Consider the following 57671-nt stretch of genomic DNA (forward strand, 5'->3'; position numbering starts at 1 on the left):
CGGTTTTAGGCATGGTGCAATGCTGTGTAGGCAAGGGACAAGCAGCTTACTTTATTTTGTCTACACCCTCTAAGGAAGGTCTGAAGTAGTCAGCGATTTTTGATGCCCTCGTTGGTAGAGGTTCAAAAAGCGCTGGCTGGTCAGAAATCAGACCTTTCCTGTTCTTAACTCATCGTTTCACCCTTGAGCGACGCCTTTGCAAGGCGCTTTTCCCGCATTACAGGCGCACCTCTCCCGCGACCAGCAGTCGTTTTCGCATCATCCACAGGTTCGACAGGGCAAATAGCGTGGCCTGTTGCGCGGTGTTTTTCATCAGGCCGCGAAAGCGCACTTTCGTATAGCCAAACTGACGCTTGATCACTCGGAACGGATGCTCAACCTTCGCCCGCACTTGTGCTTTCGCATATTCGATTTTGCGCCGCAGGCGCCCGATCAAACTCTTTTTCGCGTGTTTTTTATAGCTGCTGGGCCGGGCGGCAATCGACCAGATCATCTTGCGATTCTGATGCTCAGGACGCTTGTCCACGCCGGTGTAACCAGCATCGCCAGACACGTATGATTCCTCGCCATGCAGCAACTGTTCGACCTGCGTCACGTCCGCCACATTGGCCGCCGTGCCCACCAGGCTATGCACCAAACCCGACTCGGCATCGACGCCGATATGCGCTTTCATCCCGAAAAAATACATGTTCCCCTTCTTCGTCTGATGCATTTCGGGGTCGCGTTTGCCGTCTTTATTCTTGGTCGAACTCGGCGCATGAATGATCGTCGCATCGACCACCGTACCGTGGCGCAACATCAGGCCACGGTCGCCCAGATAACCGTTGATGACCTGCAAAATTCCGCCGGCCAATTCATGTTTCTCCAACAAGCGCCGGAAGTTGAGGATCGTGGTTTCATCGGGAATCCGATCCAGATGCAGTCCCGAAAACTGGCGCAGGATAGTGGTCTCGTACAGCGCTTCTTCCATCGCCGGATCGCTGTAGCCGAACCAGTTCTGCATCAGATGAACTCGCAACATCGCCATCAACGGATACGCCGGACGACCACCTTCGCCTTTCGGATAATACGGCTCGATCAAGGCAATCAGACCCTTCCAGGGCACGACCTGATCCATCTCGATCAGGAAACGCTCGCGGCGGGTCTGCTTACGTTTGCCAGCGTACTCGGCATCGGCGAAGGACATCTGTTTCATCGGGGCTCAACCGTCGTGTTCGGATCAGGCGGCTATTTCACCAAATCTGAAAGTCTTTTTCAGAGTTTCCTTAAGTTCTACAGGTCACAGGCGATAAGTAGAAACGGCCTATCGAATTCTCGGAGTCAAACCATGTTCGACCGCAAGTGGCGCATGCGCAGTGAAGCACTGCAACAACAAGTCAGTCAGCTTGAGCGGGAAAAGCGCACAATGCAGCAAGAGCTTGAGGCCTTGCGTAGCCTGCAGCAGTCGAATCAACAAGAATTGACAGACCTGAATGTACAGAATCGATACCAAAGCCAGCTGCACAGTAGACTGGATCAGTTCGAGGACTCGCTGTCACAAACCCGTGATGGTGTTGTGACTCAAGCCAACCGACTGCATGGTGAAGTTGACAAGCTGCGCCAGCACAGTGGTGTCTTCGAGCAAACCTCGGCGCTGCTCGGCGGCTTCTCCAGCTCTCTCGGCATCATGGCCGAGCAGGGCATCAGCAGCGTGCAGAGCGTCGAACTTCTGCGTCAGCGGGTCAGCGAGATCAGCCGCATCGTCGAGCTAATCAAAGCAATTTCCGACCAGACCAACCTGCTGGCTCTTAACGCTGCCATTGAAGCTGCCCGGGCCGGTGAACAAGGTCGCGGTTTCGCCGTGGTTGCCGACGAGGTACGCGCCCTGGCCCAGCGCACTTCCCAGGCCACCCAGGAAATCAGCCAGCTTGTCGGCTCGATCAATCAGGAAACCGAAACCGCCAGCCGTTCCATCGGTACCCTCTCAGAGGAAGCCTCGCGCCTGGCTGGCGATGTCTCCAGCTCAGCTCAGACTCTTGATGAAATGGTGGTGCTCGGCGAGCACATGAACCAACTGATCGAGGGTATTGCCCTCGGCTCTTTCTGCGAATCCGTCAAACTCGACCACCTGCTATTCAAGCTGTCCGTCTATCAGCGCCTGTTCAAGCACGACAGCAACACTCAACTTAGTGACCACCACACTTGCCGACTCGGGCAGTGGTGCGAAAACAGCGATACCCAGGCTCTCTATGGCCGTCTACGCAGCTACCAACAGTTGGAACAACCGCACCGACTGATACACGATGCCGCCCATGAGGCTCTGCATGCCGCCCAAAGCCAGGACTGGAACAAGGTCCTGCGCGCAGTAAACGACATGGAGCAGAGCAGTATGCAGGTCAACCAGTTGCTCAGTGAGCTCGGCAACCATTCATAGAGTCGGCCAGAAGCGGTCACTCAGTATCGTCTCCTAGGAGGGCCTCTAGTACCCGGCTCAAGGCTGCATTTACTGCCAGCAATGCCCCTTCCATATAACCTCCATGCTCGCCGCCAGCTTCGCTCCCGATCAGAGCTAGTCGGCCACCCCAAGGGTGACCAACCGCATTTGTTAAGTCATGGAGGCTATGCCAGCGGGGAGGCGTTTGGTCTTCTGCTGTAGCAGTGAACGGTTCTGCGGCCCAGTCCTGAATCCAATCCTCCAAAGGTGTGTCTGCCTCGTCGCCGAATAGGCGGATCAACTGCGCCCGGCATAGATTGAGGAGTTCCGCTTCACCGATCCGCCCACGCTGTGCAGCGCCGATGGCGAAGAAACCAAACAGCGCCGATGTTTCACCATTGCTTGCATCGTGGATTTCCCCGAGCGGGCCAACGGAGCTGAAAGCATCACCCGATAGCCCTTGTTCGCGCCAGAACGGATGTGAGTAGCGCGCGACATATTTGGCATGCGCCGCCATCCAGGTTGGAACCGAGCACAGGCGCCTGAGGCTGTGATCTGACAGCGCCGGAGTTAAGGCAATGCGGCGCGTGAGGCGAGGAGGTATAGCCAGCCAAATGTGGCTGTACGAATGCAACTCGGGATGATCGGCGCCTAGACGCAATGCTGCTCCGTTCTCATCAAGGTAGGCTGCGACCACCTCGGTGCTGAGACGGATTCGACTGGCGGGCAAGCTGGCAGTCAGTGTCGTGATCAGACGAGTCGTACCGCCTTCGATTCGCATTGCAGTATTACCCGAACGATAACCCTGGCGGCGCGATACCTGACCAAGCCCTTGCTCTAGCAACGCATCACCGTGTTCGTGCTGAGCGAATGTGTCTAAACCCAGTTCAGCCACTAGTTCGTGCATACGGGGTTGGAAGTCAGGCCAAAACCAGGTTGGCCCCAGATCCAAACCAGTCTTAGTCGAGTGGATACGCCCTCCCAGACGACTGCGAGCCTCAAATAGATCAAAGTCGATCCCAGCGTGGTCTAGGCGGTAGGCAGCATAAACACCGGCTAAGCCGCCACCGACGATGGCAACCTTCTGCTTGCGCATGTGTGGGCTCCAGCAATCACAGCGGACATCCTAAGACGTACGCAGATCATCACGGCTTCCAACCAAAAAGAAGTCTTGGGAACCATCCAAGAGAATCTTCACCGAATAACTGTCCTGCTAAGGGCTGAGCCCCACCTCGGAAATAAATAAAGCCCAGCCGTCATCGGCTGGGCTTTTCTCAGCTCACGAGATTAAGCGATGTCAAAGCGATCAGCATTCATCACCTTGGCCCAGGCGGCAACAAAGTCCTGCACGAACTTTTGACGGTTATCGTCTTGGGCATAAACCTCGGCGTACGAACGCAGTATCGAGTTGGATCCGAAGACCAAATCCACTCGGCTGGCAGTCCACTTGAGCGCGCCACTCTTGCGATCACGAACCTCATAGAGATTCCGGCCTGCAGGCGCCCATGTGTTGGCCATATCAGTCAAATTGACGAAGAAGTCATTGGTCAACTGCCCGACACGACTGGTAAATACGCCATGCTGACTACCTCCATGGTTGGTACCAAGGACTCGCATACCACCGATCAATGCCGTCATTTCCGGAGCTGTCAGCCCCATCAACTGGGCTCGATCCAGCAGCATCTCTTCGGCACTGACCACATAGTCCTTCTTCAGCCAGTTGCGGAAGCCGTCATGCAAGGGCTCAAGCACTTCAAAAGACTCGACATCCGTCATGTCTTGCGTGGCGTCACCACGCCCAGGTGTGAACGGGACAGTAATGGCAAAACCGGCAGCCTTGGCGGCCTGCTCAACCCCCAGATTGCCCGCGAGAACAATCACATCAGCGACACTGACCCCATTCTCGTCGGCAATTCCTTGGAGAACCCCTAGCACTCGGGCAAGGCGTGCCGGCTCATTACCCTCCCAGTCTTTCTGCGGCGCCAGACGGATACGAGCACCGTTCGCGCCACCCCGCATATCCGACCCACGGAAGGTTCGAGCGCTGTCCCAGGCCGTACAGACCATGTCGCCGATCGAAAGGCCAGACGCCGCGATCTTGGCCTTGACGGCAGCCACATCATAGTCAGTGCGACCAGCAGGTACTGGGTCTTGCCAGATCAGGTCCTCTTGCGGAATTTCCGGGCCGATGTAGCGGCTTTTCGGCCCCATATCGCGATGAGTCAGCTTGAACCAAGCTCGTGCAAACACGTCGCTGAAGTAGGCGGGATTCTTGTAGAAGCGCTCGGAAATCTTGCGATACTCCGGATCCATCTTCATGGCCATATCTGCATCGGTCATGATCGGGTTGTAGCGGATACTCGGATCTTCTACATCCACCGGCTTGTCTTCTTCCTTGATGTTGATCGGCTCCCACTGCCACGCGCCAGCAGGGCTCTTCTTCAGCTCCCAGTCATAGTTGAGCAACAGGTAGAAATAGCCGTTATCCCAAGTGGTCGGATGAGTGGTCCAGGCGCCCTCGATGCCGCTGGTCACGGTGTCACGCCCAATTCCACGGGTTTTGTGGTTGTTCCAGCCAAGCCCTTGCTCTTCCAGGTCTGCACCCTCCGGTGCCGGCCCGAGATTCGCAGCGTTGCCATTACCGTGGCATTTGCCCACGGTATGACCCCCAGCGGTGAGTGCGACGGTTTCTTCGTCATTCATCGCCATGCGGGCGAAGGTGATTCGCACGTCATGCGCGGTCTTTAGAGGGTCGGGTTTGCCGTCAACCCCCTCTGGGTTCACATAGATCAACCCCATCATCACTGCTGCCAACGGGTTTTCCAGATCCCGCTCCCCAGAGTAACGACTACCCTCGCTGCCGCTCGGGGCCAGCCACTCCTTCTCCGAACCCCAATAGATATCCTGCTCGGGATGCCAGATATCCTCACGGCCGAATGCGAAGCCGAACGTCTTCAACCCCATACTCTCGTAGGCCACATTGCCGGCCAACACGATCAGATCAGCCCAGCTGATCTTGTTGCCATACTTCTTCTTAATCGGCCACAACAGACGACGAGCTTTGTCCAGGTTGGCGTTGTCTGGCCAAGAGTTGATCGGCGCGAAACGCTGATTACCGGATCCCGCACCACCGCGGCCATCAGCCACGCGATAGGTACCCGCCGCATGCCAAGCCATGCGGATCATCAGGCCACCATAGTGCCCCCAGTCCGCCGGCCACCAGTCCTGGCTATCAGTCATCAGTGCTACGAGGTCACGCTTGAGGGCGGCAACATCGAGCTTCTTGACCTCTTCTCGGTAGTCAAAGCTTGGCGCGAAAGGATTCGTCTTGCGGTCGTGCTGATGCAGGATGTCGAGATTGAGAGCGTTGGGCCACCACTCCATGTTCGACTTACCAGAAGAGGTATTGGCGCCGTGCATCACGGGACATTGACCCGCAGCACTCGGACGATTTGTATCCATTTCATTCTCCCAGATTCCAAGGTAAGACCAGCTCGCGACACATGAGCACGAACCAGCTTGATTCACTGCGACTCGTCGAAGAGCTGCAAGCGAGTTAAGACAACCTAGCAGAAGCTGGCCATCCCTATACTGCCTGGGGTATTGATTTTGACTATGGTCCTAAAAGCCTAGGTCATACCTACGCAAGGTGATCACATGCTCATTGCAGCCACCAGCAGGCATAGGAACGTAAAGTCTAGAGACTCATCAGGGTTGATGACGAGCAGTACAATCGTCATCCAATAAACGATATAAATCCTTATATATCAATCACATAATCTCAAAATCATTGCACAGGAAAGGCTTCGCCTAATCTCATATTCGATAATGTTCTAAGCATAGAACCAGAAAACAGATAGGCTTACTCACATACCCCAGGGGTATCTGAAAGGAGCGCTATCATGCAACCCAAAGTTGAAGCATTCTTTGACCCTGCTACCTACACCTACAGCTATGTGGTCAGTGATCCCAGCACCCACGAGTGCGCCATCATTGACTCCGTCCTGGACTATGATCCCGCAGCTGGTCGCACATCCTTCGCCAGTGCAAATCGCCTGATCGCCCATGTCCGGAGCCAAGAGCTTAAGGTTCAATGGCTGCTGGAAACCCATGTGCATGCAGATCACCTGTCTGCAGCCCCTTATCTGAAGCGTGAGCTAGGCGGCAAGCTAGGCATAGGCGCCAACATCACCACGGTGCAGAACACCTTCGGCAAGCTGTTCAATGCGGGCACCGAATTCGCAACCGACGGCAGCCAATTTGATCACTTATTCCAGGATGGTGAGACTTTCCGACTGGGGAGTATCGAGGCGCGTGCGCTGCATACTCCAGGACATACTCCCGCCTGCATGACCTATGTGATTGGGGATGCCGGTTTTGTCGGCGATACCCTGTTCATGCCCGATTACGGAACTGCTCGCTGCGACTTCCCTGGCGGCAGCGCACATACCCTGTACCGGTCGATCCGCAAACTGTTCAGTCTGCCAGGGGAAACCCGCCTGTTCATGTGTCACGACTACAAAGCGCCTGGACGGGATGACTATCGCTACGAGACCACGGTCGCCGAGGAGCGCACGCACAACGTGCATGTTCACCAAGGTGTCAGCGAGGAGGAGTTCGTCGCCATGCGCAGCAAGCGTGACGCCACGCTGGGCATGCCGACCCTGATCCTGCCCTCGGTTCAGGTCAACATGCGTGCCGGCCAGCTCCCTCCTGCCGAAGACAATGGCACGCGCTACCTGAAGATCCCGCTCGACGTGCTCTGAGGTGACACCATGGACTCGCTCAAACGTCTGACGCCCTTCATCGCCGTGGCGGTCCAGCTGCAGCCGGCCGACATGGGTACCTTAGCTGCCGCTGGATTCCGCAGCGTGATCAACAACCGGCCGGATGGTGAAGGCGAAGGCCAGCCCTCATCCGCCGAGATGCAAGCCGCAGCCGAGGCCAGCGGCCTGGAATATCACTACCTGCCAGTTCGCTCCGGTCAGATCAGCGATGATAATGTCAGTGCCTTTGGCGAGCTGCTCGACAGGGTGCGCGGCCCAGTGCTGGCCTTCTGCCGCACTGGCACCCGTTCAACCAGCCTGTGGGCCCTGAGCGAAGCTCATCACCTCGACCCACTGACGTTACTCGCCACAACCCGCGATGCTGGCTATGACCTTACAGGACTCGCCCCCCGACTGGAGGAACGCTGGCAGAAAGCGCCCCTCAGCGTGCCAAAGACCGACCTGACACCCACCCAGCGCTATGACGTGCTGGTAGTAGGTGGCGGCGCTGCTGGTTGCGCAGTCAGTGCCAGTTTGCTGAGACGAGAGCCCGGCCTGCGCATAGCAATTGTCGAGCCGCGTGAACAGCACTATTACCAGCCTGGCTTGACCCTGGTAGGCGGTGGCATATTCGACCGCGCTCGCACGGAGCGCCCCATGGCCCGCTGCATTCCTCGCGGCGCCCAATGGATTAAAGCCGCCGTTTCCGGCTTTGAGCCGGACCAGCAGCGTGTTGTTCTGGAAGACGGCAACCGCGTTGGCTACCGCACGCTAATCGTCTGCCCCGGGCTATCACTGCACTGGGAGGGCATCGAGGGACTCAAGGCAACCCTAGGCAAGCATGGCGTCACCTCGAACTACCAATTCGAGCTGGCCCCCTACACCTGGCAACTGGTACAGAATCTGCGCCAGGGAAGAGCTCTGTTCACCCAGCCACCCATGCCGATCAAATGCGCGGGCGCGCCCCAGAAGGCGATGTATCTCTCCTGCGACTGGTGGCTGAAGCAAGGTGTGCTGTCGAACATTGAGGTCGACTTCTGCTCCGCCGGTGCCGTGCTGTTCGGCGTACCCACCTTCGTGCCGCCGCTGATGCAGTATGTCGAGCGCTACGGCACCCACCTCAACTTCAATACAAACCTTCTGGCCGTCGACGGGCCGGGGCGCAAAGCCTGGTTCAGGCAGGTGGACGCCCAAGGCAACAGCCGGGAAATCGAGAAATCTTTCGACCTGCTGCATGTTGTACCCCCTCAGCGTGCCCCCGAATTCATCAGTCAGAGCCCACTGGCGAATGCTGACGGCTGGATCGAGGCTGATCATGAGACCCTGCGCCATCCACGCTTCGGCAATATCTTCAGTCTCGGCGATGTGTGCGCCGCACCCAACGCCAAGACCGCCGCCGCCGTGCGCAAACAGGCACCGGTAGTAGCCGAGAACGTGCTCTCCATACTGACAGGCAAAGGGCCCCGCGCTCTTTACGACGGCTATGGCTCATGCCCGCTGACGGTCGAGCGCGGCAAGGTCGTATTGGCCGAGTTTGGCTATGGCGGCAAGCTGCTACCGACCTTTCCGCTCGACCCAGCGGTACCCCGCCGCTTGGCCTGGGACCTGAAAGTGAAAATGATGCCCAGCATCTACTTCGACATGATGCTGCGCGGGCGCGAATGGCTGGCCGAGCCCAAGCGCCTGCCCCATGAGCCTCTGCCGGTGGAAGCATCTGCGGCCTGCGACTTTGGGCAGGAACCACGAAAATGAGCATCAGCCAATGGCTGCCCTGCCTGGAGTGGGGGCGGCATTATGATCGATCCCATGCGGCCCAGGATGGGCTGGCTGCACTCATAGTCACACTGATGCTGATCCCGCAGAGCCTGGCCTACGCCATGCTCGCGGGGCTTCCACCAGTCAGCGGCCTATACGCCAGCCTGCTGCCCCTGCTTCTCTACGCAGTGTTTGGTTCAAGCCGCACTCTGGCGGTCGGCCCAGTGGCCGTAGTTTCGCTGATGACCGCAGCCGCGCTGCAGCCACTGTTCCCTGAGGGAGGCCCTGCCTATGCAGGGGCCGCTCTCCTGCTGGCCCTGATGTCCGGCCTGATCCTGACCCTGATGGCATTTTTGCGTCTGGGCTTCATCGCCAACTTCCTCAGCCACCCCGTAATCTCGGGTTTCATCAGCGCTTCCGGCCTGCTGATTGCTATTGGCCAGGTCAAGCATCTGCTGGGCATCTCAGTATCCGGAGAAAACCTTCTGCAACTGGTTCCGGCTCTATTCAAGGCATTACCAACCACGCACTGGCCTACCCTGCTGATCGGCATCCTGAGCCTGGCCTGGCTGTGGTGGGCTCGGGCCCGCTTAAGGCCGCTCCTGCAAAGAATGGGTCTTTCTGCCCAAGCGGCCGGCAACCTGGCCAAGGCTGGACCTGTGCTGGCGATCATCCTCGCTATCCTGGCCGTCAAAGGGCTGCAGCTCGATCAGACTGGCGTCAAGGTGGTGGGTGCAATCCCGCAGGGGCTGCCAGGCTTGACGTTACCCTCGTTAGATCTGCACTTGGCGCTACAGCTGTTGCCGGCTGCATTGCTGATCAGCCTGGTTGGCTTCGTCGAGTCCGTTTCGGTTGGCCAGACGCTGGCTGCCAAGCAGCGCCAACGCATCGAGCCGGACAGCGAGCTATTGGGACTGGGTGCCGCCAATCTGGGCGCCGCACTGAGCGGTGGATTTCCAGTCACCGGAGGCTTTGCGCGCTCGGTAGTCAACCATGACGCCGGTGCACAGACGCCTATGGCTGGGGTATTCACCGCAGCAGGAATTGCTTTCAGCGCACTGTTACTAACACCGTTACTGCATGACCTTCCCCAAGCCGTGCTGGCTGCCACCATCATCGTCGCGGTGCTCAGCCTGGTCGACTTGGGCTCGCTCAAGCGTACCTGGCAGTACTCTCGGCAGGACGGCACGGCCCAGCTGGCCACACTCCTCGGCGTCCTGCTAATCGGCGTGGAGGCTGGCATCCTCATAGGTGTGGGCCTCTCGCTACTGCTGTTCTTGTATCGCACCAGCCGTCCTCATGTGGCGGTGGTTGGCCTGGTACCGGGCAGTGAGCACTTTCGCAATGTGCAACGCTTTGACGTGATCGAGGCCCCCAGTGTGCTGTCACTGCGAGTCGATGAAAGCCTCTACTTCCCCAACGCACGCTTTCTGGAGGAGCGCATCAGCGAGCTGATCGCTTCCCGCCCGCAGGTACGACATTTGGTGCTGATGTGCCCTGGGGTCAACTTGATCGATGCCAGTGCCCTGGACTCTCTAGAGACTATCGCCGAGCGCCTGCACACCGCCGGGGTACAACTGCACCTGTCAGAAGTCAAAGGGCCGGTCATGGATCAACTGCGCCGCTCGGACTTTCTAGATCGCTTCGGGGGGCAGGTTTTCATCAGCCAGTTCCAGGCTCTGAAAACCTTGGCGCCAGAACTGATCCACGGCTCCCTTGAGCACAGTCACTCACTCACAGCATCCGACAGGAGAACCCCATGAAGACCGCACACGACCTGGTGGAGGAAGCCCGCCAACACATCGACGAAGTCAGCCTGGATGCTGCCGAAATGCTGATGCGCGAAGCTGACGCTGTGATTGATGTACGCGAACCCGATGAGTACCAGGCAGGACATATTCCAGGTGCCATCAACATTCCACGTGGCCTGCTGGAGTTCAGGCTCAGCAATAGCCCTGAGCTGGCGGCCCGCGATCTGAATTTGATGCTGTACTGCAAGACCAGCGGCCGTGCTGCGCTGGCTGCTCGCAGCCTGGCAGATATGGGTTATCTGCAGGTCAGATCGATTCAGGGTGGCTACGACGCTTGGCAAGAAGCAGGTAAGCCCATCGCCCGCCCCACGCTCCCGCCTTTCGAATGACAAGGAGAACACGCATGAAAGCTCTAATCATTGCCACGCTGCTGGCTCTTGTAAGCCTGCCGGCCCTGGCTGATACAGACATCGGTGTCAGTGCTCAGGAGACCTACGCCAAACTGGGCCAAGGAGAGGCCAAGCTCCTGTTCATCGATGTCAGGGATCCGGTGGAAATCATGTTCGTGGGCTTCACCGATGCAGTAGACATCAATATTCCTTACCTGCTGGTGGACCGCACCACTTGGGATGATGAGCGGGGCTCCTACAAGGTGACGCAAAATCCTCGCTTCATCGAAGAAGTCCGCGCAGCACTCAAAGAGCGCGGCCTGAGTGCTGACGCCGAAATCATCACCATGTGCCGCTCCGGCAGCGAGCGCGGCAAGCCAAGTGCGGACTTCTTACGAGCCAATGGATTTCCCAATGCGCGTTATGTAATCGACGGCTTCCAGGGGCCTGCACTCAAGGAAGGACCGCAAGCTGGTTTCCGCCTGCAAGGCGGCTGGCAGAACAGCGGCCTGCCATGGAGCGCCAAGATGAACCCTCTCAAGATGTACCGTGCCAATAACAGTCTTTAATGGAGTTCGATCATGAAGAAAAACGTAGGTGGTATCGACAGGCTCATTCGCATTCTGGCTGGGGTGGCGCTCATCCTCTGGGCAGTACTGGGTGGCCCCATTTGGGCATGGATTGGCGTGCTGCCACTGGCCACTGGCGCCTTGAGCTGGTGCCCGGCGTATAGCCTTGTAGGTATCAAAACCTGCCCAAGGCAATAACTGAGGTTGAAACAGGATGCCTTGTGCTGAATAGCGAGTGCAGTAGAGGTGCTAGCGTCTCGGTTTCCACTGAGCAGAAACCAAGGGTCAATTTTTCACTCGTGCTAACACCCCTGCTGCAAATTTTTCCAGACAGATCACCACTCAGCCAAAAAAGGAAATGAAGATGGCAAGTAAGAAGATCAAGCCCATCGATATAGGCATCAGCAGCGCTGATCGCACAAAAATCGTCAAAGGCCTATCTGCCCTGTTGGCAGACAGTTACACGCTGTATCTGATGACTCACAATTTCCACTGGAACGTAACGGGCCCGCAGTTCAACGGCCTCCATCAGATGTTCATGCTGCAATACACCGAGCAGTGGAATGCACTGGACATGATCGCCGAGCGTATTCGCGCTCTGGGGCACCCCGCTCCGGGCACGTACAAGGAGTTCGTCAAGCTGGCATCCATCAAGGAAGTCGAAGGCGTGCCCAAAGCGGATGACATGGTTCGCCACCTCGTGGAGGCTCAGGAAGCGACGGCGCGCACTGCACGCAAGCTTTTCCCCACGGTGACAGCGGCCGATGATCAGCCCACTGCCGACCTGCTCACGCAGCGCTTGGAAGTCCACGAGAAGACTGCCTGGATGCTGCGCAGCCTGCTTGAGGAATAGCTCCCGGCGGATGCTTGGCTTTCCTGCAAGCGACTGATGCGCTTGTAGGAGAGCCTTGATACCAATTCCCGATACAGCCGTAGATGCTCGCCTTAAACAGCAAAGGGCTTTGACTCGAATCAAAACCCTAAAATACCCCCACGAGTATTCTTATCAGCAGGTAAATGATGGGGGCGTGAGGTTGAACTGAAGCACTTTTTTGCCGCCCAGATTCCTCCGGTGAACCAAAATGAGTAAAGCCGCCCCCCGATCACCCTGGCGCCTCCCGCTGGTACGGGAAATCACCGCGATCCTGCTGATCAAACTGGCCCTGCTGCTCGGCATCAAGGCCATCTGGTTCGACCAACCGACCCTGCCTGAAAACGGCACCGAACGCCTGGACAGCCATCTGTTCACCCGTCCTGCCACACCGTCTTCCCCCCTTGCCGAGGAGACCCCGAGATGATCTCGGAAACCGTCGTCGACCTGTCGCGTCTGCAATTCGCCATGACCGCGATGTACCACTTCCTGTTCGTGCCCCTGACGCTGGGCCTGGCCTTCCTGCTTGCCATCATGGAGTCGGTCTACGTCATGACCGGCAAGCAGGTCTACAAGGACATGGTCAAGTTCTGGGGCAAGCTGTTCGGCATCAACTTCGCCCTCGGCGTCACCACCGGGCTGACCATGGAGTTCCAGTTCGGCACCAACTGGGCCTACTACAGCCACTACGTCGGCGACATCTTCGGCGCGCCGCTGGCCATCGAGGGGCTGATGGCGTTCTTCCTCGAATCGACCTTCATCGGCCTGTTCTTCTTCGGCTGGGATCGCCTGTCCAAGGTCCAGCACCTGGCGGTGACCTGGCTGGTGGCCATCGGCTCGAACCTCTCGGCACTGTGGATCCTGATCGCCAACGGCTGGATGCAGAATCCGGTCGGCGCGGAGTTCAACTACGAAACCATGCGCATGGAGCTGACCGACTTCGGCGCCCTGCTGTTCAACCCGGTGGCGCAGGTCAAGTTCGTCCACACCGTGGCGGCCGGCTATGTCACCGGGGCGATCTTCGTCCTGGCGATTTCCAGCTACTACCTGCTGAAGAAGCGTGACCTGGGCTTCGCCCGCCGCTCCTTCGCCATCGCCTCTGCCTTCGGCCTGGCCTCGATCCTCTCGGTCATCGTGCTGGGCGACGAGTCCGGCTACGAGATCGGCGACGTACAGAAGACCAAGCTGGCGGCCATCGAGGCCGAGTGGGAAACCCACCCCGCGCCGGCCGGTTTCACCCTGTTCGGCCTGCCCAACCAGGAGGAAATGCGTACCGACTACGCGGTGAAGATTCCCTACGCGCTGGGCCTGATCGCCACCCGTTCGCTGGATACCGAGGTCAAGGGCATCAAGCAGCTGGTGGCCGAGCATGAGCTGCGCATCCGCTACGGCATGCAGGCCTACGCGCTGCTGGAGCAGCTGCGTGGCGGCGACAAGAGCGCCGCGACCATTGCCGCGTTCGAGGCGGTCAAGCAGGACCTTGGCTACGGCCTGCTGCTGAAGAAGTACACCGCCAAGGTGGTGGACGCCAGCGAGGCGCAGATCAAGCAAGCCGCGCTGGACACCATCCCCAACGTGTTCAGCCTGTTCTGGACCTTCCGCATCATGGTCGCCTGCGGCTTCCTCATGCTGGCGCTGTTCGCCTGCGCCTTCTGGGCCTCGGCGCACAAGAACGAGGAGCGCAAGCCCTGGCTGCTGAAGTGGGCGCTGCTCAGCCTGCCGCTGCCATGGATCGCCGCGCAGACCGGCTGGTACGTGGCCGAGCATGGCCGCCAGCCCTGGTCCATCGGCGAGGTGCTGCCCACCCACCTGTCCGCTTCCAGCCTGTCGGCCGGCGACGTGTGGGGTTCGCTGACCGCGCTGATCGCCTTCTACAGCCTGCTGCTGGTGGTGGAGATGTACCTGATGATCAAGTTCGCCCGCCTCGGCCCGTCCAGCCTGCACACCGGGCGTTACCACTTCGAACAACAGCAGCCGGCCGCCGCCTGAGGAGACAACCATGTTCGACTATGAAAGCCTCAAGCTGATCTGGTGGGTGCTGGTTGGCGTGCTGCTGATCGGCTTCGCCCTGACCGACGGCTTCGACATGGGCGCCATGGCACTGATGCCCTTCGTCGGCAAGACCGACAACGAGCGGCGGGTGGCGATCAACACCATCGCGCCGCACTGGGATGGCAACCAGGTGTGGTTTATCACCGCCGGCGGCGCACTGTTCGCCGCCTGGCCGATGGTCTACGCGGTAGCCTTCTCCGGACTGTATTGGGCGATGCTGCTGGTGCTGTTCGCGCTGTTCTGTCGCCCGGTCGGCTTCGACTACCGCAGCAAGCTGGAAAACCAGAAGTGGCGCAGCGCCTGGGACTGGGCGCTTTTCGTCGGCGGCGCGGCCCCGGCACTGCTGTTCGGTGTGGCCTTCGGCAACCTGTTCCTCGGCCTGCCGTTCCGCCTCGACGATCTGATGCGCTCCACCTACGAGGGTTCGTTCTTCGCCCTGCTGCACCCGTTCGCCCTGCTCGCCGGGGTGGTCAGCCTGAGCATGCTCTGTGCCCATGGTGGCGCCTGGCTGATGATGCGTACCGACGCCGATCTGTACCAGCGCTCGCGCAGGGCTACCCAGCTGTGCGCGCTGGTGTTCCTGATTGCCTTCGCCGGCGCAGGGGCCTGGCTGGCGCTGGGCATCCAGGGCTTCAGCCTGGTCGGCGGCTTCGCCGATCTGGGCGCGGCGCTCAACCCGCTGCACAAGCAGGTAAGCCTCAACAACAGCGGCTGGCTGGCCAACTACGCGCAGTACCCGCTGACCCGCATCGCCCCGCTGGCGGGCCTGGCTGGCGGTGTACTGGCGCTGCTCGGCGCGCTGTTCAGCCGAGGCGGCGTGGCCTTCCTCGGTAGCAGCCTGGCCATCGTCGGCACCATCTGCACTGCGGGCTTCGCGCTGTTCCCCTTCGTCTTCCCGTCCAGCCTCGACCCGGCGTCGAGCCTGACCGTATGGGACGCTGTGTCCAGCCACAAGACCCTGGGCATCATGCTGGTGGTGGCGGGCATCTTCGTCCCGCTGATCCTGCTCTACACCCTGTGGTGCTACACCCGCATGTGGGGCCGGCTGACCGACCAGACCATCGAAAGCAACCCGCACGGCCTGTACTGAAACCCCGAACCGTAGGAGCTCGTTTGCTGGCGATCATCACACGGCATCGCGAACAAACTTGCTCCTATCCGATCAATGCCCACTCAGGGCCAAGGAGAACGACAGATGTGGTACTTCACCTGGATTCTCGGCGTGCTGCTGGCCTGCAGCTTCGGCATCATCAATGCCCTATGGCTGGAGACCACGCAGAACCTCGATGAGGAACCGGTCGGTGACGACTGAGGTCCGCCCCCTGCTGCGGCGTCCATGGAGCCGGGCGCTGTCGCTGCTGCTGGCCAGCCCGCTGGCCTTGCTGCTGCTAATTCACCCTGCGGCCTACCTGGACGATCAGGGCGGTTACAGCCACAGCCTGCTGATGCTGGTGATGCTCGGCATCAGCGGCGGCTTCGTCCACGGCGTCGGTTTCGATCCGTACAGCCGACTGTGGCGCACGATTTTCCATCCGCTGGGCTGCTGGCTGCTCCTCGGCCTTGGCTACCTGATCCTATGGCGGGCGCAGGGCTGATCCTGCGCCGGCACCTTCCGCTGCAAGAGGCCCTCATGGCAATCGCATCCGAATTAATCCCCTATCAGCAACTGGGCGGGGACCAGCCGCTGCGCCAGCTGGTTGATCGCTTCTACGACCTGATGTTCAGTGAGCAGGGCGTTGAGATCGTGCGCGACATGCACAACCCCGACACCCGTGAGATCCGCGATAGGTTCTTCGACTTTCTCAGCGGCTGGCTCGGCGGCCCCCAGCGCTTCATCGAAAAGCACGGCCATCCGCGCCTGCGCGCCCGGCATTTGCCGTTCTCTATTGGTAAGAGCGAGCGCGACCAGTGGCTGCACTGCATGAATCTGGCGCTGGACGACACGCCGATGGATGCCGAGCTGCGTGCCTACCTGAAAGATGCCTTCGCCAAGACCGGAGATTTCCTGCGCAACCGGGGTGAATCATGAACGAGCAGCCGAAAGTACCCGCTGCCCCAGCAGCGCTGGAGCCGAAGAAGCAGTTCATCGTTGGCGCTAGTTGTCCCGCGTGCGAGCGCATGGACAGCGTACGCATGTGGTTCGTGGAAGGTGTGCCGCACCGCGAATGTGTCGCCTGCGGCTACAGCGACAAACTGGACGAAAGCAGTGGTGCCATTACGCTGGTCGCCGTCGACGAGAAGGATGACGCGTAGTGGTCTACTGACCCCGGACACCCATCTAGGGCGAGAATGCTCGTCATAGAGAGGTGTCTGATGAGCAAGCAACGTCAAGCATGTTCAATCCACGCATGGCTTCCGGAGCCAGCTTGCCAAACTCGCCGACGCATTTCATGAGATTGGCGAAATAGTCTTTCCAGCTATTCAATCTGGTCGTCCCGCAGTTCCGTCCAGCGGTGTCACCGCCGTCAACCGGTACTACGGTTCCGGTGATCCACGAAGCGTCTTGCGAGGCGAGGAAGAGAATGGCTAACGCCACGTCCGCAGGTTGGCCATTGCGTCCCGGCGGGTGGAAAGCGTCGAAGGTCGGCAACACTTCCTTGACCTACTCAGCATCCATAAAGGTTCCGTAGACCGGAGCCTCTACCACAGCCGGAGCTAAGGTATTGATGCGGATGTTCGAGCTGGCCAGCTCGATGGCCAGGTTGCGGGTAAGCGCATGTACGCCGGTATTGGCGGCGGAGTAGGCAGCTGAGGGTGTGGCACTGATAGCCTGAATGGCACAAAGCGAACCGATTTGTACGATGGCGCCGCCACCGCGCTGTTGCATGGCTTTCGCCGCCTGGGCCATGAAGAACTTGCCTTTGAGGATGGTATCGAGGAACCAGTCGTACTCGGCTGGATTTACCTCTAGGAAGGGCTTTGGATTAAAGACACCTGCGTTATTGACCAGGATGTCCAAGCCACCGTGGAGGGGAAGGGGACAGATTTATTTACTAGACACCTGCCGTCCGCTTTTGGCCGATTCTGTTGAAAAAGTCCCGTCGCGATTTTTGCCCATGAAAGAGCGTTAGCGACGTTGAAATCTGGTTCGATCAGAAGGCGGAGCTGTCTTGGTTTTTACGTAGCAACGCCTGAATCGAGCGATTTTTGAGCTGCCGAAAAGCAGCGCTCCCAGAAACCGACTTTTTCAACAGAATCGGCCGATTTCGGCCGGTCGTCATTACCGTGTTTAATGTTCGATACCAATGAAAATTCCCGGTCAGCTGGAATGCAACTCGGTGGCTGAGACAGTGCAACTTCGCATCAGCGCCATGCGCATCCATTTCGGCATTCTGCAGGCCAATAGTTTGTTCATTTCTTCGGGGCTAAGCGCTTTTTTAACTACAGCCACATCCTCCTGAGTGATGCCGCCTTTACCGAGATAAAATAAAGCGCTGATGGCCATTCCGACCTTGGTTCCTGCGCGCTGCATAACCATCGGAGCAGCATGTACAAGCCTTATATCTGCCTTGCCTAAAGATATCGATCGGCTAGGGCCACTGGTGTAATAGACCGGAATGACCGGCATCTGTGTACTCAGACCGAATCGCCTCACTGCATCAGCGCCATGAATCTGCAGTGTCCAACTGTTTTTCTTGGCAATCAGATTTACCAAGTCCAATGGCCCAGGACGCAAAGCTCTGCCAGTGTGCTGGCTGTATTGGGGGCGCATGTAAATGCCACGGCACACACGCTCAAGCTCGCCTTGCCGAACCAACTGGGCTACTGCTTTGGAGATGGCCGTACTCGTACCAAGCTCTGCAAAGTCGCGGATGCTGAAAGGTCTTCCTTTGCGCAGCCGCTTAACTCGCTGCATAACGAGTTGAGATACCGGTGGTTCAGTCAAATAGTGGGCCATTGCTATCGCTTCTGCTCCAGCGACGAGCAGAGCAGCGGCTGGTGGTAGGCGATAACTCGACGCCGATATTCGTCATCATCGGCACCGCTTGCTAAGCATTCCTCCAAGCGTCCCAGCGAGAACACCTCAGCTGAAGAGGGGTAGTGCCTGAGTAAACTTTTCGCATAACTGCGGATTCCCTGCGGTAGGCCCGCATCACGGGAGAGCTCACGCAAGAACTCCTCTGTTTTGACGAGGGTACGAGTTCTTTCATACGGTAGGGTCAATCGTTATCTCCCAGACGGAATATGAAGGTCGCGGCTAGCTAAAGCGCTTACCAGCGCCTACCACCCATAATGCAGCCCAGCGCTTCGGGGATTGAATTAAAAGTTCCCCAGCTCGTTAAGCCGCCAGTAGCGGTGCTATCAAAACAGCACACTTCGTAGCGAACCCCTGTTGGCCAATCGCTAAACCAGAGTGCCTTTAAAGCTGCGATATGTTTTTCCACATCTCTTGCCGCCAGTTCGGGGAAGACTTTACCTATCGCAGCGTGGCTAGCCCGATGACTCACCTCCAGCCCATAAGGTCCTTCCCAACTACAACGCTCGATAAATGGACGATTCCACCAGCGGGCTTTGCATACGTAGGTATGCTGCTGGCTGTCTAGATTCTCGAATTCTGCAGGCAACGCAGGGTCTACCAACACACCCTCAATCAGCTCTACCGCGAAGAACAGTAGTCCATCTACCTGTAATTCCCTTAAGTTGTCCTGCCCACTCTGCAGGCGCTCCAGATAGGGGGCGATGCCGAGTAGTGTCTGCCTAGTTGAAAGCTGCAAAGCCTGCAGATTTGCGAAATCCCATGCGGCCCAATCCTGATCATTACGCACGATCATGATTGCGCTCCTGCTCGGCTTCCCGGCTTTCATGCCACTTGGCAAATACCCACAGAGCAGTACCCAGTGACAACAACAACCACATAATCCACTGAGGTATTTGGTATTGGGCGCCCACCCAAAGACCAACGCCACCACACAACATCGTCACAAAAAACCATCTCATCAACGTGTACTCCCGATTACAAACGAGATGCCACGGTAACCCGATGTTCTACTGTTCTAACGCTAGCGCTGAAAATTTCGTCGACACCCAGATTGGGAAATCAGGATGACCCATGAGCGCTCATTCGTGCTGAGGATTAGTCCGCACCAGGTTCACTAACCGCACAAAATGCGTCGATTCGTTTGTAGGTCTCCAAAAGCGACATGAGGTCGCCCTGCGCCATAATTTCCAACGGCTTACGTCCATTGAAGAATTCGTTTTGGTTCTCAAGCCCCATAAAGCCGTAGACGTTTTCAGGGTTATCAAAGACCAGCCTCAGGCTAGCGTGGCAGTTCAAGACAATGCTGGCCCGCTCCAGTTGATCACGGTCGAGTTCAACGCCTTTGCCCTGATGAGCACGAGAAATGCTGCTGCGCGAGACACGAAGAACATTGCTCGCCTGCTCGGTAGTGGCCTTCCATTTCTCCAGGACCCTCAGGGCCGTGCGTAGAATTACGCCACTTTGATCCGTCGAGAATGCGCGAATTCTGGATGTTGCATGCATGACGGAAGCTCCTGTCTCTAATCAGCAAAAATGATCGGGCTGTGACACACAGTAACCTGATGCTCGGGTTTTTAACCCTCGAACCAATAAATCGTCAGCTCCCAGATTGGGTAGCGAGGAATCCACAGCGGCCACTTCTGAAACCGTGAGCTTTTGCTAAGCTGGCGGCCTGCACCGCGGGACTTCGTTGGCAACGGCTCGCCGTTGCTTCCCCCTGCGGACACCCATTAAACCGTTTCACGGGGTTACGATGCGGAAGCATGTAGTGATTGAGGACTGGGATGGCGACGGCGCTATTCGCCTACCCGATGACGTTCTGCAGGAAATGGGCGTCGACGTTGGAGACACGCTCTACCTCCTTGAGGAGTACGTGGGTACAACCCGCTGTCTGGTGCTCAGTAAGTCACCGCGCATTCCTGATCGCGTGGATGAGCTGGTGGGTCACTGGGAGTCGTTTGGCAAGGTCTCCGCCGAGATAAGCGCCAAGGACGAGTGAGTTAGCTACCGCACTAACCTCGATGCAGCTTGCACGGCCTTGGTCCCTGCGAGGGTAGAGTTTTCCACCAGAAAAGCATCGCTAACGTTGGGGCCTGCATACTCCTGGGTTGCCAATTTGTGACAGCAACAGCAGAGAGCAACAAAACGAATTTGTGTGGCCGCGGGGGAAGCCCAAAGCGGCAGGTCTTAGTGATCGTGTTAATACCTATGACTTTGCTGGGCCAAGTCGCTGCCCGTAGGCTGCCAGCCCAGCCCAGCGGAGCCGGCCGCGGGTGTTTCATCATGCCTGTCGGGTCACATCGTTCTCTATGTAGCCGTCTGCGAGAGTGATGACGCGATCACACAGATCAGACAGGCGCGGATCGTGGGTTACCAGCAGCACCGCGCAGCCAAATTCGCGGTTGAACTGACGAAACAGTTGAAAGACTTCGGCGGCCGACTTGCTGTCGAGGTTTCCGGTCGGCTCGTCGGCCAACAGCAGGGCCGGGCGTGTTATTAGTGCCCTAGCGACCGCCACCCGCTGCTGCTGTCCGCCGGAGAGCTGATCGGGCTTGCGTTGCTCCATGCCTTGCAGGCCCACCCGCGCCATCAGATCGGTGGCCCGTTCACGCTGTTGCGGTGTGGGTTTGCCAGTGCTCAGCATGAGCGGCATCAACACATTTTCCAGCGCCGTGAAGGCCTGAATAAGATGATGGAACTGGAATACGAAACCGATCCGGGTGCCGCGCAGTGCGGTGCGCTGCGTATCGTCCATCGTGCGGGTAGGTTCTTCGAGCAGGTAGAGTTCGCCGCCCGTAGGTTTGTCGAGCAACCCGATCAGGTTGAGCAGGGTGCTCTTGCCAGAACCGGAAGCGCCCACCAGTGCGGCGAAGTCGTTGCGTTGTAGGCGCAGGTCCAGCCCGTGCAACACCTCATTCTCGGTTGGTGTGTCGACGTTGTAGGCTTTCCTGAGACCCACCAGGCGCAGAACCTCTTGCATCGCTTGCCGATCAGACATGGCGTATCGCCTCCACCGGGTCGAGCGCTGCCGCACGCCGTGCTGGCAAGGCCGCCGAGAGAATGCCGGTAACCGTGGCCAGCGCCGCAGCAGAGGCCAACAGCCAGGGATTGAGAGGGATATAGAACAACTTGGGACCGAAGGTGTTGAACGCGCCCACCAGGCCATAGCCGGCCGTGCCGCCCAGCAGTGAGCCAGCTAGACCGAACAGCGCTCCCTGGATCAGGAACACCCGCAGCATCTGTGACTGACGAGTGCCCATTGCGCGCAGGATGCCGATCTCGCGCGTGCGCTGCACCACGCTCACCGACAACACGCTGGCGATGCCCAGTGCCACGCTCAGGGCCACGAACAAGCTGATCATCTGAGTGGACAGGCTCTGTGAGCGCAAAGCGTTCATCAGTTGTGTGTTGGTTTCCATCCAGCTTTCGGCCTTCAGGCCGGTGAGGCGGCCGATACGTTCGGCAATCACCTGCGCTGCAAAGATGTCTGTCACCGTCAGGTCGATGGCGGTGGCCGCGCCCGGTAGATCGAGCAGGGCCTGCGCCTGCTTCATGTCGAGGTACACATAGCGTGCGTCGAGTTCGCGCACGCCCAGTTCAAAGATGCCGGCAACATTCACCACGGCCTCACGACCTTGACCGCCATCCAAGCGCAGTTTGTCGCCGACGGCCATGCCCAGGTCTGCGGCCAGCTGTCTGCCGATCACGGCGTCACCGGCACCGATGCGAAAGACGCCGGCGATAATGTCCTGCTGGATAGGGATGATGCGCTGGTAGCGCTGCGCGTCGATGCCGATCAGTGCGGTCGATTGCAGGGCCTCGCCACGGCGGGCAAAGGCCGGCCCCGAGATCACCGGCGAGACCGCGCTGACCTGCGGGAAACTGTCGAGCACATTACGCACCTCCTGCCAGTTGTTGATCGAGCGCAGGCGCTGGGCACGCTTGTTTTCCAGCAACAAATGCACGCTGCCCGGCTCGACGGGCAGCACGCGGTTGCGTTCTTCCGGTGGCTCCACCTTGATGTGGGCCTGAGTGCCCAGCGTGCGCTGGATGATGTTGTCCTGCAGTCCCGTGATTAGTGCGGTCAGGAACACGATGACCGCTACGCCGACGGCGATGCCGACGAGGATCAGCAGGCTCTGTGCCTTGCCCTCACGCAGGAACCTGACAGCGATGGTCCATTCAATCCACATCGGGACTAGTCCAGTCGGGCAGGCAGTTCATTTCGACTTTGCGAGTCAAAAGACGCTTTGGCGGTGGCCGTCATCCGAACCTGGTCACCCTCGGAGATGGACGCTTGCGCATCAGCCAGAATCCAGTCGCCGGCCTGCAGCCCTGCGCTGATCTCGGTCTGCGTCAGACCCCGTAGCCCGAGGCGGACCTTACGCCGCGTGGCCTGGCCATCGACCACCCGCCACACCTCGGCGTGTTCACCGTCCACAACTGTCAGCGCATCGTTGGGCACCGCCAGGGCATTGTCGCGGCGTCCGGTTTCAATGTTCACTGAAACCGTCATGCCTTCCAGTAGGAAATCCGGGGCCGGATCCACACTGAGGCGAACATCCACAGTACCGCGTTGTGGATCGACAGTCGGCGCGATGAAATCGACTCTGGCCTTAAAAGGGCGGGTCGGGTAGGCATCCGCGACACAGGTGGCCAGCTGGCCCAGACCGAGTACCTCAAGATTCTTTTCATCCAGCGGCACCAGCACCTCGGTGCCACCTGTGCGGGCAATATCAAACAGAACAGTGCCGGGTTGCACCAGATCGCCAGGCTCTGCATTGCGGGTCAACACGGTACCGGCCAGCTCGGCCCGAATGGTGGTTTTGGCCAGCTGCGCACGAGCATTGGCTACCCTTGCTTGCGCCGCCAGCTCGCTGGCCTGACCGGCTTGCAGCGTGCGAGCAGCCAGTTGTGCCTGTTCGAGCGCTGCGCGCGCGCTGGTTTCAGCCTGTACGGCCTGCTCCATGATCTCGCGGGAAATCATTTGCCTGCCTAGCAGTTCTTGGCGGCGCCGGGCTTCCCGGCTGGCCTGAGTAAGCCGAGCTTGCGCATCACGCAACGCGGCTTGCGCCTGTGGCCGGCTGGACTGTTGCAACTCCGCCAGCGCGGCTTCAGCTTCATGTACCGCAGCGACCAGATCATCGGCTCGCAACACCGCTAGCACGTCGCCGGGAGCTACCACGTCGCCCTCGGTCACTCGGCGCTCGATCACCACACCGGTTACCTGGCTACCTACCTGCGCACGCGAAAGTGCGGCGATCCTGCCGGTGGCCACCACCGTCTGCACGAGGGGTTGCGCAGTTAGCTGGTAGCCGGCCAAGGCCGGCCCCTGCAGAGTGCGGATGCCTCCCCAGATCAGCACAGTCAGCCCCGTGCAGGCGAGAGTAATCAGCAGCAAAGGACGGTTCATTGTGTGACTCTAGTGTTAGGGGTGGCGGGCATTCGCTTGCCGATTAGCGGGCGAGGCAAGCTTCATGCTTATTGTACGCTTGGGTTGGCTCTTTCCTAACTTTCGGCCCACTCCTTGGCGGCTTTGCCATTGCGCCCTGAGAGGTTGGTAGCCTGTACGTGCAACACGGGGTAAATCGAGGAAGCTGCACAGATCGCACTAGTCCAGCACCGGGCAATGGCAGAAATTGCTTCTGCCGAGTCAGGCGGATACGACCCGCTGTCTGGTGCTCAGTAAGTCACCGTAAATTCCTGATCGCTGGATGAGCTGGTTGGCGATTGGGGGGCGTTTGGTAAAGTATCCTCCGAGATAAACGCCAAGGACGAGAGAGCTAACTGCAAAGCCTCTGCCCGCATATATCGTTGCTTGCGATTCTGGCATTGCTTCCTGCAGGAGCAGGGTAAGCGTCCAGCCAAGTCACCTTCCGCAATCCCGCATTAAGGGCGATGGTGTCCGCGTATTTTTAAGCGGACGCGATAGCCCTTATCGCCGGGATTTCCATGCGCCAACGAAGCTCTTACCCCAAACCGTTCAAGGCCCAGGTTGTTCAGGAGTGCCTGCAACCTGGTGCGACCGTCTCCAGCGTGGCCATACGCCATGGCATCAACGCCAACGTCATTCGCAAGTGGCTACCGCTTTATCGGGATCAACTGCCAGCGGCGTTGCCGGCGTTCGTTCCTGCGAGGGTTACGCCCAAACGACCAGCTGAAGCAGCGGTGATTATCGAGCTACCGCTGGGCGCGCAATCGGTCACGGTGAAATGGCCAGCCTCCGATCCTGAAGGTTGCGCCCGCTTTGTCCGTGGGCTCGCCCAGTGATCCGCGTGGATAGTATCTGGCTCGCCACCGAGCCGATGGATATGCGTGCGGGTACTGAAACCGCGTTGGCCCGCGTGGTGGCGGTGTTCGGTGCGGCGAAGCCGCACTGCGCCTATCTGTTCGCCAATCGCCGCGCCAACCGCATGAAAGTTCTGGTGCATGACGGCGTGGGTATCTGGCTCGCCGCGCGGCGCTTGCACCAGGGCAAGTTTCATTGGCCAGGCATCCGGCACGGCTCGGAAGTCGAACTCGACACCGAGCAACTTCAGGCTTTGGTACTGGGGTTGCCCTGGCAGCGAGTCGGCGCAGCCGGCGCGATCACAGTGCTGTAGCACCTGCCATTAGCCCATCGGTTTATCTCCGCTGACCGCCTGCTCTGGCACAATCAGCGGCATGACTTCCTCGCCCAATCTCGACCAACTGACACCTGACCAGCTGCGCGCACTGGCCGCGCAGTTGCTCACGCAAGTCGATGCGATGGGCAAAAAGATCCACCGCGATCAAACAGTCATCGAGCAGCTCACCCACGAAATCGCATGGTTCAAACGGCACAAGTTCGCCAAGCGCAGCGAGCAGCTAAGCCCTGATCAGGGCAGCCTGCTTGATGACCTGCTCGACACCGACATCGCCGCCATCGAGGCCGAGCTGAAAGCCGTCAATCCTCCGGTTACCCCAGCCGAACCACGCCAACAACCCAAGCGCACACCGCTGCCACCGCAATTTCCGCGCACCGTGATCCGTCACGAGCCGGAGAACACCCAGTGCGCCTGCGGTTGCCAGCTTCAGCGCGTCGGCGAAGACGTCAGCGAAAAGCTCGACTACACGCCGGGCGTGTTCACCGTCGAACAGCACGTGCGTGGGAAATGGGCCTGCCGCCAATGCGAAACGCTGATCCAGGCGCCCGTGCCGGCCCAGGTGATCAACAAGGGGATCCCTACCGCCGGCCTGCTGGCTCACGTGATGGTGGCCAAGTTCGCCGACCACCTACCGCTGTACCGGCAGGAGAAGATCTTTGGCCGTGCCGGCCTGGCCATCGCTCGTTCGACACTGGCACAGTGGGTCGGGCAAACCGGCGTGCAGCTCCAGCCCCTAGTCGATGCGCTGCGCGAAGCGGTGCTTGCCCAGCGCGTGATCCATGCCGACGAAACCCCGGTTTCGATGCTCGCGCCCGGCGAGAAGAAGACCCACCGTGCCTACGTCTGGGCCTACAGCACCACGCCCTTCGCCGATCTGAAGGCCGTGGTCTACGACTTCAGCCCCAGCCGTGCCGGCGAGCATGCGCGCAATTTTCTTGGCCAGTGGAATGGCAAGCTGGTCTGCGACGACTTCGCTGGCTACAAGGCCAGCTTCGAGCAAGGCATCACCGAAATCGGTTGCATGGCTCACGCCCGCCGCAAGTTCTTCGATCTGCACGCGGCGAACAAAAGCCAACTGGCCGAACAGGCGCTGCACTCTATCGCTGGGCTGTACGAAGTCGAACGCCAAGTGCGCGACATGAGCAATGAAGAACGCTGGCGAATACGGCAGGAAAAGGCTTCACCGCTCCTCGACGCACTACATGACTGGATGCTGGCCCAGCGTGATCTTGTGCCCAACGGCTCAGCCACGGCGAAAGCTTTGGATTACAGCCTCAAACGCTGGGTAGCGCTGACGCGCTACCTGGACGATGGCGCTGTGCCCATCGACAACAACCAAGTCGAGAACCAGATCCGCCCGTGGGCTCTAGGTCGCTCCAATTGGCTGTTTGCCGGGTCGCTACGCAGCGGCAAACGGGCGGCGGCAATCATGAGCCTGATCCAGTCGGCGCGGATGAATGGGCATGATCCGTATGCCTATCTCAAGGATGTGCTAACGCGACTGCCGACGCAGAAGGCCAGCGCTCTGGCCGAGCTGCTGCCGCACAGCTGGGTATCCGTCGGCAAGGTGTAATGCCCGTTCGCTTACGGAGCAGGGTCCTTTATGCATAGCGTAACGGCTACGATGCTCGCTGCTGTTGGAGAAAAGAATTCAGGCTCAATGAAGCGGCGGTAGGACTCTTCAGAGTCTGGCTAGTGGTCAAAATCGATATTCCTGATTTCGTTTTTTGTGCCAAGAATAACTGCCATCAGATGTTGTTATTAGCTTTAAACTGCAAGACACAGTAGAAGACGAAAGCCTTGCATTGCGGCACTTAGAGGCATTTTTGAACGCTTACCGCCAACCAAGATTCCTGTACGTTATTAGTCTCCGAAGGAATACTCATCGAGTTGAGAAGGGTGTCAGCTAATGGTCAAATAGACCGCCGCAACATATACGCACCAGTAGCTCAGCTGGATAGAGTACCGCCCTCCGAAGGCGGGGGTCGTGGGTTCGAATCCCGCCTGGTGCGCCATATCTGTATGATTTAAAAGCCTTTTCCTAAGGCTCTGCCGATCCAGATCCCGAATTGGCTAATCTCTCAAAATTGATCTCCATGCGGATACTCAGATTGTGGTGAGTACTGCCCGCAGCGCTCCTTTTCGACTCATTTTCGGGCTGTGCCAATTCTGTGCCTAAACCGTGCCTCAAAGTCTGGCGCCCTATTTTGCGAGCGGGGATTTTGAGTACTAGCCATAAATCGAGCTGCAGCTACTAGTCGATGGTAGTGAAGAAATCTTGCGTCGCTGCCTGCCCAGGCGGGTGGCCGGAGGGCCGTGGAATCCAACATCCATGTCATCGGCGGAAAAAGCGTCCCGCAGGATAGGGGCTCCGACAGAACACTGGTCATTGACGACCCTGCGGTGCTCCAGGCTGTGGCAGGCGCAGCGAAATGGATGCGTATCTGCCAACGTACCAATACAGCTATTCGGGATCGTCTACGCAAAGAGTGCAGAGCGCTGTGGCCAAGGCGCAAGCAGCACCCAACCCTGAAAAGCTTCCGCCACCAATTGGGCTCAAACCTAAAAGCCTCCGGCGAGAGCGATGAGGCCATCGCCTACATGATGGGGCACCAATCCATTGAATCCATCAGCGTCTATGGGAACCGTCGATCTGGGGCTGGTCACAAATTGCATATCAGACCTGCACAGGACGCTGACTTGTCAAAAGTTCGCCAACCCAAACAGCCTGCTGTTTTTGGTCGAGAACGAGTGGTGGGCCGTATTGAGGTGCCACAGCGCCTGACAAACCGACGAACAACTGCACACCCTGTCGCAAATGAACGTTAGCGGCCGGGTATCATCTCAGGCGCCAGCCATCTGCCTAATCGTAAATGCCCTTCGTCCAACCACCGTAAACCCAGTGGACTCCGGTATTGACTGTTCAAAAACACGCCCGGTCTGCTCCAAGCGCAGATAGCGCGTTGCGCACTTTTTATCCAAACAGTTGGCTTTGAACCCTAAAGGGCTTTGGAAAACCAGCGGAGCCCTGCCAGAGCACACCGGGCACTTTTCCAAAGCAAGAATCGCCTGGTTGTGACCTTCCAGGGCTGACGCTTGCGCAGTGGAGTTAGAGGCAACCAATGCCTCCTTGAGCGCCGTCACTGCCTCCCCGGCCAAGGCCTCAGTAACAATCAGTTCATTTTGCTCTGAATTAACCTGAACCCCCGCAACCTGCTTTGCCTGTTCCAGCACTTTTTGCGGGATTTTTTGCAACGGCTGCGCATACGTAATCAGAGCCATTCGGCAAAGCACCTGGTCAACCAGCAAGCCAAAGCGCTCCGTGCAATACATGTCCGTGGGAGACAGCGGTATCCACTGCTCCGGGCAATAAGCCGCATCAATCTCCTGCCCCATTGCCGGCCAGGCGATAAACCGCTCCTTGCTCTGTGGGGTCACCTCAGGAGCAGGCGCATCACTCAACCAAGGCACAATGGTAAGCAATACGTCCTCTGGCGTTGAAAGGCCAGGAGAACTGCTAAGCAAATGCCACTCCAGCCCACTTTGCCGAAGAAGTATGTGCCTTCCGGCCCAGACACCTTCGTCCTGGCCATTCAGATAAGGCAGCAGCGCCCTCCTCATGACCAGACCGGCGTAGCGAGAATAGACAGAAGCTAGAGATTGGTTCTGCCTGAAGCGCTCTGCCGGCGTGGCACGTTTGGCCTGTGTCACCTTGGCCAACTGATCCCACAAGATAGCCAGATGCCGGTAATGCTGATCGTGACCAAGGATGTTGGTCATATGCAGCACACCTCTCACTTGTGCCTGCCGGCTGACCAACAAATACAGACCACTTTGCTGCAGGCCCGCAATCGTCTGGTACAAGCGTTCAAGCTTTTCAAGCGTTTCACCAAGCAACTTTGATGCGTTACTGGTTTCCTCTGCGCTGAATGTCATCCCCCACAAGCGGCAAATTTCTTCACGCAGACGGTAATCGACATTCTCCGCCTCATAGAAGCGCAGCGCCTGATTCAGCGTCGCCTGCAAGCCACGCAACTCCGCCAAGCGCCCGTGCAAATAGCGTTCAATCTTATCCAGCAAGCGCGCATAGACACGATTCTCATAGATGCCATAGTCATCTTCGCTGAACCGGGCCAGTACCTTCTTGGGGATCACGCCACTCAACGTCTGCCGCTGCCAGCACTCCGAGTGCGAGGCCAGATGCACCAGCGCCCCTTTGGCCAAACGACGTGCACGCCCGATATCAGCAACCTCATCCTCATAGTGAAGATCGAGGCGCGGACGCTGCGATATGTGATGCAGATGCCCTTGCTTCACCACATCCAGAAGCTGCTCCTCAAAGGGCTGCAGATGGCTCTTGGCATCGATGATGGAAGCTGGCATCAAAGGAGACATCAAAGGCGCCTGCAGTGCCTCGGCATCAATCGTCGCAATGACCTTGCTCAGCAATTCCGTTGCCGCCGCCAGACTTTTTTGCGGCGGCGTAAAAGTGCAAGCCTCATCACCCAACTGGCAGCGCTGATCACCATCACTCACCAGCACACCCGTAAATACCGGTGTATGGCCATTGAATGCAGGCCCGTCATTCACAGACTGATAGCGACCGGGCTGAATGAGTGCCGGCAACTGCCGGCACTGCTCACCCGTAAAACGATCAAACCACATCAGCTACGGCCATCCAGGCGACGAATATCAGCCTCCAACAGCTCCATAGACTTGCGCGGATCACCCGCCAGATCAGCGCTGATCCAGAAGTCCTCCAGAGCGCCTTTCAGATTGCGCAGCGTCTCGGCAGAAACGTTGTAGCGGCCGGTCACTTTGCCAGGGCGCATGATTCTCGTGGCCAACAAGTGGTCCACCGCCTCCCCCGAAGAAGCCCCGCAAGCCAGCATTACAGGGATGAAATCCAGCGCCTGCTTTTCAAAGCGGTTCCCCCAGCCCAGCTCAAACTGGCTGCCCAACTGTTCGGTGAAGGCATCGCCGGTCAGGTCCTTCAGTAGCTTGACGACCTCCTCCTTGCGCTCAGCTCTTGCCTTGCCAAATGCCTTGCGCAAGGAGCGATAAGAGTAGTTGGCCGGCTCAAACTCCTTGATCGTGAAGCGCTTATCCTGCTTGGGCAGAGTCATTACATGAGCACGATCATAGGTCTTGTCCGCCAGCTCATTGGTGGTTTCATCATGGTTCGCGGTACCAATAAACCAGACATTGGCTGGCACCCTGATCTTGCGTCCCTCGGCCAGCATCGCAGGCGCATTGGGCAACGACGTTTCCGAGAGGCTGATCAAGCGCTCATCGGGGTTGTTCTTCTCCAGGGCAGAGAGGAACTCGGCAAAGTATTGCTCAGGGCGCGACAGGTTCATCTCATCCAGCAGGATGATGTTGCAGGTGTCTTCCCAACGCGGCGTCTGCGCTTTGTATAGCGCCTGCAAGCAGTCCTTCTCGTAGAAGCGTCGCTCAAAGGCGTTGTAATGACCAAGCAGGTCGTCGCGATCACGCCAGCCCGCCTGCACCGCAATATCGGTGCAAAAGCCCCCCATTGCTTTGGCAAAAGCCTTGGCCAAACTGGTCTTACCGGTACCACTGATACCCTGGAAGACATGCAGCTGGCTCATGGCCAAGCCCCCCAGCAACACGCGGATATCCTCGATCGGATAGAACAGTTCTACGTGCTTTTCAGCTTTAGCAATCCGATGCTGCAACTGGGTGGCGAATGTCTCGAGATCAGGCACTTCATCTAGGTCCATACGCGCCCGGTAATCGCGCTCACTATCCATCAGCGACATGGCTGGGAATGGTGTCTGGGTCTTCTGCGCACTGGTCAGCTGCTCGATGCGGCTTTCGAGGTCATCTATGTGAACGGCAAGGGTATTCTTGTGTTGCTCCAGAACACGTTTCTCACGCGCCACAGCCTCAAGCTCTGTAGCCGCGACACGCTTACAGCTCAACTCACGACGCAGCTCATCCCGCTCAGGGCGTAGCTCAGCTACTTCTCTTTCAAGATCATGGGAAATTGCACCTGACTTGACCAAGCGTTTGCATCGCACTTGACCACCCATTTGCATTCGACTTGACCAGCCATTTGCATCGGATGTGACCACTCAAGGCACGCAGTAACGGAGAGCTATAAAAGCGATGTGGGCGGCACCACCTGAGGCGTGCCATCAATGATGCACATCCAGCCCCAGGTTCTGAGTGCTGACGTCTTGTTGAACTCGTTCACTAAATCGCTTGCGATTTCGCCGATGTCGACTCGCAGGGCGAACTGCGGACGCATAGCGTGCATTACGTCCACTCCCATATCGCCGGCCAGAAGCTTGCACATCAGTCTGGTGCGTAGCTTCCAGGGAAGGCTCTTTCCGCGTCGTTCCGGATGCTGGAAGACCATGGTGTTCAGATGGGCTGACGCGTGAATGTAGTCAGTGCTAGTCATCCAAACCTCTAAGTGTGCAGGCACACCAAGGGGAAGCACATTGAGGACTAGCCAGTCAATCAAGCCCACTGCGACCCCACGTGCTTGTAGCTCCATGGCGAGCATCAAGAGCACTTTGTGCAACGAATCTGCTGCTTTGATAGCAAGGGCACGACGGCCCATCTGATCTGCTTCCATCACTATGGCTACCACCGCCGCGAGGCTATCTAAGCTCGCCCTGCGCTCAAGCTTTTCGAGCAGGTTTTGAGTGACCGATTCGCGCTGTAAAATGCCCCACGCCATGTCGCTGGCGGTTCGGAACAACACCCCCTGTACTTCGGCATTCAACGTTCCAAAAAACTGGTCGAAGTCGACGTCCTCTCGCTTGATCCTCAGCTTGAGCAGTGTCCATAGCGGATGATTCAGATCGCGAGAAGATCCCGGTGCCTGAAGCTCGACCTTGGCCAAGGTATTGGCCTTGGGCGATACCATTTTTTGTTCGTACCTTGACCACTTGCTTCGGTAATGCCGAATAGTCCCATTGCTGTTCCTTCGAAACGAATCCTCTTCGAAATACTGCTCAAGCGCGTAGGCCGTTTTGAGACCTGTCCGCTGCCTCAGCCCCTCGAACCAATAGCCCACGGCGAGCATTTCCACAGTGTGACTGCGGGGGTTTGTATTTTCCGGTATTTGTTCGCGCACGTTATCTGCGAAATCCGAATAAATTTTCGCAATTCGTTTGAAGTCAGACACTTACAAATTTCCAGCTGATGTTTGTACCGTAAAAAATGTAGGTGCCTTACGGCTGGAGTGCAAGAACGTGGTTTATTACTATTAGCTGTGACCAAACCGGACATTAAGTGCGATGCGCGAGCCCCTGGAAATCCACAACCTGGCATCCGAATTAGAGCTTGATCTCAAAGATCGATATGGCCTGATGGTGGGTGGCAGTGCGCTGTGGAGAGAGTTGGGATACGCCTCGTATGACGCGTTCCGAAAAGCCAAGCAGCGTGGAACTATCGAAGTGCCACTTTTTGAAGTGCCCAATCGTCGAGGCTTTTTCGCCCTGTCCAAAGAAGTCGCCTGCTGGATAGCCACGCAACGCTGCGCTAGACAGCAAGCCTTGTAAATCAAACAGATAGGAGTTTCACAATGAGCCCAGGCTAGGAGTTAGCCGGTAGAATTGGGACACAAAAAAGCCCAGGGGTGGAGCCCTAGGCTTTTTTGATGGTGTTAGGTTTTGAGCCCTACGCACCACCATTCTGTGTTCCCTCGCGTTCGACGTCAAGTCGGCCACCTTCCGTTTGTCTGCAATATTCACACGGCGCGATCGGTGAGGCTTTGACACGCCTGTCGCGAGGAGGACACATGAGGCTGCCAGTACAAACGCAGCGCGAGGTACTGCGTCTCGCTTGCGATGCCAGTTTGTCGAACAGATCAATCGGTCGCCTGGCCAAGGTCTCCCATAATACCGTTCGCACGATTCGCGATCAGTTGACGCTGTGCGGACAAACTTGGGAACAGCTGCGACATCTCGACGATAAAGCGCTTGCGGAATGCCTACATACTCAGCCCAGGCTCACAGCGCAGAGAAAAGTGTACCCCTCTTGGGTCGCCATTCACGAACAGCTGAAACTGCCTGACATCACCCTTGAATTGCTTTGGCAAGAGTTTCGGGAAACGGAGCCAGATGGCCCCTCATACGCCCAATTTACAAGGGTTTATCGTGAGTGGCTGAATAAACAAAAGCTAAGCATGAGGCAGATCCACCTTCCCGGCGACAAGTGCTTCGTGGACTTCTGCGGACGGACTATGCCTGTGACAAACCCGGACACAGGAGAAATTGCCCAGGCTCAGGTATTCGTAGCCACGCTAGGAGCTTCCGGCTACATATTCGCCACGGCAGTGGACAATCAGACGACGCCCAACTGGCTCAGGTGTAACGTTCTGGCGCTTGAGTATTTTGACGGGGTTCCACGCTTCATTGTCCCCGACAATTTGAAATCGGCGATCACGAAAAACACTCGGGATCAGGTCGTTCTGAACCGTGCTTACTCCGAGCTTTCCGAGCACTACGGATTTCAGATATTTCCTGCTAGGCCTCGCAAACCCAAGGACAAATCGCTAGGTGAAATTGCTGTCCAGATCGTGCAGCGGTTTGTGCTCGCAAGGCTGAGGACGAGGACATTTTTCTCGTTGCAAGAGCTGAATGAGCAGATCGAATTCTGGGTCGATCAGCTCAACAACCGCGTCACTAGGACGTACCCCAAGAGTAGGGCCAGCCGTTATCTTGAACTGGACTACCCCGCGCTTGGCCCTCTTCCAGAACAGCGGTACAGCTACAGTCAGTGGGTCTATCAGGTTCGCGTGGGCGCTGACTACCACGTCGAGTTTGAACAGCACAGCTACTCAGTCCCTTACCACTTTGCGAACCTGCTCGTCGATCTTCGTATGCGTGACGATTGGCTCGATATTGTCTACCAACGCCGCGTCATCAGCACTCACAAGCTCAGCCGGAATCGTGGAATTAGCACCCTGAATGAACACCTGGCGCCTAACCACAGCCAGTTCCAAGACTCGCAACCAGAGGCACTGATGGCTTGGGCTGAAACTATAGGCCAGGAGACGTTGCGGTACGTGAAAGACAATCTCGCTCTGCGCCGAGACTTTGCGACTGGCATGAAGGCAGTCATAGGCTTGAAGCGAGATGTCCGCAAGGGGGACATCTCACCCTCCCGGCTGGAATCAGCCTGCGCGTATGCCAATAGCCTGAAAATCCTCAGTTCAGAGCGCCTGCGGGCAATCATTCGTAACGAGTCCGATCTGCGGCCCAGCTTCCAACGATCCGCCCCCTTGGTCGAACACGCCAACATTCGTGGCGCCGAATATTACGCCACACAAGGAGATGAGCCGCTATGAAACCAGTATTCAACACTGTTCAGAATTTGGTGAGCCTTGGGCTGCACGGCATGGCAGTGGCTTACGAGCGTCAGCTGGAAACCCCGGCATTGTTGAAAGAGGCGTTCGACACAAGGCTCGGATTGATGGTTGACGCTGAAAACAGCGAACGAGAAAGCAGGAAGATTGCGCGTTTGTTGAAAGCTGCAAGGCTTCGTGAGAGCGAGGCCACAATGGACACGATTGAATTCAAAGCATCCCGTGGTCTAGACCGAAATACCGTGATGTCTCTCGGAGAGTGCGACTGGCTGACACGCCACCAAAACGTGATCATCACAGGGGCGACCGGCACCGGAAAAACCTGGCTGGCTTGTGCCTTGGCGAACCAAGCCTGCCGACTTGGGCGACCCACGCTTTATCGCACCGCGACCAAGCTCTTCGAAGAAATCTCCCTGTCTTACGCTGACCACACCATGCCAAAGCTACGCCGGCAATTGATTCGCGCAGAGCTGCTGATCATTGATGACTTGGGCATTGGCGGTATCGATGCCCAGCTCGGCCCTTTTCTACTAGACGTCATCGATCAGCAGTCACAAAACGGTTCATTGCTGATCACTAGCCAGTATCCGAAGGAAAAATGGTATGACTTGTTTTCCGACCCCACAATCGCGGACGCGATTCTCGACAGGATCGTTCACAAATCCCACGTCATCGAGTTGAAGGGTGAATCAATGCGTAGGGTAAAAAGCCGCCGCCGCGCTTGAAGGATCTGCCTCGCGCCAAGGATGGTCACGTCGAATGCAAACAGGTGGTCAAGTGCAATGCAATCGTTTGAATTCAGAGCACTTTTTCCGCTTTCCATGAGGGCTCAAGCATTTTGGGTTGCCAACGCCACTGACGCGACGCTGTCAGAATGGATCGGGGCCACCCTCGACGCCGGTAAACGTGATCTCAGGAGGTTCACCCGTGCGCTGCCACCCGAATTGGTAATGCAGCCACTGATGAGCACCTTCCTGGCGGTCAGCTACGATTAACAGCGTCCATCCGGCCCGGAGTAGCAGGTTTGCGTTTTCTTCACTGCGGGTGCTGATCAGTTGCGTTGTCTTGTCGATCCTCATCGGATGGCCTTAAAGCTGAGACGGTCTGAATACGATAGCTCAAGCAGCCACTCTTCTCGACTATAGGGGCATTGGGGATATCCTACGCCCAAGAATGAGGGGCCGGCAGCTCTCGGCCAATAGCTGCCTATCGTGAAGGACAGCAACCGACCCATTGCTGTCCTTCGCGGAAGGCCGTTCATGCGGGCTCGCCCGTGAGTTAGCTCCAGTGATTAAACGCATAACGACTACCGTCGACGAGCTGCTCATTTCGCACACCAACCGTATGGGCTAGGTGCCCGCTCCGTAAGCGTATGGTCAGTTAACCTTGACTGACTCGAACTCTTTTGAACGGCTCTAGGAGGGCTTGAATTTCCTCCGTGCTCAGCAAACCCAACGGGTAACGTCGCTCAAGTGCCGATTGAAGAGACACAATGTCAACCAACGCAAATTCGCGATCGCAGGGAGCTATGATCATGCTCTCGCGTAAACTGACATTGGCGGTAAGACGTCTCTGAAAACACATAACCATAAAGCAGCCCCCGAGCGTGTTGGCGAAGACACGCTAGGCGACGATCTTGACAGTAAAATGAAAGAATTATGGCAGGTGATCGGCGGCGGTGTGGTGAGATGAAGCTACACGGCCTTAGCACTGTTTGAAGAAAAAAAACGAAGCTCACGCCTCCGAGTGGCGTGTCTTGACTGTCACAAACATTTTGATGCGTTCATGGATTTCCTGAACGGCATGACGAAACGCCTCAGGTTTCTCACTAGCGGCTGGATCTTCGAAGTGCCACGTTATGGCTTCGCCTGCGGAGAGCGTCAGCAACGGCCCGTCAGCTGAAATTTCCCAGAGCGTGATTACATAGTCAAAATCCTGTCCTTGAAATTCCATGACAGATTTACTGCGCAATCCGCTCGTATTGACGCCAATGTGCTCGAGCGTTTCCAGGGTACGTTGATCGACCTCTCCCGCAGTCAGTCCGGCACTGAACGACTCAAAGTGCGTGGAGTCGATGTGCCTCAAAAGAGCTTCAGCCATCAATGAGCGCACGTCGTTTTTGGTGCACAAAAAAAGCACATGATACTTCTCAGCCATGGCCCTCTCCATATGCAGCGAATTGCAGTGATCGCTAGGATTTCACCCATAACAGCAGCGTTTGGAGTATAGCCGCAGGGGGGCGAACGGCTACAGTGTTCTGCTAGGTCATGGATATGCGGAAGCTCATCACTGGCATCTGACATGACAGTGAGCAGCGAGTGCTAAACTCAGCAAGGTCTCGATGAGGTGGCCGTCATGCCAGCCGAAAATCCTTTATGCGACATCCTTGAAGCGTTGCACGAAAACCAGCTCGCCTTGGCGGACGCCGTCGAATCAGTGGGGCTGTGGATTGACCAACGAGGTAGCACTGAAGCCTCCAGCACCATTCTGGGTGCGGTATCAACCATTGATGTAAATGCTGAGCGTGTCCGGACGAGTATCGAGGCCCTGAAGCAATTGGACATGAGCATCTACAAAGAAAGTTAGCTCAGCGCTGCTCTGTGGAGGATATCTCCGATGTTGATAAAAATCGAAAAAGCAAACTCCAACATTGGGTGCTACGTCATACTCGACTCCTGGCGTATCAGGTTCAGGAGCTATGGTGAAGCCATAGCTTTTGTGGAGAGGCTGACGGAACGGGTCAATGCCCCACACGCATTGCCAAAGATTAGCGGCTCGAACGCAGCATTGCCATTAAGCTGACCCTGTACAAGTTCGCGCCTGCAATCGGTACACCACGTATTCAGGTCACTGTCAGTCAAGCAGCCCTCTTGCTCGACTTCGGCAGCAGTTTTGTCGCTTTCAACAACAGCGCTTCCGCCTCTTCCAACGCAGAATCTGCCCCTTCCTTCCAGACTCTCCTCAACGGATGGAGATCCTTTTCGGTTTGTGCTTTCAGGCTCCATTGGTAATGGTCGTGCCAATTCCCCAGAGCGGATTGCAGCTCCTTCAAAATCTTGGCTTCATTTCTCGACAGTGGGGACAGTGCTGGAAAAGCTTCTGTCAGGTAGCGAGTGCGTTTGACCAGCACTCTCATCTGATGGCGGTCATAAGCTTTGTCCTCTATCGCTTCATGGAGCCGGTCAACTTGCCTGTGGAGTGCTTTGCGAATACGCGACTGGATCCTAGCCCAGCCGTGATTGAATTCGACTGCCCTAAACTCTGCCGGCCACTCATCGAGAGCTACCATCAACCGTCTAAGCGGTGAGCCTGTGAGGATGGCGTCATAGCTGTGGCTGAGCTGACTACGCCTGGGTTGAGCAAGCTTGGAGTATGTCCTCTTTTCTAGCTCATGGATGAGCACCTCTAGATCACGCGCCGGTGTAGTCTGCTGGCCTACGTCTGCTGCCGCCTTGCTCAGCGCATCCATCTCCGCAACCGAGCGTAAGGGCTTCAGCAGACTCCTGATACGTCTGACGGCAATCCGAAGATCATGCAGCGCTTCGCCGTCCGTACGGGCTTCGAGGCGTGCGCGCGCACTGTACAGCCTGACCTGAAGGCTGACGATCTCCGCTGCAAACCTGTCCATGAACGACATAGTAGGATCTCTCGCTATCAGAGTTCTCCAGTAGGCTAGCAGCAATTTCGCAACATCAATTGCATCTCCCGACACAGCAGCTGCACTCCTTGTTGGCAATAGCCTACAATTTTGTCATCGGTGATGAGTCAGTGTGCTGCGCACAGCACTAAGGATGGTGGATGATCCAGTCTGAGCTAGAAGCGGCTTGTGCCCAAATGCGGGAAGCCGAGACTGCGCTTCAGCAGCTTGATCTGCGGTTGGAGGCAATTCGTTTCGACCCAGCCATCCCCTCCACCGTCGAGACGGCGATCAAGCAAACCTTGTTAGTCATTGACGAGCTGTTGGCCGATTTCAAAGGCAATTCAGTGCTTGAACCGATGGTTGATCAACTGAAGGCTCAGTACCTGGAAACCATTGAGCATAAGGTGATCATGTCGCAGGGCGCTGGGCTACAGACAAGGCAGATGCCCGCGCTTGCTCGCGCAGTTGCCAAAGTGTGCAATATTGTTCGATGCCGCCGTTGACACTGGAGTCGGGCGATTGCCCATTCGCTTATAAGGCGAGCAGAACGCCGTGAGGCTTGATGCAAGGGATGGGACGATCCCGCCGCTGCTGCGCAAACCAATCTCGAATCTTTTCAACATCGAAGTGAATCGCCCCTAGTTTCGTGGACGCCTCGACCGGCCGCAATGGGTCGATTTCTGCCGGTCAAGACGTACCCGTGCGCTGGTCACATCCGATGCAAATGGGTGGTCAAGTCGAATGCAAATGGGTGGTCAAGTCCATGCAATTACTCAAGATCAGCCTTGCTGTCACGCAGGTAGTCATTATCGCGCTGCAATTGCGCCGTATCCGATTGCTCCAGGCTGCGCTTGAGTTCACGGTTTTCCTGACGCAGCGCTTCCAGTTGCTGCAGGATCTCAGCTCCGGATACTTCGCCCAGGGATTGCTTGAGCTCCTGAATATCGAGCAGCTGCTCCTTGAGTTCATTCGCCTTGCTCCAGGCCCGCTCACGCTGCTCTTCCAGCTTGGCAACAACCTGGTGATGATTCGCCCGCTCGGATGCCATTTCCTCATCCAGACGCTGCTGCAAGGCCTTTTCCTCTGCCTGGATATCCGCCCTCTCACGATCCAGGCGGCTACGCGCACGGTCTAACTCGACCACTTTCTGCTTGATGTCGTGCTCACGCTGATCAAGCAACCTGACACGTTCAGCCTCTGCCTCCGTGCAACTAAACTTGATCTCCGCCAGCCGCCTTGCTGCCTGGGAAATTTCACCGTCGAGCTGGTGCTTGTCTTCGCGCAACGTCTGAAGATCCGCTTCATGCTGACGCACCTGCTGACGCTGTTGCGCTTCCAGCTGACGTAAAGCCGCTTCGTTTTGCGCAACAAAGCCGGCTTGCGCATTGGCCTCTCGCATATTCAGGGAACGCTCGGCCTCCAAATTTTCGGCCATCTTCAGCGCCAATGCCTGCTGAGTCTCAAACAGCTTGTCCCGCTCAGCCTCGAGCTCAGCTTTCTCTGCATCCAGTCCGGAGCGGACGGCCACAAGCGCTTCCTGTTCGGCTACCTGCGCCAGTGCCGCCGCCTCGGCAGTTTCAGCTAGTTTGCTGGCAGCAGCCCACCGCTCGGCATATTCGTCATGCAAACGCTCCTTGAAGCGCACCAACTCCTTGCAGAGCGTGGCGAATTGCTCAATCCAGCGAACCAGTTCACTGTCGCCCTCAAAACGCTCGCAGACGCCGCGCAACCACTCACGCTCGACAGAAATATCCAGTGCCATGTCAAAGGACTGATATGCCTTGGAAGCGTTCTCGAAAGAAGCGCTCCATACATTCACTTGCTGCTCCACTGAAGCACGGGCCATACCGGCCGCAGACGGTGCCGCTGCTGGGATTTGCTGTGGACCAAACTTGTTCGAGCTTTTCTTGCCCATTACATCCATTCCTTAAAAAATTCGGTGAAGCCCAGCGCGTACTGGATGTTATCCAGCGTTTCCTCATAGGTGAGGGGGGCGACTTCTCGTCCGGTAAAGCGGCTCTGCGCATGGCTGCTGCGGTTACGCAAATCCGCAAGCAGCAACAGCCTGTCAAGTTGCAGCTCGCGAGCTAACAGCGTCTTGAACGGGTGCCCAGAGTGGTTGAGCGTTCCCATTGCTGCAGCAAACAGCAAAGCCTTCAGGGAGCTGCCTGGCCGAGAGCAAGCCAAAATGATCTGATTGATGTTTTGCCCGGCTAGTTTGCTGATTACCCCGTCGGTAAACGCCGGCAACTGCAAGGCGGATAGCACGCGCGCATTTAGCCCTCGGCCAAGGTTTTTCTGTTTGGGTAGATGGCCTGCTTCAACTGGATATTGGTGAATCAACCACTGCATGAGGACCTCAAGCAGTTTCTGGCACTCCATCACTGCAGCATCCAGTTCCTGCTCACTCTGGTCGCCTTGTTCCAGCTTGTTCATACGCAGTAGCAGGGCTGCCAAATGCCGCTTGATATCCGGTTGCCGCGCCGCCCAGGGGTATTCCGTGAGCACCTGCATGTCCGCCTGCTGGCGCATGGCCTGCAGCCACTGCTCAACCGTCTGATCATCCGCACGCGGAACAGAAACCAAAGGCTGCAAATGGTTGAGCAGGTACTTGTTACCCCCCTCAGTCTGCTCCCGCAAAGCATCCTGTAACCACCAGGCGTTGGCTCGCAGCGCAAACGGATCGTCGACTGCCCACAGCTCCAGCCCCTCGTCATCAGGCTTGGCCCAGAGCAGTACCCTTGCAGGCTTGGCGGTATCATCCAGCCGCTGCACCCCAGACAACTTAAGGAATTGCGGGAACTGGCCGCTATCGAGCTGCCGAGCTGCCCGGCAATCATCCCGATAGTCGCGATAAGCTATCGCCAGCGCCTCATGATCCAACGTCGGCAGTGATGACTTGCCCGCCGCCATCACAAACGGCCGGATTGACTTGCCGCTTTTCCGCTCCCCTTTGAATACGGGATAGCGTTGCAGCGGATCTTCGGGCTCGATCGAATCAAGCTGCTCAGCGAAGCGTGGCCAGAACTGACCACTGATAGCATCCTGGAACAGATAACCAGCCTTCAGGTTGTCATCCTCAACAGACTCACCATCCAGCAGTTGCTCGCCTTTTTCAGTCAGCCCACGGGCACTATCAGTCAGCCAGCCGTTACTCACCCCTTGAGCCAGTATCAGCTTGATCAGATTGACATGCAGCCCGGTCAACTCAGCGATTGCCTCCGCTTGCGTCAACTGTGCCCGGATCAACCCCAGCACAGCGCGCTGGAACAGATTCAACTGAGCCTCTTTTGCCTCGGGATAAAGCACGCGATGAACCAGCACCGGCCACAACAAGGGCCTAGCCTCGCCGCGAGGCTTTTCAGCAAACTGCAGATAAGTACCGGTTTCAGCGAATGCAGCCATGCTCACCCCCACACAGCTGATAAAAAGCAGCCAGAGCTGGTACAGCCTCTTGTGCATCCGGGTTACTGGCCAAAGCAGCATCCCCGACACAAATCAGCATCTGCCTTTGCCGGCTCATGGCCACGTTCATGCGGTTTGGCAAACGCAGGAAACCAAACTGACGGTTCAGTTGCAGCTCACGCTCCCCCCCCTCGCTGGCAGCAGCTCGCACCGAGCGATTGGGCTGGAAACTGCGCACGCAAGACAGCAGCACCACATCGAACTCCTTGCCCTGGAAGGCGTCCACCGAGCCAACCCGCAAGCGTTCCTCTGCAACCACGCTTCCATCTGCCTGCACCTTGCGGGTCAACTTGAACTGCTCATGCGGCTCGTAGCCCCCCTCGCGCTTTACCATCAAGGGAGTACCGTCGATTTTCTGCTGAGCGAGCTTCTCCATGATCAGATCGCGCTGTGCCGCGTAGAAAGTAATGATGCCAACAGACAACGCCTCACCGCCGGCCTGCATCAGCTTTACCACTTCGTCAGCAATACGCTGCGCCTCAATCTCTCGAACCCGGCTAGTTCCGCGGCGCTGATCACGCCCCTGCACCGCCGGCACATCAATCCACTGACAAACATGGCCACGGTAGGACTCCGCCAGCGGCCCCAGCCTGGAAAGCAGCTCCTGGCTGAATACAAACGCCTCTGCCGGCCTGCCGGAATGCAGAACCCCCAGGTTTTCACATTCGTAGAAGTGCTTACTGACAAAGTTGCCCAAGACCGGATGCATGCGGAACTGGGTATCAAGCATCACCACACGGCGAATCGAATCCTGCTTTTCCAAATCCTGTAGCTTGACCCGCATACGCTCGAAAAGACTGGATCGGAAAGCCGCCAGTTGCAGTTCGGTCAGTTCATGCTCCTCCTGCAACTGCCCCTCGATATCCGGCTCAAGCATGTGCGGGAGCTGGCGGTCATCGCCCACCAGAACAATCCGCCGCTTGGCCATGGACATCGGAATAAACAGATCCAATGGATTGGCCCGTGCTGCCTCGTCGATGACAACCGTATCGAACTCGATATCCGAGTTGGAGCTAGTGGATACCTCTTTCAACATTTCCATCTGCTTGCCCGCAGCCTGCTGGCAGGTTGCACCGACCACCATCGAATACTCATTGACCACAGCCCGCGCAGCGGAACGATCGGACTCCAGACTATCGACCAGTTGCTCCAAGACCCATGCAACCCCCTGCTTGCGCTTGGCCATGCGGTCTTCCAGATAGCGATCCACCTCATCAAGCAGCGCTAGGCCATCAGGGTCTACCTGGCGTTTCAGCGCAGCCGGCCGGTAATCCGGCAAGTGCTGATCAAGCAACAGATCCTTCCAGATCTTCAGAGCCTGAAGGGTCGCCGGCTCAACGTGCGAGCTGTCGGCAAGTTCTTCCAGCAGGCGCAGCAGCTCCGGGGCCACACCTTTTTCATGGCGCTTGAGCCAGCTCAGCAGATCCCAGGCACGCTCGCCGCCATCATCGGTAAAGGCAGCAACCTCGACACGCAGAGCACGGATACGCCTGAGCAGCTGAGAGGGAGGCAGACCTCCCGCAGCTGTAGCCGGCGCTTGACCGGCAAGCGTATCGATATACTCCTCGAACTGACTTTCAAGCCGGGGCGGCAATGCCAGGCCGCTTTGCTCCAGTTCACGCAAGTCATGCAAAAGGCGCTGGAACTCATCCGCCTGCTGTGCAGGGCCGGTACTCGCTACCCGGGCAAGGGCCAACCTCGCGGAAATGGCCCGCAACTGCTCAAGCTCAGGGAAGCGGCTGTATTCCTGCGCAATCTTGCGGTGCAAATGAGCCGCCTGGCGTTCCAGCCAAGGCTCAATCAAAGCCGCCTGATCACTCTCGCCGTGCTTGCCGCCCACCCGCGCGCCAGGTAAGCCGAATACATCGCTACGCTCCAGTGCATTGTCGACGGCATCATGCTGAAAACTGCTGACCAGTACCTGCGCCGCAATATTCTGCTTCTCCGCTCGCTCACCCAGACAACGCTGCAATGCTGCAATAACCTGGGTTTTACCGGTACCAGGAGGGCCGATGATGATTGCCAGATCAGGGGTATTGAGCGCGCAATCCAGCGCCAGCGCCTGCTTCTCGGTCGGCTTGCCACCCTTGAAAGACTCCAGCACGTATGGGGTCAGCCCGCTGATCGGGCGTCGTCGCGCAGCAGGAACCGCAACCCCTTCCAGCAGCCATTTCAATTGCGGCAGCCGCTTGCCCGAGTCAATCGACTGCTTGGCTGCCAAGCGACGCTTACCCATCGAACGTTGGCCGGCAAGAGACAGATACAACCAGCCCTCCCCCGCTTTCGGTCGGATGTTGGTCTTACCCGCCGCCTGTTTGAAAATCACGCAATCTGGCTCGAAGCGAATAGTCCCCCGCGGAGCATTGGCAGTCCTTTGAGCCTTCTCGGATGAAAGCTCTTCCAGCCAGTCCGGGCGCTGATCGCCCAGATCAAACTGATCATTGCTGCTCAGCTCCAGATCGCGCCAGCGCTCGCGGAACGCCTGATACTGCTCCTGCGACTTGGGAATCAGACGCCAGGCATTGCCACGCCCCTCCTGAAAGCCGTGGCACTCGGCGTAAGCCAGAGAACCCAAACTTTCTGCCTGCTCTAAAGCTCTTTGCCACTCTTTATCGTTGTAAAGATTCCAGAGTTCGAGATAGCTGGCGTTGTCACGCAGCGCCGCACTCAGCAGAGCCTGCTGACTGGCGCTGCCGAGCGCAGCCGCAACAGAGGCATCCTTAAATTCAAATTGGCCAAGCAGGATGGAGAATGCACCATCACGATGGGTATGACGGTTAACACGCTTGAGCAGAAAACTGCCATCCTGGCGCTGCTCGACATCGGCACGCCAGCCATTACCCAGCAACTGAAAACCGCCCTTGCTAGCGGTGTTGCTGAAACGAGCAACCGTCAGCCAGTCACCCTCGGCCAGACCCTGCACCACAAAGTGCTCGACAAACCAGCGACAGGCCAGTTCAACAGTGCTGCCGGCAATTTCGCGCTTGGCGTGCAAATCCTCAGCAAGCAGCTCATCAACACCCAGTTCAAGCTGCATTGCCGTTACTTCAACCGGTGCGCAGTATTGCACCAGCAGCTCGTTTTTCTTCGTACCGGTCAGCAACCAGCGGGTCTGATCACGCAGGGCCAGACGGCCAAATATTTCGGCATCGGCCTTGGCACAATTGACGCGGATGCGCACATCTCCCTGTACCGCCAGCCAGTCATCTTGATAGCGCTGCAGGAAAATAGCCTGCCCGTCCTGCAAGGCATCCACAGACTCATCTGTAGAAAGCGCCAGCACATCGGCTGACAGCATGGGGAAATCTTTAAATTCCATTTGCTATCACCACCGGAATTGCCAGACGACTTTGCTGGAGGGCAACCCGGAGTCCTTATGCCCTGACTTCGCAGGCTCACCTACATGAATCAGGAAGGGTTCCTCATCCTGGCCACGCAGGCTCTCCTTGAGGCCCTGATAACGCTGCAACGGTTTAATGTTCTCCCCGCGCTGCAACTGCAACTGGCTCTCAGGCAGCGGGAAAATCCCCAGGCCCTTGTCGCTGTACTCGATACGGATATGGTCAGCCGGCCAACGGTCATAGCTGAACGTCGGCAGCAAGCGCTTGAGCTCAACCTGCCCTCCCGGCTGCAGCCAGACCTTGCGCCCCGTCGCTACCAGCTCTTGAGGAGTCTCCACATCCCCTTCCTGCTCGGCAGACAAGGCAATGAACTCCTCAAACAGAACCAGACGGCTGTCAGCTGGCGCCTCACAGAAAAAACACTCCGCTTCGTCCGCTGCCCGCAAGTCCACTGGCAACAGGCTGGTACTGCCGCAGCCAGGGCAGCAATAGATGCGCTCGTCCACTTCAACCAGCGCCTCAAGCCACTCGGCCATAGCCGGGCGCTCATAGGGGCTGGCTCGCCCCCCCTCAAAGCAACGGCTAAACAGTTGGGGTAGCTTGCTGTGCTCCAGCAACTGCAGCGGCAGATTAACGAAGCAAGCGTTACTGTCGTCCTCGCTATCGTTGATCCAGGGGTGCTCACCTCGCAGCGCGGCATCCTCGACTTCAGGCTCACCGTCGCTGACCATCTCACCCTTGAACGGGTGGTTGTGTGTCAGCAACTGATAGGCAATAACGGCGAAGCTCCAGCAATCGGTGAGGCTGGACAACAACGCCTCACCACGCACCACTTCCGGTGCGCCATAGTCCACGGTGTGCAGGGTCAAGCCACTGTGGCTATCGAGGCTGATGTTGTCGCAGTCAATCAACCAGGTCTCGGCATGTGCAGAATCATCCGAGACAAAGATATTGTTCGGCGACAGATCACCGTAGAGCATGCCGCGCCCGTGCAACTGATTCAGTGTTCTGGCCATCTGGCCCAGAATACGAATACGCCGACGCAGCCCGCCCTGGCGCAGATAATCTTCAGGTGCCTCTTCTTCAGCATTAGCAAAACTGCCCAGCAGCCCCTGCAAAGGCACCAGCCCGTCCATCAGCTCCATCACATAACCGCAGCGTGGCTCAGCCAGCAGTACAAGCGGTCTAGCCAGCTTCAAATCGGCCAGATCCTGCCGGGTCAGCCATTCGATGTGCTCACGCCAACGACGGCGCGCCTGCTCATCCTTATTGGTAAACCCCTTGATCAGAGCTTGTGGGTACTGGGTGCGGTAAACAACGCCCTGTCCACCACTGCTCAACTCACTCGTGAGCTCATAAACCGAACCTTTGCTGTCCTGCACCATGCGCTGCTTCTGCGGCGCGACCTTGTTCGTGCTCATCTGTATCAATCCGTTAAGAAAATTCCAGCAATGCTCTTGTCGTCACCATGGCGTGGCGTCGACCAGTCCAGCAGCTCACCCGTCAGCCAGCGGCGCATGCTGCGCTTGCTACTACAACGCAGTTGGCGCCGGTAAATGGCATCAAAAAACGACTCAAGCTGCGATGGAATCAGATCATCCGAGATACCATCCGTCATCAGCAGTACGCCATCACCCGGCTGGCTCAACTCAAACTCGAAGCTGCGAGTATTCCGGGCATCCGCCTGGGCCAAGGTCAGGGTCTGATTACCGAAGCCCTGGCGTTGATCGGTCAGCACCCTGAAAGCGCCAGCGCTTCTTGCCAGCAGCAATCCATCGCCAATCTGCCCGGCAACAGCCCGGCCACGGGCATCCACGCGCGCCCACAGGCAGGTCGTTTCATGTAGGCGATAACGCTCGCCAAAACAGGCCAGCCAGGCCTTGCGAACCTCGTCAGTAACCGCTGCATGAGTAATGTCCGCCTGGCACCGAAGCACGTGCCGTGACAACTGCACCGCCTTGCGCGAACCGAAGTGGCTCAAGGGGCGACTGCCCAATCCATCGGCAACTGCAACGCACCAACCGCCGCGTATACCACTGACGGCCAGGGCATCCTGGTTAGGTGAGTCATCCTGTTGGTGGGCGGGGCCCCTCACCGAAGCCCCACTCGCCAACAAGCGCATCAGAAATCCCAGTCCTGATCATCCGTCGGGATTTGCAGCGGAGCAGACTGATTCGGCGTCGCCGAGCGGCTACGTGCACTGACGCTCATCGTCACAGCGCGGAAAAAACGGTGGATATCCGCAGCATTCTCGGCACGGAACAGCGGTGCCTCCGGGTCATTGGCAAAATCACCGAGCATGCTCTCATCGGCATCAGCACCGATGGCCATGGCAAAGCGAGTGGCCTTGGACGAGCGCTCGCCATTGGCCAGACGAGCAAAGGAACCCTGCCAGTCATCAGTAGGGTGGCCATCGGAAACCAGCACGATTACCGGTTTGTAGGCGCGGGAGGGGATGCTGTCCTTGTCTTCGATCATCTGGCTGGCCAGTGCCAGAGCACCACCCAGCGGAGTCGCCCCCGCAGCAGTAAGCGGGGTGAAGCCCTGCAACTGATGAGCCGGAGTCAAAGGCAAATTCACCTCTGCTTGACTGCCAAAGGTGATCAAACTGACCTGCAGTTCAGCCCGCAGGCGGCTCTCGCCGGCAAAGCTGCTGATCATGTCTTTCAGGCCCTTGTTCAGCGCCTCGATCTTGCCATCCACAGACATGCTGCCACTGGTGTCAGCCAGAACGATGATCGGCAGCGGACGGGCGGTTTGGACCTGGAATTTTTTGAGTTCTGACACTGTGTACTTCCTTGATAGTCAATTGGATATCTCCCTATAAGCGCATTCCGTGCCAACTCATGTTTTCTTTTAAAAACAGTATGTTATGCAATCTTGAAGGCCGAGAAAGATCGTTATATACGTAAAAACCGTTATTTATTGGTAATTTTGTTTACCGACACGAACAGGGGCTCATTCACAACGCTGTGGGAAATACCCCTCACAATCCCCAGTAATACTGCTTAATCTTCTGCGCCATCCGCTGTCGGCGTTCGAGCAGAAACTCGTCGAACTGATCCGGCGCGTAGGCATCCAGATTGTCCGGCAGACAGTTAGCAGCCAGGTTCGCCTTGAGGCCCTCCAGGCGGTGGTACGCCCCCACGGCGCGTAACCCAACAGTGGAAGTGCACCCATGATCAGGCTTGGGGCGGCGGCCAGGGGTGCTGCCTTGAAAAAGCCGGACTGCAGAATTCTCTTTCGCAATTATTTGTGAACTCTCAAAAGCCAGAGAACGACCAACATGTAGCCGTCTACAACGGCTGAATGGATACGGCCTTCCATCCCCAGCTTTCACGCTTTTTGTTGTAGACCTGTACCGCCGTACCGGAAACCTGCTGACCGTCTTCGATCTCGCAGCGCTCCACCAATGGCGGAGGAATAAATATTTCGCTTGGGGTAAATCCCATGCCGTTAGAGACGCGAACCGCCTCGGTGAAGTCCTTGCGCAACAAATCGCCTGGCACTTTTTCGCTCGCCTTTGCGGAAAGCACGCGGTATTGAGGGCCACGCTTCGAAACATAGCGAACAAGCTGCACCTCGATGGCATCGCCCTCGGCAAACGCACACGGCAACACCGACATCGGGATCTCACCATTGATCTCCCGGCTGACGATGTAGCGAATGACCTGTTTGTCCTCATTCACCTGGTTCACAACCCCTAAAAGCTCGGGTGCCACATCCCACGCAGTAGCGCCAGGCCGGCGCTCCAGCACAAACAGGTTGAAGCGCTGCTTCTCATCAAACTCGCCCTTGATCCTGACGGCATCCCCGGCCGCCAAACTCATCCGCGCGACCTTTGACTCAGGAATCGACACCTCCGCGGGGATTGAGCCCGTTTTCAGGAAAACCTTGCGCTTGGGCTTGTTCTCTCTACCCGGCACGACAAAGGTCTCGCCCAGGCAAGCATCAATCCAGGGCAAGTCATTGAACAGCAGCGCCTCAGCCGCCTTTGCATGCAGCCTGTAGTAGTCACGGTTGGATACCTTGGCCTGCACACCGGCAAACCAGTCCTGCGCCGCTATACTGGCAACCTCTTCAGGGATCTTGTAGCCCTCCTGCTCCTTGGCTCGAACAATAGCCTCGACCTCATGCTTGGCTGCTGCATGGTCATTAGCCTCCAGCATGCGCTCGGCGACTTTCAGGCGGATTTTCCCGGTGAACTTGTCCTCTGCCGAGCAGGTCAGCGCCTTGCAATAACAGCCCAGCGCAGCGTCCTGATCCTTTTGCGAGACAATTTCCCCCAGCAGCCCCCAGGCCCAGTAATCGTTGGACTTGGCCTTGGTCACCGCAATCCCGAAAGCCAGCGCCTCGTCATGCCGGCCCAGCGCCAGCAGCAGCTTGGCCTTGTTCAGCTTGAGAAATACGTTGTCCGGGAAGCGGCCCATGGCACTATCAATGAAGGGCAGTATGTACTCCTGCCCGTCAGCATCATCCGCAGCGGCCGCCTCCTTGCCCGCGAGCTGGATGACCTTCTCAGCCAGTGACGGATACTCCCTGCCATCCTCGGCGCGGTAACGCTCATAGTCTTCCCCGCGCAGGTGCTGGAGATCCCAATGGCGGGAAAAGGCCAGCATTTTCAGCTTGTCCTGCCCGGCCAGTTTGGCGGCCAACTGCAGCATGCGAGAGTGGAGCGGAGAGGGCTTTTCGATCTCCAGCTTGAGATAGTCACTTAAATTGCGCTTGACCTCGCCAACGCTGAAGTTCTCCTTGGCCAGCAGCGCCTTGGTGTGCTGGTAAAGCTCCCAGCCGAAACTGGTCTGGATCTCCTGATCGGCAGCACCGTTCATCCATACCTTGCGGTAGATGGCTGCAGCCTGCGCATGCTGCCCGCTCTTACTCAGCCCCTTGGCCTCGCTGATCTGCTGGCCAAAGGGATTGCACAGCGATAGCGCATGGCGAACGCCTTTACTCAGCACATCGTCACCAGGATCGACAGCAAGACTCTCCAACTGGCTGCGATAGTGCGGCAGGTTCTCCAGATCCCCGCCCTTGACGTCTCGCTTGATCAGGTCGACCAGACACCAGGCAAATGCCTTGCGGTCCCAGTCATCTACCTGCGGCGCAGCCATCAACTCAAGCGCCATCTTGTAGGCCTCGTCGATCGCTCCTTCCCTGCGCTTGGCGAAAACCTCCTTGTTGCTAATCACGCTTGCATACCTACCGTAAGAAGCTGCCCCACCTCAGCGGCCAAGGTGCCCGGGGAGCACGCTGCGACCACGGGCTGGCATTTCGTAAACTGGTCTCTGCCGTTGTACCAGATGTCATAAACAGCCACGGCACCATCGCGGGCAAAGCTGTAGCGTTGGCACCACTGCAGCTCAACAACCTTCTGCAACGTGATACCACTGTCAGCGCACAGGCCAAGCACCTTGGCGTGGAGCTCATTGAGGAACGGCTTGGCGAAATGGGCCTCGGCAACTCCGGCCGTTCCGCCATCTGCAAGCGGCAAGCCCTTGAGCGCGGCCAGCACAGCACTCAGCTCGCTGCTCAACTCGGAGAGGTAAGGTGCCGCTACACCGGTAATCTTGCTTCTTCCGTTATAGGTAATGTCTATGCGGGCAGACTCTGCCTCACGGCTGAAGAGGTAAACCTCCTGGTACTGGTGATGGAGGACGTCCTCGATACTGATCCCCCGCCCGGCAATCAACCTGCGCACCTCGGCCAGCAACGCGAGCAGCGTTGTTGCGCTGGCGGGGATGCCAAATGTTTCGGATTGCGGCGCAGGGGCAACCGCTGCAGATGCAGGCGCAGCAACGCTGGAAGCCGGAGCCGGAGCCGGAGCCGGAGCCGGAGCCGCGAGCATGCTGGGCGCTGCGCCGAGCATCTCCAGCGCCGGATTGGCCACCATCTGAATACCACTCCACGGCTGATGGTTCGGCGGATCGAGCAGATACAGGTGGCGCGCCGTGCGCGTGATCGCCGTGTAGAGCCAGCGGAAGTAGTCCGCCGCCAGTTGGCTTTGATGGCTTTTGCACTTCACAAACACATGGTTCCACTCACTGCCCTGCGCCTTGTGACAGGTGATGGCGTAACCGAACTTGAGCCTCAAGGCATTGAAATACGGATCCGCCATCAGGGCATCCTTGAACGCCTTAGTCCGCCTTGGCAAGTGCTTGTGACGCATGCAGAAATCGAGGTAGAGCGCCTTGTTCTCATCTGACGAAAGCGTGGGCTCCTTGCTGTAGAGCAGATCTTCCATGATCTTGGCTTGGAAAAACCGGGGCGAGCCATCAAGATCACGGAAGCCTGCCAGCACGTCCCTGAAGCGCAGCGGCACAACAATTTCCTCGACCACTGAGGTTTCGGGATTTCTCCGCTTCAGCTTGACGCTGCGCTCTTCAACCTCTCCGAGCACCTCACGGATCAGGCCGAAGTCACCGTTCGAGATAAAGAACCCGTACGCGTTGCTATTGGCAACAGCCATCACCTTGTCCCCCGGACGCACCTGCGCCCAGCCGGGGAAGAAGTGTTCGCGAATTAGCCGGTTGTAATCGCCCACGTCAGCGTTGGAATGAGCAATGACGATGGACTCGCCGTTGATCTTGCCACCGCAGGAGTCCAAGTAACGCTGCAACAGCGCCTGATGTTCGACCTTCTCAACGTCTGGATAGGCGAGGTCCATGGTCAGGCGGTTGAACACCTTGCTCTGCAATGACTGTCGCAGGGGCTGAGCGTTGGCCAGAATGCCGCTCTGCGCTTTCTGCCGCACCACCTCAGACAGCTCGTATTCGCTGCAACGGACGCGGTGATGGCGCAACAGATACTCCGCATCCAAAGCAGGGGAAAAGTTCATCCCCACCGGTGGCAGCTGCGCGTCGTCGCCGATAAAAATCACCTTCTTGCGGTGATCGTTATGGTCCAGATTAACGAACTCGAACAGGTCGGCAAGCAGATAGCCCGAACCAAAGCGGAAGAACTCTGCCTCCTGGTAGATGTCCGCCACCATGGACGCCTCATCCACGATGTACACCGTATCCACCGAGAGCGTGTTCACCGCCAGCTTGGCGTAGAACTTGAAAGTCTCGGTACCCTCGGTGTCTGCATCGCGGTACTCGTCCATATCGTCGAACGCATAGAGAGTCTTGTGCAGGGTGTAAGCCGGCGACTGGGTTTTGCTGGCGATCACCTTCGCGGCTTTGCCGGTGGGTGCGGCGAGCACGTAGTTGCGGCCAATGGCCCGGAAATACTCGGTCAGCCCCTTGGTGATGAAGGTTTTGCCGGTGCCCGCGTAGCCTTTGAGAAGGAAAACGCTCTCCGACCTACTACTTAGGAAGCGCTCGATCTGTTTGACCAGCTCCGTCTGGCCACTGGTCAGCGTATAGCCGGCAAAGGCGTCGTGAATGCTGATATGTCGGCGCGTGTTCGGGCCGTTGAAATCGATGGTGCGCTGCACCTGAGCCGAGGCGCACTTGAAATCATCAATCCTGGCCTGTTCTGGCGCCGGACTGAGTGACGCAGCTTCTGCCTGCGCCGCTTTCTCTGCAGCCTCAAGGCGGCTCAACTCGTCTTTCGCCATGGCCAACTGCTCGGCATGGTCTTCTGCAGGGCTGCCCTGCTCATTGGCTTCGACAGGCACAGTGAAAGGCGGATAGCTGTCGGCAGACTCACCGCCACAGGTTTTGTAAAACCACTGACCGATCAGATACGCATCACCAATCAGGGCCAGCGCAACGCTGGAGTCGATCAAGCCGCCATGGGCGGCCTTATTGCCGATCATCCGCAGCGCATGCAGCCTCTGTAGCACGATGTCGCCAACCAGCTCCACAAAGGCCGGGGACTTGAGCTTCTCGAAAAAGCCATCACTTGGTTCACAGGGCAGGCGCAAATCCCGGTAGAGCACCCCCACCAGCACCTCGGCAAAACAACGCAACTTGACCACGGCGGTATGCGGGTCAGCAAACACATAGCGTTCTGCCAGCGAGGCATGCTGATACAGCTCGGGCCAGCGAGACTTCAGCGGGGCAAAGTTATCCGAAACCATCCATATTCCTTACACAACAGGCGAGCCCAGAGACAACTCAGAAACCCTAATCCAATACCAAGACTACCTTGCAGTCTTTTCGCGCAGTTCCGCCCGGAGCTTGTCCCTTTTCACCAGAACCTCATCTGCGGCTTCTCCCGTCAGGCGGCCAGCCAGCTCCTCATAAACCTGCAAAAGCTCCTTACGCTTGGCCATGACCTGACGCGGTAAAACCGAAAAAATCTCCGGATGGGCAATCTGAGCCTCAAGAACTTTCACCTGCGTTTCCAGAGCAGGAGTCCTTCCTGCCTCAAGGCGTTCCTTGAGTGAACGGTTAAATTCAGCCGATGAGCGATTAACGTCATCCAGAAAGTCGTTGAGCACTGTAAGCGCTCGCGAAACGGCCTCCGCAGCCGAACCCAGCACAGCGACAGTGCGTTTCAAGCCCGTCCAGATTGACATATAACTGCCTCAAATCCTGAATAAATAAATCTGTCCCGTTTATCCCCTGCACTGGGAGCAGGCAGACCAAACCGCTTCAGCAGAGCCATACACCACGCGGGATTCAAGGAACCAACGCCAGCAAACTCTCAACGAGCTCTTTCAGCTCCGAGCGCTGTTTGTCGCCATCTTGGTACATCGAGCGCAGGAGGATTTTGTCGGCACTCATCAGTGGCCAAAATCGATCTGAAACATCGTCTGGTTTCATCCCCACTGCGTCACCAATGATCTGCTTGGCATCGCAGGTATTCGTAAAGTTAACCGCAACACCGGCTTCCTGCAGAATCAAATCTGGGCACAGGTAATTTTCGATTTCGCGCTTACGAGTCGAGTAGAAAGGCCGACCAAGGCCCTCTACTTCCAGCTTCCGCTTGAGATTAGTCTTGTGCTGAAAAGGATCACCAAGATCTGAGTCCAGGAAAACGCACCACGGCAGGCCAATTTCGTCGGCAAGCCGGTGGGTGACCCAATGCTTCACGTTTCCACAGCCGCCAACGTGAATCGGGATAAGTCCCTGATCATCGAGATCGCGGTCAATAACGTTTGCCGCCTTGAGGGTGCTAGCCGTGTGACGCAGGAAGGTGATATCGCTCTTGCCTTCCACCAGGATGATTCCCTTCGCGCGCTCCATACCCGTTTCGGGGAGCACACCCAGGCTCTCTGCGGCCTCCTTGAGCACATCGTCATTGGGCATTTTGACGATGGGGATACCGTTCTCATCCTTGGTCACATAGCGGATGCCGTCGATGGGCATCAGGCCAGCTAGCGCAGGGACGTGGGTGGTGACGATGATCTGCCGGTTGGGCTGGTTGGAGAGTTCCAGCAGCGCCTTCATCAGCATCATCTGGTAGTTCGGGTGCTGGGAGGTTTCCGGCTCTTCGATGGCGTAAATCACATTGCGCTGGGAGCCCACTACCGCCTTCTCTGCCTCGGCGCGGAAGAAGTTGAGCAGGATCAATCGGCGTACGCCGCTGCCGCGCTTGTTGATGGGGATACCGTTCTCACCATCGAGGGTGAAGCTAAAACTCCACTTGGGCTTTTCCTTGAAACGCGGGGTCAGCTCGTTGGCCAGCTCGGGAGCCATTTCCCGCAACTTGTCGAGGGTACGGGTAGCGACATCCAGCACGCTGGCCTCAATCTGCTGCTCCAGTGCGTTGATCTGATCCTGCAATGCAGCCTGAGCTTCCTTGACCGCCTGCTGCAGCGGATTCTTGGCCTCTGCATCGCCGTCACTGCTTTCACGATCCGCCTTGAACAGGGCGAAGGTGGGAAGCTGGCACTCGATCTTTTCCCAGATAGACTTGCTGTCGGTCGAAAGCCCTTTGCTGACGTCGAGCAGCGTCTCCTTACAGGCAATGGGCTGTGCTGCAGCACGGATAGCCTGCCGCCACTGCGATGCAACGCGTTTGTCCGCCACTTGCTCGGCTACGCACTGCTGCTCACCAAGCTTTTTTAGTTCGGCCATTTTCAGGCTCAACAGCCCAGCCAGCGCTTCATCCGCAGGATGCAGACAACGGATGGCGGTGCGCTCCAGCTTGCCGGTGTTGCCCTTGAAGGTTTTGACAATTTCCAGCGCACCCTCGGCGTTGAGCAGGTATTCCTGCGCCAAGGAAGTCTCGGCATTCTCATCCAACACCAGTGCTTCAGGCAGGCCGTCAAACTCACAGGCAATCTCGAACTGCTCGGCGCCCTCAGCCAGGCTGAAGCAGTTCATATCGCTCTTGTCGGCCTTGACGTCGCCGCTCTCGAAGAAGATCGCCAAGGCTTCGAGGATGGTCGATTTGCCATAGTCATTGCGGCCGACGATACCAGTCATGGCTTCGTCGATGGGAATGACGGTGGTTTTACGGTAGCCGCGGAAATGGGTGAGCTTGACGGACTTGAGGCGCATGGGGATTTCCTTATCTACAGCTGACCAGCAAAGGCTTTTTGAGACAGTGCACTGAAATTCAACACATCCAATTGATGTGCGGACTCTTGATTGCTCCTGAGCGATTTGCTTTTCCAGTAAACAGCTGAAAACTCTCTTTGCTTTTGCATATCCGGCACTGGAAGTTCAATGGCATAAAGCTCTTTTGTGCGAATCCCCTTTACCGTACTACCGGAAGAGCGAGCACAAATTAAGTCTTGGATAAAAGGATGCAGCAACAAGAACAGGAGGTATTCATGTGTCACCTTCCCTTTGGATCGCAGAGCTACCAAACGCTGACCAATTGCAACCTTCTCATACTCACCTAGCAAGGCAACATTTCCGAGCGGCGCTTCAGTAGTAAAAAGAACATCGTTCTTTCTAGGAAAGCCCCTCGTCATCCATGCGTCATAGTTTTCTTCGGGAATGTACTCTCTCGGCTCATCATCGACATATCCACTCTTGACGTTTTTTGCCGTTATCAAAGGAATTCCAGACTCTGACTTCTCAGGGGTCTTACCTCTGTAGTCAATGTAATCAACCAACTCCAACAGCTTGTATTTTTGCGAGTTTGCATAGCCAGAAGATGTGACAAGCTCGCCGAACATGTCCAGAAACACGGCGCGGAGGAAGTCGTCGGCGAGCTGGATGGCTTGCTGGCGTTTGCGGCGGATGGCGTCGGACTTGTCGAGGATGGCGGCGATGCGCTTTTGTTCGGGCAGGGGTGGGAGGGGAATTTCTAGATCCCTAAGCGTCCCAATATTCAGACTGGCCCTAGTTGCACCGAAGGCGTCAAACAGTTCTCTTTCCCCATAATAACGAAGGAACCAATAGAGATATTTTTTGCATACTCGATCATCGGGCTCAATAATCGCAATAGTTCGCGAGACATTTGCGCCCTTGTATTTTTCAGGACATATAGCGACTCGACCTATAGTGCCTTGGATAGATATCAATATCTCCCCACCAACAAGCTTGCTGCGCGAGAACTCACGATCAAGATCTTCAGAAATCAAATACAGATCCGAGTCATCAAAATAGTTCCCGGAGATATCTGTAATTCTCACCAGAGGCACACCGCCGTCAGTGTACTCTCCCGGCTTCAAAACCCCGTAGCAAATTGGGCGAGTTCCACTGGTTAATTCACCAAGAGAAACTTTCGCCCAAGTCTCTGGCGCTGAATAACTCACAGCATCTCCTCCAGCTCATCCAGATCCGCCAGAATCTCCTGCTCCAGCCCTTTGAGCCGTTGCAGAATCACCTTGGGGTCCTCGTACTGTTCCTGCTGGTACTCCACTTCCTTGTAGCGATTAATGGAGAGGTCGTACTTGTTGGCAGCAATATCCTCGGCGGGCACGACAAAGGCCTTTTTGCGCTTGTCGCCGAACAGGGTATTGATGGTGCTGGCGCTGAGGTTGCCCTCAATCATCTGCCGGTACTTATGCCACTGGGCTATAGCATCGGGCAGGTCGTTGCTGCCCTCTCCTTTCAGCTCGGTGCGCTTGTCGTCCAGGGAGTAACCGTCGGCCTGCAGGTCATAGAACCACACACGTTCGGTGGTACCGCCCTTGGTGAAAATCAGGATCGCGGTACTGACACCGGCATAAGGTTTGAACACGCCGCTAGGCAGGCTAACGATGCCTTCCAATTGGTTGTTGTCGAGCAGCTCCTGGCGCAGTTGCTGGTGAGCCTTGGAGGAGCCGAACAGCACGCCGTCCGGCACGATCACGGCGGCGCGGCCACCAAGCTTGAGCGAGCGAAGGATATGGGCGACGAACAGCAGCTCGGTCTTCTTGGTTTTCACCAGGCCGAGCACGTCGGGGTTGGTGTTGGTTTCGTCCAGGCTGCCTTTGAACGGCGGGTTGGCCAGCACCACGTCGAAGAAGTCCTGCTCCTGACGCGGGTAGTGCTCCTTGATGGATTTGCTCAGGGAGTCCTGGTAGCGGATGTTCGCGCCGTTCACGCCGTGCAGCATCATGTTCATGCTGGAGACGCGCAGCATGGTGGTGTCGAAGTCAAAGCCCCAGAACATCTGGCTGTTGATGTGCTGGCGGTAGGGTTCGAGCAGGTCACCGGAGTAATGCAGGTTGCCGTCTTCGTCGGTGAAGGTGCCTTCCGGGCTGGAATGCACGCGGTTGAGGTACTCCATGGTGCGGGCGAGAAAGCCCGCCGTGCCGCAGGCCGGGTCGCAGATTACCTCGGTCGGCTGCGGGGCGATCAGCTCGATCATGGCATCGATGATGTGGCGCGGGGTACGGAACTGGCCGTTGATACCGGCGGTGGTGAGCTTGCT

At 57.4% G+C, this 57671-nt stretch carries 53 protein-coding genes, 1 tRNA gene and 2 pseudogenes (1 of these 56 running past the window's edge); 27 read left to right on the forward strand and 29 right to left on the reverse strand.

Features of this window, described 5'->3' with window-relative positions; translation table 11 throughout:
* Positions 1–217: 217 nt before the first annotated feature.
* The gene (locus CYD26_RS18900) at positions 218–1195 is read right to left on the reverse strand and encodes an IS5 family transposase (RefSeq protein ID WP_102053312.1); all 978 of its coding nucleotides are present in this window, start codon (positions 1193–1195) and stop codon (positions 218–220) included.
* Positions 1196–1744: 549 nt separating this feature from the next.
* Here CYD26_RS18900 and CYD26_RS26000 point away from each other — a divergent pair.
* Positions 1745–2017: pseudogene (locus CYD26_RS26000) on the forward strand (methyl-accepting chemotaxis protein); the annotation flags it as partial.
* 27 nt (positions 2018–2044) lie between these two features.
* Entirely contained in the window at positions 2045–2413 is a 369-nt protein-coding gene (locus CYD26_RS26005; RefSeq protein ID WP_371917246.1) for a CZB domain-containing protein, read from the forward strand.
* A 16-nt stretch (positions 2414–2429) separates the two neighbouring features.
* On the opposite strand, the gene CYD26_RS18910 is transcribed toward CYD26_RS26005, so the two are convergent.
* A complete protein-coding gene (locus CYD26_RS18910; protein ID WP_065760872.1) occupies positions 2430–3509 on the reverse strand; it encodes an FAD-dependent oxidoreductase in 1080 nt (359 codons plus the stop codon).
* A 191-nt stretch (positions 3510–3700) separates the two neighbouring features.
* A complete protein-coding gene (katG, locus tag CYD26_RS18915) occupies positions 3701–5875 on the reverse strand; it encodes a catalase/peroxidase HPI (RefSeq protein WP_065760873.1) in 2175 nt (724 codons plus the stop codon).
* Between the two features lie 440 nt (positions 5876–6315).
* Here katG and CYD26_RS18920 point away from each other — a divergent pair, with 440 nt between their 5' ends.
* From CYD26_RS18920 to CYD26_RS18985, 14 genes are all read left to right on the forward strand, one after another.
* Entirely contained in the window at positions 6316–7179 is an 864-nt protein-coding gene (locus CYD26_RS18920; protein ID WP_065760874.1) for an MBL fold metallo-hydrolase, read from the forward strand.
* A gap of 9 nt (positions 7180–7188) precedes the next feature.
* Positions 7189–8931 carry a bifunctional protein tyrosine phosphatase family protein/NAD(P)/FAD-dependent oxidoreductase gene (locus tag CYD26_RS18925; protein WP_065760875.1) on the forward strand — a complete coding sequence of 581 codons (1743 nt, stop codon included), beginning with the start codon at positions 7189–7191 and terminating at the stop codon, positions 8929–8931.
* Complete coding sequence (locus CYD26_RS18930; RefSeq protein WP_065760876.1) at positions 8928–10697, forward strand: SulP family inorganic anion transporter; 1770 nt, start codon at positions 8928–8930, stop codon at positions 10695–10697. Before CYD26_RS18925 ends, CYD26_RS18930 begins: the two co-directional genes overlap by 4 nt.
* Positions 10694–11074, forward strand: a complete 381-nt coding sequence (locus CYD26_RS18935) for a rhodanese-like domain-containing protein (RefSeq protein WP_065760877.1) — start codon at positions 10694–10696, stop codon at positions 11072–11074. Before CYD26_RS18930 ends, CYD26_RS18935 begins: the two co-directional genes overlap by 4 nt.
* A 14-nt stretch (positions 11075–11088) precedes the next feature.
* The gene (locus tag CYD26_RS18940; protein WP_065760878.1) at positions 11089–11643 is read left to right on the forward strand and encodes a rhodanese-like domain-containing protein; all 555 of its coding nucleotides are present in this window, start codon (positions 11089–11091) and stop codon (positions 11641–11643) included.
* Between the two features lie 12 nt (positions 11644–11655).
* Positions 11656–11841, forward strand: coding sequence for a DUF2892 domain-containing protein (locus CYD26_RS18945; RefSeq protein WP_065760879.1), 186 nt, complete (start codon positions 11656–11658; stop codon positions 11839–11841).
* Between the two features lie 166 nt (positions 11842–12007).
* Positions 12008–12496 carry a Dps family protein gene (locus CYD26_RS18950; RefSeq protein WP_100250148.1) on the forward strand — a complete coding sequence of 163 codons (489 nt, stop codon included), beginning with the start codon at positions 12008–12010 and terminating at the stop codon, positions 12494–12496.
* Positions 12497–12725: 229 nt separating this feature from the next.
* Positions 12726–12941: a cytochrome oxidase putative small subunit CydP gene (gene cydP, locus CYD26_RS18955; protein WP_065760880.1), complete on the forward strand. Its 216-nt coding sequence runs from the start codon at positions 12726–12728 to the stop codon at positions 12939–12941.
* Entirely contained in the window at positions 12938–14503 is a 1566-nt protein-coding gene (locus CYD26_RS18960; RefSeq protein ID WP_102053313.1) for a cytochrome ubiquinol oxidase subunit I, read from the forward strand. The genes cydP and CYD26_RS18960 overlap by 4 nt, the downstream gene beginning before the upstream one ends.
* 10 nt (positions 14504–14513) lie before the next feature.
* Positions 14514–15656, forward strand: a complete 1143-nt coding sequence (cydB, locus tag CYD26_RS18965; RefSeq protein WP_102053314.1) for a cytochrome d ubiquinol oxidase subunit II — start codon at positions 14514–14516, stop codon at positions 15654–15656.
* A gap of 105 nt (positions 15657–15761) precedes the next feature.
* Positions 15762–15878 (forward strand): cytochrome bd-I oxidase subunit CydX, encoded by a 117-nt coding sequence (gene cydX / locus CYD26_RS18970; RefSeq protein ID WP_049269383.1) that lies wholly within the window; start codon positions 15762–15764, stop codon positions 15876–15878.
* Entirely contained in the window at positions 15853–16161 is a 309-nt protein-coding gene (locus tag CYD26_RS18975) for a cyd operon YbgE family protein (RefSeq protein WP_049269381.1), read from the forward strand. The genes cydX and CYD26_RS18975 overlap by 26 nt, the downstream gene beginning before the upstream one ends.
* 35 nt (positions 16162–16196) lie before the next feature.
* Positions 16197–16595: a group II truncated hemoglobin gene (locus tag CYD26_RS18980; RefSeq protein ID WP_065760727.1), complete on the forward strand. Its 399-nt coding sequence runs from the start codon at positions 16197–16199 to the stop codon at positions 16593–16595.
* A complete protein-coding gene (locus tag CYD26_RS18985; protein WP_065760725.1) occupies positions 16592–16819 on the forward strand; it encodes a YheV family putative zinc ribbon protein in 228 nt (75 codons plus the stop codon). The genes CYD26_RS18980 and CYD26_RS18985 overlap by 4 nt, the downstream gene beginning before the upstream one ends.
* A 43-nt stretch (positions 16820–16862) precedes the next feature.
* Here the strand turns inward: CYD26_RS18985 and CYD26_RS18990 are convergent.
* From CYD26_RS18990 to CYD26_RS19015, 5 genes and pseudogenes are all read right to left on the reverse strand, one after another.
* Positions 16863–17525, reverse strand: a pseudogene (locus CYD26_RS18990) (SDR family NAD(P)-dependent oxidoreductase).
* 300 nt (positions 17526–17825) lie between these two features.
* The gene (locus CYD26_RS18995) at positions 17826–18464 is read right to left on the reverse strand and encodes a DUF6088 family protein (RefSeq protein ID WP_065760724.1); all 639 of its coding nucleotides are present in this window, start codon (positions 18462–18464) and stop codon (positions 17826–17828) included.
* A 2-nt stretch (positions 18465–18466) separates the two neighbouring features.
* Entirely contained in the window at positions 18467–18730 is a 264-nt protein-coding gene (locus CYD26_RS25720; protein ID WP_083199843.1) for a BPSL0761 family protein, read from the reverse strand.
* Between the two features lie 47 nt (positions 18731–18777).
* Positions 18778–19338, reverse strand: coding sequence for a hypothetical protein (locus CYD26_RS25575; RefSeq protein WP_065760723.1), 561 nt, complete (start codon positions 19336–19338; stop codon positions 18778–18780).
* A 302-nt stretch (positions 19339–19640) separates the two neighbouring features.
* On the reverse strand, positions 19641–20048 hold the full coding sequence (locus tag CYD26_RS19015) for an antitoxin Xre-like helix-turn-helix domain-containing protein (RefSeq protein ID WP_065760721.1): 408 nt from the start codon (positions 20046–20048) through the stop codon (positions 19641–19643).
* A gap of 250 nt (positions 20049–20298) precedes the next feature.
* Between CYD26_RS19015 and CYD26_RS19020 the strand changes: the two genes are divergently transcribed.
* A complete protein-coding gene (locus CYD26_RS19020) occupies positions 20299–20544 on the forward strand; it encodes a hypothetical protein (RefSeq protein ID WP_065760720.1) in 246 nt (81 codons plus the stop codon).
* Positions 20545–20826: 282 nt separating this feature from the next.
* On the opposite strand, the gene CYD26_RS19025 is transcribed toward CYD26_RS19020, so the two are convergent.
* From CYD26_RS19025 to CYD26_RS19035, 3 genes are read right to left on the reverse strand one after another with little or no spacing between them, the layout of a single operon-like run.
* Entirely contained in the window at positions 20827–21543 is a 717-nt protein-coding gene (locus CYD26_RS19025) for an ABC transporter ATP-binding protein (protein WP_102053315.1), read from the reverse strand.
* Positions 21536–22738 carry an FtsX-like permease family protein gene (locus CYD26_RS19030; protein WP_065760718.1) on the reverse strand — a complete coding sequence of 401 codons (1203 nt, stop codon included), beginning with the start codon at positions 22736–22738 and terminating at the stop codon, positions 21536–21538. Before CYD26_RS19030 ends, CYD26_RS19025 begins: the two co-directional genes overlap by 8 nt.
* A gap of 5 nt (positions 22739–22743) precedes the next feature.
* Entirely contained in the window at positions 22744–23958 is a 1215-nt protein-coding gene (locus CYD26_RS19035; RefSeq protein ID WP_065760717.1) for an efflux RND transporter periplasmic adaptor subunit, read from the reverse strand.
* 539 nt (positions 23959–24497) lie between these two features.
* On the opposite strand from CYD26_RS19035, the gene CYD26_RS19040 reads away from it, so the two are divergent.
* The 4 genes from CYD26_RS19040 (at position 24498) to CYD26_RS19055 (ending at position 27186) form a co-directional block, all read left to right on the forward strand.
* Positions 24498–24815 (forward strand): transposase, encoded by a 318-nt coding sequence (locus CYD26_RS19040; protein ID WP_079761861.1) that lies wholly within the window; start codon positions 24498–24500, stop codon positions 24813–24815.
* 5 nt (positions 24816–24820) lie between these two features.
* On the forward strand, positions 24821–25147 hold the full coding sequence (tnpB, locus tag CYD26_RS25580; RefSeq protein WP_145991801.1) for an IS66 family insertion sequence element accessory protein TnpB: 327 nt from the start codon (positions 24821–24823) through the stop codon (positions 25145–25147).
* Between the two features lie 61 nt (positions 25148–25208).
* The gene (locus CYD26_RS19050; RefSeq protein WP_099773211.1) at positions 25209–26744 is read left to right on the forward strand and encodes an IS66 family transposase; all 1536 of its coding nucleotides are present in this window, start codon (positions 25209–25211) and stop codon (positions 26742–26744) included.
* A gap of 365 nt (positions 26745–27109) precedes the next feature.
* A tRNA-Arg gene (locus CYD26_RS19055) sits at positions 27110–27186 on the forward strand.
* A gap of 829 nt (positions 27187–28015) precedes the next feature.
* Here the strand turns inward: CYD26_RS19055 and CYD26_RS19065 are convergent.
* The 3 genes from CYD26_RS19065 to CYD26_RS19075 form a co-directional block, all read right to left on the reverse strand.
* On the reverse strand, positions 28016–29836 hold the full coding sequence (locus CYD26_RS19065) for a hypothetical protein (protein WP_226942213.1): 1821 nt from the start codon (positions 29834–29836) through the stop codon (positions 28016–28018).
* On the reverse strand, positions 29836–31116 hold the full coding sequence (locus CYD26_RS19070; RefSeq protein ID WP_256588049.1) for an AAA family ATPase: 1281 nt from the start codon (positions 31114–31116) through the stop codon (positions 29836–29838). Before CYD26_RS19070 ends, CYD26_RS19065 begins: the two co-directional genes overlap by 1 nt.
* Before the next feature lie 176 nt (positions 31117–31292).
* Positions 31293–32333, reverse strand: coding sequence for a hypothetical protein (locus tag CYD26_RS19075; RefSeq protein WP_102053317.1), 1041 nt, complete (start codon positions 32331–32333; stop codon positions 31293–31295).
* A gap of 112 nt (positions 32334–32445) precedes the next feature.
* On the opposite strand from CYD26_RS19075, the gene CYD26_RS19080 reads away from it, so the two are divergent.
* The 4 genes from CYD26_RS19080 to CYD26_RS19095 all read left to right on the forward strand — a co-directional run bounded on the left by CYD26_RS19080 (position 32446) and on the right by CYD26_RS19095 (position 35512).
* Positions 32446–32709 (forward strand): hypothetical protein, encoded by a 264-nt coding sequence (locus CYD26_RS19080; RefSeq protein WP_102053318.1) that lies wholly within the window; start codon positions 32446–32448, stop codon positions 32707–32709.
* 239 nt (positions 32710–32948) lie between these two features.
* Entirely contained in the window at positions 32949–34499 is a 1551-nt protein-coding gene (gene istA, locus CYD26_RS19085) for an IS21 family transposase (protein ID WP_102053319.1), read from the forward strand.
* The gene (istB, locus tag CYD26_RS19090; protein ID WP_102053320.1) at positions 34496–35242 is read left to right on the forward strand and encodes an IS21-like element helper ATPase IstB; all 747 of its coding nucleotides are present in this window, start codon (positions 34496–34498) and stop codon (positions 35240–35242) included. Before istA ends, istB begins: the two co-directional genes overlap by 4 nt.
* A 57-nt stretch (positions 35243–35299) precedes the next feature.
* Positions 35300–35512, forward strand: coding sequence for a hypothetical protein (locus CYD26_RS19095; protein ID WP_102053321.1), 213 nt, complete (start codon positions 35300–35302; stop codon positions 35510–35512).
* Positions 35513–36251: 739 nt separating this feature from the next.
* On the opposite strand, the gene CYD26_RS19100 is transcribed toward CYD26_RS19095, so the two are convergent.
* Positions 36252–36674 carry an arsenate reductase ArsC gene (locus tag CYD26_RS19100; protein ID WP_102053322.1) on the reverse strand — a complete coding sequence of 141 codons (423 nt, stop codon included), beginning with the start codon at positions 36672–36674 and terminating at the stop codon, positions 36252–36254.
* A 198-nt stretch (positions 36675–36872) separates the two neighbouring features.
* Between CYD26_RS19100 and CYD26_RS19105 the strand changes: the two genes are divergently transcribed.
* Positions 36873–37103, forward strand: coding sequence for a hypothetical protein (locus tag CYD26_RS19105; RefSeq protein WP_102053323.1), 231 nt, complete (start codon positions 36873–36875; stop codon positions 37101–37103).
* Between the two features lie 271 nt (positions 37104–37374).
* Here CYD26_RS19105 and CYD26_RS19115 read toward each other — a convergent pair whose 3' ends face one another.
* Positions 37375–38154, reverse strand: a complete 780-nt coding sequence (locus CYD26_RS19115) for a CHAD domain-containing protein (protein ID WP_102053337.1) — start codon at positions 38152–38154, stop codon at positions 37375–37377.
* Between the two features lie 161 nt (positions 38155–38315).
* Between CYD26_RS19115 and CYD26_RS19120 the strand changes: the two genes are divergently transcribed.
* Positions 38316–38660, forward strand: a complete 345-nt coding sequence (locus CYD26_RS19120) for a hypothetical protein (RefSeq protein ID WP_178081724.1) — start codon at positions 38316–38318, stop codon at positions 38658–38660.
* Positions 38661–38926: 266 nt separating this feature from the next.
* Here CYD26_RS19120 and CYD26_RS19125 read toward each other — a convergent pair whose 3' ends face one another.
* The 13 genes from CYD26_RS19125 to CYD26_RS19180 all read right to left on the reverse strand — a co-directional run.
* On the reverse strand, positions 38927–40072 hold the full coding sequence (locus CYD26_RS19125) for a hypothetical protein (protein WP_102053325.1): 1146 nt from the start codon (positions 40070–40072) through the stop codon (positions 38927–38929).
* Complete coding sequence (locus tag CYD26_RS19130; RefSeq protein WP_102053326.1) at positions 40072–41562, reverse strand: hypothetical protein; 1491 nt, start codon at positions 41560–41562, stop codon at positions 40072–40074. Before CYD26_RS19130 ends, CYD26_RS19125 begins: the two co-directional genes overlap by 1 nt.
* The gene (locus CYD26_RS19135; RefSeq protein WP_102053327.1) at positions 41546–44941 is read right to left on the reverse strand and encodes a DEAD/DEAH box helicase; all 3396 of its coding nucleotides are present in this window, start codon (positions 44939–44941) and stop codon (positions 41546–41548) included. Before CYD26_RS19135 ends, CYD26_RS19130 begins: the two co-directional genes overlap by 17 nt.
* Before the next feature lie 6 nt (positions 44942–44947).
* Positions 44948–46384, reverse strand: coding sequence for a protein kinase (locus CYD26_RS19140; RefSeq protein WP_102053328.1), 1437 nt, complete (start codon positions 46382–46384; stop codon positions 44948–44950).
* Between the two features lie 5 nt (positions 46385–46389).
* Positions 46390–47085, reverse strand: coding sequence for a PP2C family serine/threonine-protein phosphatase (locus CYD26_RS19145; RefSeq protein ID WP_038664486.1), 696 nt, complete (start codon positions 47083–47085; stop codon positions 46390–46392).
* Positions 47085–47750 (reverse strand): VWA domain-containing protein, encoded by a 666-nt coding sequence (locus tag CYD26_RS19150; RefSeq protein WP_038664489.1) that lies wholly within the window; start codon positions 47748–47750, stop codon positions 47085–47087. Before CYD26_RS19150 ends, CYD26_RS19145 begins: the two co-directional genes overlap by 1 nt.
* A 199-nt stretch (positions 47751–47949) precedes the next feature.
* A complete protein-coding gene (locus CYD26_RS25130; RefSeq protein WP_153574101.1) occupies positions 47950–48111 on the reverse strand; it encodes a hypothetical protein in 162 nt (53 codons plus the stop codon).
* 148 nt (positions 48112–48259) lie between these two features.
* A complete protein-coding gene (locus CYD26_RS19155) occupies positions 48260–50155 on the reverse strand; it encodes a hypothetical protein (RefSeq protein ID WP_102053329.1) in 1896 nt (631 codons plus the stop codon).
* Entirely contained in the window at positions 50152–52989 is a 2838-nt protein-coding gene (locus CYD26_RS19160) for an ATP-dependent RecD-like DNA helicase (protein ID WP_102053330.1), read from the reverse strand. Before CYD26_RS19160 ends, CYD26_RS19155 begins: the two co-directional genes overlap by 4 nt.
* 63 nt (positions 52990–53052) lie before the next feature.
* Positions 53053–53430 carry a hypothetical protein gene (locus CYD26_RS19165; protein WP_102053331.1) on the reverse strand — a complete coding sequence of 126 codons (378 nt, stop codon included), beginning with the start codon at positions 53428–53430 and terminating at the stop codon, positions 53053–53055.
* Between the two features lie 103 nt (positions 53431–53533).
* Complete coding sequence (locus tag CYD26_RS19170) at positions 53534–55360, reverse strand: AAA family ATPase (protein ID WP_102053332.1); 1827 nt, start codon at positions 55358–55360, stop codon at positions 53534–53536.
* Between the two features lie 14 nt (positions 55361–55374).
* Entirely contained in the window at positions 55375–56568 is a 1194-nt protein-coding gene (locus CYD26_RS19175; RefSeq protein WP_102053333.1) for a restriction endonuclease subunit S, read from the reverse strand.
* Positions 56565–57671: the 3' portion of a class I SAM-dependent DNA methyltransferase gene (locus tag CYD26_RS19180; RefSeq protein ID WP_102053334.1), read on the reverse strand. It continues 477 nt past the right edge of the window; 1107 of the gene's 1584 nt are visible here — the last part of the coding sequence; its start codon lies off the right edge, out of view; the stop codon is at positions 56565–56567. Before CYD26_RS19180 ends, CYD26_RS19175 begins: the two co-directional genes overlap by 4 nt.

Origin of the sequence: Pseudomonas sp. FFUP_PS_473 (genome assembly GCF_002858665.1) — a bacterium.
GTDB lineage: Bacteria > Pseudomonadota > Gammaproteobacteria > Pseudomonadales > Pseudomonadaceae > Aquipseudomonas > Aquipseudomonas defluvii.

Coding starts and splice junctions, on each gene's coding strand:
- CYD26_RS19115 (WP_102053337.1), bottom strand. CDS start 38,154: ATGTCGTTCATGGACAGGTTTGCAGCGGAGATCGTCAGCCTTCAGGTC.
- CYD26_RS18945 (WP_065760879.1), top strand. CDS start 11,656: ATGAAGAAAAACGTAGGTGGTATCGACAGGCTCATTCGCATTCTGGCT.
- CYD26_RS25575 (WP_065760723.1), bottom strand. CDS start 19,338: ATGATCGTGCGTAATGATCAGGATTGGGCCGCATGGGATTTCGCAAAT.
- CYD26_RS19030 (WP_065760718.1), bottom strand. CDS start 22,738: ATGTGGATTGAATGGACCATCGCTGTCAGGTTCCTGCGTGAGGGCAAG.
- istA (WP_102053319.1), top strand. CDS start 32,949: ATGAGGCTGCCAGTACAAACGCAGCGCGAGGTACTGCGTCTCGCTTGC.
- CYD26_RS19050 (WP_099773211.1), top strand. CDS start 25,209: ATGACTTCCTCGCCCAATCTCGACCAACTGACACCTGACCAGCTGCGC.
- CYD26_RS19015 (WP_065760721.1), bottom strand. CDS start 20,048: ATGCATGCAACATCCAGAATTCGCGCATTCTCGACGGATCAAAGTGGC.
- CYD26_RS18960 (WP_102053313.1), top strand. CDS start 12,938: ATGATCTCGGAAACCGTCGTCGACCTGTCGCGTCTGCAATTCGCCATG.
- CYD26_RS18995 (WP_065760724.1), bottom strand. CDS start 18,464: ATGGCCCACTATTTGACTGAACCACCGGTATCTCAACTCGTTATGCAG.
- cydP (WP_065760880.1), top strand. CDS start 12,726: ATGAGTAAAGCCGCCCCCCGATCACCCTGGCGCCTCCCGCTGGTACGG.
- CYD26_RS18925 (WP_065760875.1), top strand. CDS start 7,189: ATGGACTCGCTCAAACGTCTGACGCCCTTCATCGCCGTGGCGGTCCAG.
- cydX (WP_049269383.1), top strand. CDS start 15,762: ATGTGGTACTTCACCTGGATTCTCGGCGTGCTGCTGGCCTGCAGCTTC.
- CYD26_RS19025 (WP_102053315.1), bottom strand. CDS start 21,543: ATGTCTGATCGGCAAGCGATGCAAGAGGTTCTGCGCCTGGTGGGTCTC.
- CYD26_RS19120 (WP_178081724.1), top strand. CDS start 38,316: ATGATCCAGTCTGAGCTAGAAGCGGCTTGTGCCCAAATGCGGGAAGCC.
- CYD26_RS19135 (WP_102053327.1), bottom strand. CDS start 44,941: ATGGAATTTAAAGATTTCCCCATGCTGTCAGCCGATGTGCTGGCGCTT.
- katG (WP_065760873.1), bottom strand. CDS start 5,875: ATGGATACAAATCGTCCGAGTGCTGCGGGTCAATGTCCCGTGATGCAC.
- CYD26_RS19140 (WP_102053328.1), bottom strand. CDS start 46,384: ATGAGCACGAACAAGGTCGCGCCGCAGAAGCAGCGCATGGTGCAGGAC.
- CYD26_RS18900 (WP_102053312.1), bottom strand. CDS start 1,195: ATGAAACAGATGTCCTTCGCCGATGCCGAGTACGCTGGCAAACGTAAG.
- CYD26_RS19105 (WP_102053323.1), top strand. CDS start 36,873: ATGCCAGCCGAAAATCCTTTATGCGACATCCTTGAAGCGTTGCACGAA.
- CYD26_RS18910 (WP_065760872.1), bottom strand. CDS start 3,509: ATGCGCAAGCAGAAGGTTGCCATCGTCGGTGGCGGCTTAGCCGGTGTT.
- CYD26_RS19020 (WP_065760720.1), top strand. CDS start 20,299: ATGCGGAAGCATGTAGTGATTGAGGACTGGGATGGCGACGGCGCTATT.
- CYD26_RS19145 (WP_038664486.1), bottom strand. CDS start 47,085: ATGCGCTTGTTGGCGAGTGGGGCTTCGGTGAGGGGCCCCGCCCACCAA.
- CYD26_RS19125 (WP_102053325.1), bottom strand. CDS start 40,072: ATGGGCAAGAAAAGCTCGAACAAGTTTGGTCCACAGCAAATCCCAGCA.
- CYD26_RS19065 (WP_226942213.1), bottom strand. CDS start 29,836: ATGTGGTTTGATCGTTTTACGGGTGAGCAGTGCCGGCAGTTGCCGGCA.
- CYD26_RS18950 (WP_100250148.1), top strand. CDS start 12,008: ATGGCAAGTAAGAAGATCAAGCCCATCGATATAGGCATCAGCAGCGCT.
- CYD26_RS19080 (WP_102053318.1), top strand. CDS start 32,446: ATGCGCGAGCCCCTGGAAATCCACAACCTGGCATCCGAATTAGAGCTT.
- CYD26_RS26005 (WP_371917246.1), top strand. CDS start 2,045: ATGAACCAACTGATCGAGGGTATTGCCCTCGGCTCTTTCTGCGAATCC.
- CYD26_RS19100 (WP_102053322.1), bottom strand. CDS start 36,674: ATGGCTGAGAAGTATCATGTGCTTTTTTTGTGCACCAAAAACGACGTG.
- CYD26_RS19035 (WP_065760717.1), bottom strand. CDS start 23,958: ATGAACCGTCCTTTGCTGCTGATTACTCTCGCCTGCACGGGGCTGACT.
- CYD26_RS19095 (WP_102053321.1), top strand. CDS start 35,300: ATGCAATCGTTTGAATTCAGAGCACTTTTTCCGCTTTCCATGAGGGCT.
- CYD26_RS19170 (WP_102053332.1), bottom strand. CDS start 55,360: ATGCGCCTCAAGTCCGTCAAGCTCACCCATTTCCGCGGCTACCGTAAA.
- cydB (WP_102053314.1), top strand. CDS start 14,514: ATGTTCGACTATGAAAGCCTCAAGCTGATCTGGTGGGTGCTGGTTGGC.
- CYD26_RS19160 (WP_102053330.1), bottom strand. CDS start 52,989: ATGGTTTCGGATAACTTTGCCCCGCTGAAGTCTCGCTGGCCCGAGCTG.
- CYD26_RS19040 (WP_079761861.1), top strand. CDS start 24,498: ATGCGCCAACGAAGCTCTTACCCCAAACCGTTCAAGGCCCAGGTTGTT.
- CYD26_RS18935 (WP_065760877.1), top strand. CDS start 10,694: ATGAAGACCGCACACGACCTGGTGGAGGAAGCCCGCCAACACATCGAC.
- CYD26_RS18930 (WP_065760876.1), top strand. CDS start 8,928: ATGAGCATCAGCCAATGGCTGCCCTGCCTGGAGTGGGGGCGGCATTAT.
- CYD26_RS18980 (WP_065760727.1), top strand. CDS start 16,197: ATGGCAATCGCATCCGAATTAATCCCCTATCAGCAACTGGGCGGGGAC.
- CYD26_RS19130 (WP_102053326.1), bottom strand. CDS start 41,562: ATGGCTGCATTCGCTGAAACCGGTACTTATCTGCAGTTTGCTGAAAAG.
- CYD26_RS18940 (WP_065760878.1), top strand. CDS start 11,089: ATGAAAGCTCTAATCATTGCCACGCTGCTGGCTCTTGTAAGCCTGCCG.
- istB (WP_102053320.1), top strand. CDS start 34,496: ATGAAACCAGTATTCAACACTGTTCAGAATTTGGTGAGCCTTGGGCTG.
- CYD26_RS18975 (WP_049269381.1), top strand. CDS start 15,853: ATGAGGAACCGGTCGGTGACGACTGAGGTCCGCCCCCTGCTGCGGCGT.
- CYD26_RS18920 (WP_065760874.1), top strand. CDS start 6,316: ATGCAACCCAAAGTTGAAGCATTCTTTGACCCTGCTACCTACACCTAC.
- CYD26_RS19165 (WP_102053331.1), bottom strand. CDS start 53,430: ATGTCAATCTGGACGGGCTTGAAACGCACTGTCGCTGTGCTGGGTTCG.
- CYD26_RS18985 (WP_065760725.1), top strand. CDS start 16,592: ATGAACGAGCAGCCGAAAGTACCCGCTGCCCCAGCAGCGCTGGAGCCG.